The following is a 57,671-nucleotide window of genomic DNA, read 5'->3' as shown; positions in this document are numbered from 1 at the left end:
GCGAGGTAAAAATAAAATAAAATCTTCATTATTATTAAATACTTTCCATACTTTTGTCAAACATCATTTCACATTTTACCAATTTAATGTATAGTTTAACTCAAAATTCTTCCATAATATTTGCGGCATTTATGACTAATTTTGCTCCTTGTTGAATTAGGCGGTTTGTGCCGCGGCAATTCGGGTCAAAGATAGAACCAGGCACAGCGAAAACCTCCCTTCCTTGCTCCAATGCTTGCTCAGCTGTTATTAAAGAGCCGCTACGTTCTTTCGCTTCAATGATCAATGTTCCTCTTGATAAGCCGCTAATCATTCGATTTCTTAATGGAAAATGCCATTTTTCGGCCTTTCGATTTGGTGGGAATTCTGATAAGAGTAATTGTTTAGTAGACATTTCTGTTGCGAGGATATGATTGTTCATCGGGTAAATGTTGTTAAAACCCGAACCTAATACGGCAATTGTATTGCCTTTTTCTTTGATGGCTATTACGTGTGCAGCCGTATCAACTCCATTAGCGAGACCGCTAACAATCGTCCAGTTGTTTTTTACAAGGGGCGGAATTAGCATCTTCAGCGCGTGATACCCATATGGCGAAGGAGTGCGCGTACCTACTACGCTGATGCAATTGCTTTCCAAGAGTGATTTCCTTCCTTTTAAATATAAAACCCATGGAGGATCGAATATTTGTTTTAAATAGGCAGGATATTCATCATCAAAAATTGTTAAAATATGTGTCTGCTCTTTTTCAAAGTCTTCGAGAATTTCAGCAGTTGATTTCGAATGCAAGTCTGTAAAAAATAAATGCGAATTTTTTTCTGTCATTTGAAATAAAGAGGGAAAGTGGTGTTTCCTTAATGTGAAGATGGATTGAAGTGATGAATCGAATTTAATAAACTTATAGATTGATTTCCAGCCAACTCCTAGACAACTATGAATATGAACTAAACGCATTTTCGTCTTTTCCATTATAACCTCCGCTTATTAGAAAAGTTATACTTTCTTAAAGTATAAAAGTAGGGGGACTAGCCCCCTTTCTATTATAGATTTTTACACTTCTCGTATAAACCTTTTTCTTTTAAAACGGAGATTAAAGTTTCACCCATAACGGAAGGAGTTTCGGCTACTTTGATGCCACACTCATTCATTACTCTAATTTTCTCATCTGCGGTACCTTTACCACCAGAAATAATCGCACCTGCATGGCCCATACGTTTTCCAGGTGGTGCGGTACGTCCGCCGATAAAGCCAACAACAGGTTTTGTCATATTAGCTTTAACCCATTCTGCTGCCTCTTCCTCAGCATTCCCGCCAATTTCACCAATCATGATGACAGCTAACGTTTCTTCATCTTCATTAAATGCTTTCAATACATCGATAAAGTTTGTTCCATTTACAGGGTCACCGCCAATACCTACTGCCGAAGTTTGTCCGATACTAGCTTGTGTTAATTGATGTACAGCTTCATATGTTAGTGTTCCAGAGCGAGAAACAACACCGACATGACCCTTTTTATGAATATAACCAGGCATAATGCCGATTTTGCATTCATCAGCGGTAATGACACCAGGGCAGTTTGGTCCGACTAGGCGTGTTTTCTTGCCCTCCATATAGCGCTTTACTTTTACCATATCTAAGACAGGGATATGCTCAGTTATACAAATAACAAGATCAATTTCAGCGTCTACAGCCTCGATGATGGCATCAGCAGCAAATGGTGCGGCAACATAAATGACGGAGGCGTTTGCCCCGGTTCTTTTCACTGCCTCTTCAACGGTATCAAATACAGGCACACCTTCTACCTCTGTACCACCCTTACCAGGGGAAGTTCCTCCGACAATCTTTGTTCCGTATTCTAACATTTGTGCAGTATGAAATCGGGCTGTTTTCCCTGTTATGCCCTGCACAATTACTTTTGTGTGTTTGTTAACAAATATTCCCACGACAAATCCTCCCTTTGTTTTACATTTCCCCCTAAATTATCCAACTAAAGATACAATTTTTTGCGCACCATCCGCCATAGACTCTGCTGCAACGATTTCAATATCAGATTCAGCTAAAATGTTCTTTCCTAAATCAACATTTGTTCCCTCTAATCGAACGACTAAAGGAACAGTTAGTCCAACTTGCTTTGCTGCTTCTACAACACCTGTCGCAATGACGTCACACTTCATAATGCCGCCGAAAATATTGACAAAAATACCTTTTACGTTTGGATCTGAAAGGATGATTTTAAATGCTTCGGTAACCTTCTCTGCCGTTGCACCACCGCCGACATCTAGGAAGTTAGCCGGATCGCCGCCATAATGTTTAATAATATCCATCGTCGACATCGCCAGACCAGCACCGTTTACCATACAGCCAATATTGCCATCTAATGCTACATAACTTAAATCATATTTTGATGCTTCAATTTCCTTTGGATCTTCTTCTTCCAAATCACGGTAAGCTACAACATCTTTATGACGGTACAGTGCATTTGAATCAAAGTTTAACTTTGCATCTAGAGCCATAACATTCCCGTCACCAGTAACAACTAGTGGGTTAATTTCGGCAATGGAACAATCTTTATCGATGTATGCATTATATAAGCCGATCATAAATTGCACGGCTTTGTTTACTAATTCATTTGGTATATTTATTTTATAAGCTAAACGGCGCGCTTGGAACGCTTGTAAACCAATAGCTGGATCAATTTCCTCTTTGAATATTTTTTCTGGCGTAGCTGCTGCAACCTCTTCGATTTCGGTCCCTCCCTCTTCAGAGGCCATTAAGACAACATGGGAAGTTGCCCGATCTAATACGAGCCCGACATAATATTCTTTCTTAATATCGCAGCCTTCTTCAATGAGTAGACGTTTCACTTCTTTTCCCTCTGGGCCTGTTTGATGGGTAACAAGTGTTTTTCCTAGAATTTCTGAGGCATACTGTTTAACCTCATCTAAGCTTTTGGCAACTTTTACTCCCCCTGCCTTCCCGCGTCCACCAGCATGAATTTGAGCTTTTACTACCCATATATTGCTATCTAAAGCTTTTGCTGCTTCCACAGCTTCCTCAACAGTAAAGGCAACCTTTCCATTTGGAACGACAACCCCATATTGTCTGAGGACTTCTTTACCTTGGTACTCGTGAATATTCATCATTCATCCTCCTATCTCTTATTAACACACTTTGGACAAATTTGGCTACCTGTTATATTGTATAGTAGTTTATTATCCAGTGTCTATATTCTACAGTATTTTATAAACTCCTTTTAAATTTTTTCTATTTACAAAAAAAGTCAACCATAGTTTTATTTTGACAATATAACTTATTAAATAAATTTATTTTTCATTATTCTCGAGCATTTTGTCGATTCGGTAAATAAAAGCGAACAACTCGGCAACAATTTGATATAGTTCCTCAGGAATTGTTTCATTAATTTCAAGTTGGCCCAATAATTCAACTAATGTTGGATCTTCTTGAATCGGAATATTAAATTTTTTTGCATTTTCTAAAATATTGTTGGCAACTTCTCCCCTTCCTTTAGCGATTACTTTTGGCGCATAATCGGTGGGGCTATCATAAGAAAGAGCAACAGCCTCTTTTTTAGCAAAATGATGATTTTTCATATTCTTATATCCACTCCATTCGTTCTTGGTGGAAATGCCGAAAATATTTTAGTTGGAATACTATTTATTTTCTTATCAAGAACTTCTTCCCGTTTCGTAACAACGATGCTGGACAAATGATAACGAAGGTTAGCAAATTGCTCCTTTAGTGCCATTTGATATTTTTTCACAATAACATCTAATTGAGGTGTGTCATTGTAAATTTGGATTGTGACAATTCGATTTTGAACGCGAACATCGACGAGCATTTCTTGTAACTGTACTAATTCTATATAAAATAAAATGGTACAGTGGTCTGAATCAATTTGTCCGTTTTCACGCTTTTTCCCAGTCCATTGGATTAGTAAATCGCTGGAATGTGAATGAAGCATAATGGGAAGCTGTAAAAGCAATTGCTGAATCGGCCCTTCTTGTCCTACATTTATAAGCTGTTGGCCTGTTATTCGCGATAATAGTTGCTGAATCTTCTCATTTAGCTTCATATCACTTGATTCGCTTAATGCCTTCATTAGTAACGGCTTTAAAGCTAAGAGCCTATTTTCAATAGATTGTTCATCTTCCATTGTCATAATATTATGTTCATGCTGGAGGCCAAGATGATTGATAAGCTGTTTTAGAACTTTTACTACATCTTTACCATTATTCCAATTTACAGGAGAATTACTCATCAAATTGTCGATTTTATTTTCAACTGTTTGACTTGTAAGTTGGCTCAAGGTCATTTGCAGCAGCTTCATCGTTTGTGATTCTTGACTGTTAGTTTTGATTGCATCAATAACCTTAAGCAGTTGATGAGAGATGGTTTCTTCCGTTTGCAAAGCCAATAAGCTTTTAAGCACAGCTTCTGTTAAAGGCAACTGCTTTTGAACCGCCAGTTTTATCGCCTCAAATGCTTTTGGCAAGTCTCCTTTATTTATTTCTGTTAACCATTCAGAAACCGCTTTTAACGCCTCTTTTGAAAAGGGGAGGTTCTCATTTAAAAACATTCTAACCAATTGGGCATTTTCTTTCGTTTCGGGGAGTCCAGCTTTTTCAAGAAAGTAAGAAATCGGGGCTTGTCCTTTTCCGTTTTCCTTTGTTACTGACTGTATGTCATCTACTAGCTTTAACTCTAGTACAGGCGCACTAGCTGCAACTTGAAACCAATATCTTGTATTCTCGGTAAGAGGAGTAGTAACTTTCGCATTCAGCTTCATAGCACCGATTTGCACAAGTGCTAAATTGTCCGGGAACAATTTTACAATCTGGCCATTAACAATATCGCCAGCTTTTAAATTGAGCATTTTAGCTGTATTTAAGTTTTCCGATTGGAATAAAGTTTGGAGGCTATTAAATTGTATCATGGTAAAATACCCCTCTCTTTAATAGGTGCAAATGAACGGCGATGTTCAGCAATGATGCCAAATTTGTTTATAGCTTCGAGATGAAAGGCTGTTCCATAGCCCATATGATTTTCAAATCCATATTGTGGATATTTCACACCTAATTCTTTCATATAGCGGTCTCTCGTCACTTTAGCAACGATGGAGCTTGCGGCAATTGAAACGCTTTTTGCATCACCTTTAATGATTGCTTTTTGCGGAATTGAAATCGGAATTTCCATTGCGTCTACTAATAAATAGTCTGGTCGGATTGAAAGTTGCTGCACAGCTCTTGTCATCGCTAGTTTTGTAGCCTGATAAATATTAAACTCATCTATTTCCGCTGCAGAAGCACTGCCTATTCCCACACTTAATGCCTGATTCATGATTGTTTGATAGAATTCCTCACGCTTTTTTTCTGACAATGTTTTCGAATCATTTAAGCCTAGTAAGAAAAAATCTTCACTCAAAATAACAGCAGCAGCTACAACCGGGCCTGCAAGGGGGCCTCTACCGACTTCATCAACGCCAGCTACCATATGTATATTTTCTAAGCGAAGTTCCTTTTCATATCGAGACATTTGTTCAAATTGATTTTTTTGTTTTATTAATTGTTCCTGCTTTTTCAACCATTTACTATATAAAAGCTGAACACCTTTTCGCTTGTCGCTTTTTAGTTCCATTATAAAATCATCATGAATTGCATGATTATTATTCTTTAAAATTTCTTCGATTTCCTTCATTGATTTCGGCATAATAAGACTCGCTTTCTATGTTGAAGTTATCATTTATATCGGCACTGCTCTAAAAAAAATAAAGAAGGTACCAGGCTTGCTTCAAAAATGACTTTCATTTATGAAGTGCCTGACACCTTATATTTCAAAATCAGCTGGCTTATCAAAGGTTAATCGTCCAAGCTTGCCAGAGCGTATATCTCTTAAAATGATTTCCGCTGTTTTATCGTAATCAACGAGGCCCCCGCCCATCAAACAGCCTCGAAATTTGCCGATTTCGTCAAATAATTCAACCATATCCGGTGAAATCGTCTCTAATTGATAGCGCTCCTTTAAATTTTGAGGATATTCATTTGTTAGAAATTTCAATGCATAAGCTATGACATCTTGAAAATCGAGTAGGTTTTCTTTTATGGCACCAGTAATTGCTAATCGATAACCAACCTCTTCGTCCTCAAACTTCGGCCATAAAATTCCAGGCGTATCTAACAGCTCAAACTCTTTGCCAACCTTGATCCATTGCTGCCCAGTTGTCACACCAGGGCGATCACCTGTTTTCGCAATCGGCTTACCCGCAAGCCTATTAATTAAAGTCGACTTGCCGACATTGGGAATGCCTACAATTAGAGCGCGAATCGCTCTCGGATTTTTTATCCCTTTTGCCCGCATCTTGTCGAATTTTTCTTGCGTAAGTGCCTTGCATTCAGAAATAATTGTTTTCATATCATTCTTCGTTTGGGCATTGATAGCCAAACATTTTAATCCTTTTGTTTCAAAATACGAAATCCATTCCTCTGTTTTCCGTGGGTCTGCCAAATCAGCCTTATTGAGCAAGACTAAGCGCGGCTTACCTGTGACGATTTCATCAACGAGCGGATTTCTAGAAGAATAGGGAATGCGTGCATCTAAAAGTTCAATAACAACATCAATTAATTTTAGTTTTTCAATGACTTGACGTTTCGCTTTAGCCATATGGCCTGGAAACCATTGAATTGTCATCCAATTTCACCTACTGTTTATCGCTCATGATTTTAAATTCACTCGGAGGCCAATAGACGATATTTGTTTTACCAAGAACTTTATCCATGCTCACTGTTCCGATAATTCGACTATCTTTACTAAAGCGGCGATTATCTCCAAGGACGAAAAGCTGCCCATCAGGGACGCGGTCTACACCTGTAACCTCTTCAAGTGTAAAATCGTTTGTAAGCGGCCCATTTACTTCCCTCTTATATTGTTCTAAATAAGGCTCTTCAATCGGCTTACCGTTTATATATAAAACATCATCTTTGTATTCAACATGATCACCAGGCAATCCAATCACCCTTTTAATATAGTCACGTTCTTCTGTAGCATGAAATACGACAATGTCAAATCTTTCTGGCTTACCAATTTTATAGCCGATTTTATTAACAATCATCCGATAATGGTCCTGTAAGGTCGGCATCATGGATTCCCCATCGACAACAATGGGAGCAAATAAGAAATATCTTATGCTACCTGCTAATAATACAGCAATTATTAATGCTTTAATCCATTCCCATACTTCATTCTTGCCTTGGGACATATACGCTCCTCCAAAATCAATATAAAATTTATAAATACAAAACGCTTACGTCAGCGCTAATGCTAAATAATAGGAAGGTAAGTTGGAAAAAAGGAGCTTGAACACCAAGCTCCTTTTCAGCAAATTATCGGATTTCTTTAATACGAGCTGCTTTACCACGAAGACTACGTAGGTAATAAAGTTTTGCACGACGGACTTTACCGCGACGCATAACTTCAATCTTCGCAATTTTTGGTGTATGCACAGGGAATGTACGTTCAACACCTACACCGTAAGAAATCTTACGAACCGTAAATGTTTCACTAACTCCACCACCACGACGCTTAATAACAACACCTTCAAACACCTGAATACGTTCACGAGTTCCTTCGACAACCTTCACATGAACACGTAATGTATCACCAGGACGGAACGCAGGAATGTCTGCTCTTAATTGTTCTTTAGTGATGTCATGAATTAATTGTTGCATCGTCTTCACTCCTTCCACACAGATGCTCTTGTATGAAACTCATTACAGCGGAACATCGTTATCCAAGCTCGAACACAAGTTCAAGCACAAGGTTTAATATACCATAAAGACTAAATAGTTTCAATAGCTTACAGGTCATTCTTAAACTCTTCGAGCCATTTTTTTTCTTTTTCCGACAATGAGCGTTCGTTTAACAAATCCGGTCTTCTTAGAAATGTCCTTCTTAGTGATTCCTTCGCTCGCCATTCTTCGATTTTTTTATGATTGCCGGACAGTAATGTTTCAGGTACCTTCATTCCGTTAAAATCAGCTGGTCTTGTATAGTGTGGATGTTCCAAAAGGCCGCTGCTATAAGAATCACATGGAGCTGAACTCTCATTGCCTAAAACACCTGGGAGAAGGCGGACAACACTATCAATAATGACCATGCTTGCCAATTCTCCGCCAGTTAGCACATAGTCACCAATTGATAGTTCATCTGTTACAAGATGTTCGCGAATCCGCTCATCATAGCCTTCATAGTGACCACAAATAAAAATAAGCTGCTCTTCTTTTGCTAATTCTTCTGCTTTTTTTTGTGTATATCTTTCCCCTTGCGGGCACATAAGGATAATTCTTGGACGTTTTTCCGTGTCCATTGTCAAGTGGGTAACCGCATCGAAGATTGGCTGTGGCGTTAATACCATTCCTGCTCCTCCTCCGTAAGGATAATCATCGACCTTCTGATGCTTATCCTTCGAGAATTCACGGAAATTATGAACATTGTAGGTAACAATTTGACGTTCTTGTGCTTTTTTTAGAATAGATTGACTTAAAACACCAGAAAACATTTCAGGAAACAATGTTAATACATCGATTTTCATTTATAATAACCCTTCCATTAAATGAACAATTACTTTTTTATTTTCTACATCGACTTCTTTAACAACATCCTCTATATAAGGTAAAAGTAAGTCTTTTTCGCCCGCTCGCTTCACAACCCAAACATCATTCGCACCTGGAGAAAGTATTTCCTTTATTCTACCTAGACTTTCCCCTTCATCTGAAAAAACTTCACAATCGATGATTTCGTGATAATAAAATTCATTTTCGTCTAGATTATCCTGTCGTTGTTCGCTTATCTTCAACATTTTTCCTTTATATTTTTCAACATCATTAATATTTGCTAAACCTTCAAATGTTAAAAGATGAAAATTTTTATGTAAGCGATGTGATTGTACTTTTACTTCAATAAATTGCTTTGAAGCATCCTCTATATAAAGGATGCTTCCCTTTTCGAAACGTTCCTCAGGAAAATCAGTGGATGAAATGACCTTAACTTCTCCTCTAACTCCGTGAGTATTTACGATTTTTCCTACATTAAAATATTTCGACACGGCGGTATCCTCCTATCTAGCGAATCTCAACAATGATTCCATCCTTCGTAACAATCGTCCGCTCTTTCGTAAGCTCCTCCCAATTGTCCCCTTCATGAACCTCGACGATTCCTTGTACTTCTGCTTCTTTTAATTCCGTACCAAGGGGAAGTAGCTCCAATTGCTCCAATTGAAATTCTAGTAGCTTTGCTTTCTCAATTCGATTTGTAAGCTCTTTATCAAATTGGGCTAAAGCTGTTGGCACTTGCTTACTTTTCATTTTCTCAAATTTTTTCTTTTCAAACTGAAGCTGGGCTGTCTCTGTATTTAACTGATAAACCTGCTGTTTTAATTTTTCAAATAGCAAACGCTTGCTTTCCTCTGTTACAATTTGCTTTACGATGATATTCCTAATTATTTTCATATTCGTACCATCCTAGAGAATTTACTTTTGAATATGTTAAAGCGTATGAAAAAAGGGAGAGGTTTAGCCTCGCCCTTTACATAATTTCTAGGTGTATTCGTTTACTTTCATTCGAGGCAGCAGCATAAACTACTGTTCGAATCGCTTTCGCTATACGCCCTTGTTTACCAATTACTTTGCCTACATCGTCTTTATGAACTGTTAAGTGATACGTAACTTTCCGATCATCCTCTTGTTGACTTATAACTACATCATCAGGATGGTCGACAAGCGACTTAACAATCGTTTCAATTAAATCGATCATAGCACTCATACAACTTATTTAGATTGCTTTAAGTTGTGGAATTTTTCCATGATGCCTTGAGCAGAGAACAGGTTGCGTACAGTATCTGATGGCTTCGCACCATTTTGTAGCCATTTAAGCACTGCTTCTTCATTTAGCTTTACTTCAGCTGGTTTCGCAACTGGATTGTATGTTCCAATTTCTTCAATGAAACGTCCATCACGTGGTGAACGGGAATCAGCTACTACTACACGATAAAAAGGAGATTTTTTTGCTCCCATACGCTTTAAACGAATTTTTACTGCCATTATTAATCTACCTCCAATATGTTTTACACATTTTTAAATATTATCAATTTTTATTCCGTTTGTAAAGTAAAATTTATTGACACCTTTTTCGAATGAACAAATCTTACATAAAAGGAAGTTTGAATCCACCCTTTTTCTTTCCTTTTACATTCATGTTGCTCATTTGCTTAAACATTTTTTTCATATCTTCAAATTGTTTTAATAAACGGTTTACTTCCTGGACCGTTCTGCCGGAGCCTTTGGCAATTCGCCTTTTACGGCTGGCATTAATCATTTCCGGATGCACTTTTTCTTCTTTCGTCATCGACTGGATAATTGCTTCAACATGCTTAATTTGCTTTTCATCAACTTTTAAATCCTTTAAACCTTTGATTTTATTAGCTCCAGGCAGCATGTTGATTAGATCATCTAATGGTCCCATTTTACGAACTTGTGCCAATTGATCTAAAAAATCATCGAAAGTAAAGCTCATCGTCCGCATTTTTTCTTCTAATTCTTTTGCCTTTTCTTGGTCAACAGTTGCTTGTGCTTTTTCAATAAGAGTGAGAACATCGCCCATGCCAAGAATTCTGGATGCCATTCGTTCTGGATGGAAATCCTCCAATTGATCGAGCTTTTCGCCCATACCAACAAACTTAATCGGAATATTCGTTACTGCCTTGATCGATAGGGCCGCACCACCGCGCGTATCCCCATCAAGCTTTGTCAAGATGGTTCCTGTTACACCAAGCTGCTCATTAAAGCTTTCGGCTACATTAACAGCATCCTGACCTGTCATTGCATCAACAACAAGGAAAATTTCGTCTGGCTTTGCAAGCTCCTTGATTTGCTTCAGCTCATCCATCAAAGCTTCATCAATATGAAGCCGTCCAGCTGTATCAATTAAGACATAGTCATGATGTTCCTCTTTTGCTCTTTCAATTGCTTGTTTGGCAATTTCTACTGGACTAACTTGATCTCCTAAGGAGAAAACAGGGATATTAAGCTGCTTCCCAAGTGTTTCGAGCTGTTTGATTGCAGCAGGACGATAGATGTCGGCTGCTACTAGTAAAGGTTTTCGGTTGTATTTTTTTCGAAGAAGATTTGAAAGTTTTCCAGTTGTTGTTGTCTTACCGGCACCTTGCAAACCAACCATCATGACGACAGTTGGTGGACGGTTGCTGACAGCAATTTTGCTTTGCGAACCACCCATTAGCTCCGTAAGTTCTTCTTGAACAACTTTGATAACCTGCTGACCAGGTGTTAAGCTTTTCATCACTTCCTGGCCCACAGCCCGTTCTTTCACTCGCTTGACAAAATCTTTGACAACTTTGAAATTAACGTCAGCTTCTAAAAGTGCAAGGCGCACTTCACGCATCATCTCATTAACATCATCTTCCGTCACTTTTCCTTTGCCACGAATACGCTGAATTGTATTTTGCAGTCGGTCGGCTAATCCTTCAAACGCCATAGCGGCCGCCTCCTAATCTAATTTCTCAAGGGCATCCATTAATTCGTTAATGATATCCCTATTCCCCTCTTCCTCATTAAAACAAAGCTTTAATTTTTGAATGATTTCCTGTCTCTCTTGGAACTTTTCAAAAAGATGTAGCTTGCTTTCATAGTCTTCAAGCATGGACTCTGTACGCTTTATATTGTCGTAAACGGCTTGCCTTGAGACTTCATACTCCTCGGCAATTTCCCCGAGAGAATAATCATCAAGGTAGTATAATGACATATAATTCCGTTGCTTTTTCGTTAACAACGATTGATAAAAATCAAAGAGATAATTCACCCTCGTTGTTTTTTCAAGCATACAAAAGCCCTCCTTGTTAAGTGAATTCCCTTTACAGATTAAAATGTTACACTGTCACGAGAGAAATGTCAAGTAAAATAGCTAGACAGTCTACCGTATTGCTTTATTACTCTTCGGAGCTTTCAACCATCTCTGCAAATAACCCATAAACAAATTGTTCCGGGTCAAACTCTTGTAAATCTTCCATTTTTTCTCCTAAACCAACAAATTTAACTGGCGTTTTTAGTTCTTGACGGATGGCAAGAACAATCCCACCCTTCGCTGTGCCATCTAGTTTCGTTAACACAATTCCAGTTACATTTGTTACCTCGCTAAACTGCTTCGCCTGGCTCATCGCGTTTTGCCCTGTTGTTGCATCTAAAACTAATAATACTTCATGCGGAGCACCAGGGATTTCCCGTTCAATCACCCGCTTTACCTTTTCAAGCTCTTTCATTAAGTTTACTTTATTTTGCAAACGGCCAGCTGTATCACAAATTAATACATCTACCTTCCGTGATTTTGCTGCTTGCAGTGCATCAAACATAACAGCGGCAGGGTCTGAGCCTTCTGACTGCTTAATAACATCAACACCTACGCGCTCTCCCCATACCTCTAATTGCTCGATAGCACCAGCACGAAACGTATCCCCAGCCGCTAAAAGCACAGATTTCCCTTCACTTTTCAGCTTATGGGCTAGCTTCCCAATCGTTGTTGTTTTGCCGACGCCATTAACGCCGACAAAGAGAATGACAGTTAAACCTTCTTCTTGAATGTTTAATGCTTCCACCTTATCATCGTTACTAGTAAAAAGTTCGACAAGCTTCTCAGAGATTACCGCCTGCACTTCCTTAGGATCCTGAATATTTCTCTTTTTCACCTCTGTTTTTAAAATGTCGATGAGTTCCATTACCGTTGTAACGCCAACATCAGCACTTATTAAAATCTCCTCTAATTCTTCAAAAAACTCCTCATCAACTTTACGATAACGGCTAACGAGATCATTTACTTTTTCAGAAAACGAATTTCTTGTTTTGGCTAAGCCATCTTTAAACTTTTCCGTCACCGTCTCCGTTTTTTGTGAGATTTTTTCCTTTAACTTTTTAAAAAAACTCAAAGTTATCAAGCTCCTTTTCTTTATAAATCACCCTTCAATCAATTGCTTCGACTCTTCCAAGCGAACAGATACGAGCTTCGAAATTCCTGATTCCTGCATCGTGACACCATATAAAACATCAGCTTCCTCCATTGTCCCTTTGCGGTGCGTAATAACGATGAATTGTGTTTCTTTACTGAATTGCTTTAAGTACGAAGCAAACCGTGAAACATTGGCATCATCTAGCGCTGCTTCCACTTCATCAAGCACGCAAAACGGCACAGGGCGGACCCGCAAAATTGAAAATAATAAAGCAATCGCCGTTAATGCTCTTTCGCCGCCAGATAAAAGCCCTAAATTTTGCAATTTTTTACCTGGTGGTTGGGCAACGATATCAACACCTGTGTTTAATAAATCATCCGGATTTGTTAAGACAAGATCAGCACGGCCCCCGCCAAAAAGCTCTTTAAACACTTGTTCAAATTCAGCCTTAATACTATAAAATGATAATTCAAACCGTTTTTTCATTTCTTCATCCATTTCGCATATCACTTGATGAAGGGTATTCTTCGCTTCCAGCAGGTCATTTTTCTGTATTGATAAAAATTGGTAGCGCTCATAAACCCGCTCATATTCATCAATCGCACCAAGATTGACGGTACCAAGCTCATCAATTTCAATTTTAATTAATTTCACTTTTCGTTTTGCTTCTTCAATATCCACTGTTAAAGGATATTTTTCTTTAGCAGCTTCAAATGAAAGCATATATTCTTCGCGAAGCTGTGTTAATCTATTTTCCAACTCCACATCAAGCCGGTTCATGTTTACTTCTTCATCCTTTGTTGCCTCAACCATTTGTCTATGCTGCCGTCTTAACTCTTTATTTTCGCGTGTTACATCCTCTAATCTCATTTGCTGCTGTAAACGTTCTTCCCTACGGCTTGTAATGAGCGCAATTGTTTTTTCTTTATCTTTTGCCTTTTGAACAATGAACTCATCAAGTCTTCCTTCACCTGAGATATTCGTATCCATTTCATCATTTATAAACTGCAAGTCTAAAGAGAGAGTATTCCATTGCTCCTCTGTTTGGCGCTTTTCTTCTTCTAATCTCTGCAACTGTTCTTGTTCATTTTTTACTAATTGTCCTTTTTCAGCGGCTAAAACCTTTAGCTCTGTTACTTTATGCCCCAATGTTTCTTTTGAGGCTTGTTGATTTTTCTTCTGCTTCGTAAGCTCTGCCATTTTTTGATCTAATCCAGTTATCTTCGCTTCTAAATTTGTAAGACTTTTTGTTGCATCCTCTACTTTTTTTAAAACTGTTTGCTTTTCTGCTATCAACCTATCGGTTTCGAGATCATAAATTTTTAGGCGTTCATTTACGTTCTTCTCTTCAACTTCTAACTCACGTACATCGCCATTCGCTTGTTGTTCCTCAGTACGAAGACTTTCACCAATCTCTTTCAAATGCTGCAACTTCGTTTCTTTTTCTTGAATACTTCCTTTTAATGCTTTTACCTGATATTCGAGCATTTCAGTCTTCCGCTCCATATCAGGTAATTTAGCAACAAGATCTTCTAATTCTCGTTGACGCGTGAATAAAGAGGTTGTTTTTTGTTTTACTGATCCCCCTGTCATAGCTCCACCAGGATTGACAACGTCCCCTTCAAGTGTGACGATTCGGTAGCGGTGATTGGCGAGTCGTGCTAATTCATTTGCTCCTTTTAAATCACGAGCAATGATAACATTTCCTAATAAATTCTTGATGATTTCATTATATTTGCTATCGTATTTAACTAAGAGGTGCGCAATTCCTACAAAAGCAGCATGCCCACTTAGCATCGAAATATATGAATCTGGAATCGATTTTCCTTTTATGATACTTAATGGTAAAAATGTTGCCCTGCCATGGTGATTCTTTTTAAGAAAAGCAATCGCTTCTCGAGCATGCTCTTCATGTTCAACAATAATATGCTGCATCGCACCGCCTAAAGCTATTTCGATGGCTGTTTCATATTCTTTATCAACGTGAATGACCTCGGCAACAGCACCTGCGACACCAGGTAGTTTTGCTTTTAAAACCTCTTTTACGCCTTGGAAAAAGCCAGAATAATCCTCTTTCATTTCCTCGAGCATTTCTTTTCGCGATTTGAATTTTTGCAAATATTGATAAGCTTGGTAAAGCTGTGTTTCTTTCTTGTGATAGTCATCCCGCTCTTTTTGCAATTCAAATTCTAACTGTTTATATTTTGTTATCTGTGCATGGAGTTCCTGTTGTTTTTTCTCAGCTTTTGCAAGCAGTTCGACTTTTTTAGTCTCCAGCTCTTTTCGCAGCACTAAGTACTTTTCATTATCTTGGTCAAGGCGTTCTTTTTTCAGTTCGAATTGGGCCAATTGATCATCTAAATGACTTTTTTCATTTTTAAACGATGCTTGTCTATTTAATAAATCAATATAGTCACTTTTTAAATTCTCAAGTTCACCTTCAATATCATGACTTAGAGCAAAAAGTTCTGCTTCAAAACTCTTTAATTCCTTTTGTAGCTTTTGTAGTTCTTCCACATCTTTTTTGAGCTTTTCAGCTTGTGTTAAGATTTCCGAATCATATTGGAGCGCTTTTGCTTTCAAGTCATCGATTGCTTGTTTTAATTGGGAACGGTTTTGCGTAGCATTCTTTTTTCGTTCCTTTAAAACTTCCTTTTGGCCTTCAAGCTTTTCTAATTCGTTGCTTGAAATAAGCAATACTTCTTGAAGCTCTGTAACCGAATCATCAATTACTTGAATAGTTTTCCGAAGCGCTTCCATTTCCGCCTCTTCCATTTGAATTTTAGATAATAGTTCAATTTCAATATCTTTATGTTCTTCAAACTGCTTTGTAAGTTGCTCCCATTTCTTGTGAAGCTCTTCAATTTCATAGACGGTTAAAGCAACATCTGTTTTTTCAAGCTCTTTCTTCTTTTCTAAATAATCTTTCGCGATTGAGGATTGTATTTTTAAAGGTTCAACTTGGCTTTCAATTTCATGAAGAATATCATCAACTCGATGTAAATTATCTTGTGTTTCGAACAGCTTTATTTCAGCTTTTTTCTTGCGTGTTTTATACTTTAAAACACCTGCGGCCTCTTCAAAGATTGTGCGCCGGTCCTCAGCCTTGCTGCTAAGTATTTCCTCAACCTTCCCTTGGCTAATAATCGAAAAAGCTTCCCGCCCCAAACCTGAATCCATAAATAAATCGATAATATCCTTTAAACGGCACGATTGTTTGTTTATATAAAATTCGCTTTCGCCAGAACGGTATACCCTTCTTGTAATACTTACTTCATGATAGTCAATCGGCAAGAATTGATCATCATTTTCAAGTGTTAACGTTACCTCCGCTACATTTAAGGATTTTCTCGTATCACTGCCAGCGAAAATAATATCCTCCATTTTCGACCCTCTGAGCGATTTAACCGATTGTTCTCCTAAAACCCAGCGAATCGCATCCGTGATGTTGCTTTTCCCGCTACCATTTGGTCCGACAACTGCAGTCACACCGTGTACAAAATCAACGGAAGTTCGATCAGCAAAAGCTTTAAAACCTACAATATCTAAACGTTTTAAATGCATAATAGCCCCCCTAATTCAAGGCAAAGAAAAGAATAAAGATAAAGTGAAACTCAAGCATACTGGTTCCGAGTCTTTCAACAGACAGATGAAAAACTAAGTAACAGTACGTTTGAGTTTCCGTTACATATGATGCTCATTTTTTAATTTATCTAGTGCTTCTTTAGCAGCTTTTTGTTCAGCTTCTTTTTTTGATTTTCCAATTCCAGTTCCGAGTATTTCTCCATTTAGTGCAACCCGTGAAACAAATTCGCGATTATGTGCAGGGCCTTTTTCTTGAATAATCAAATATTCAAGTGCACCTTGTCCACTTCTTTGAACAATTTCCTGAAGCTGACTTTTATAATCCATAACATGCGAAAAAGCACCCTCATTCACTTTCGGATAAATCACTTTTTGAAGAAATTCAATGACTTTTTCCAAACCTTGGTCAAGATATAATGCACCAATAAATGATTCAAAGACATCGGCTAGAAGCGCTGGTCTAGTCCTTCCGCCAGTCAATTCCTCCCCTTTTCCTAATAAAACATATTCTCCGAAGGAAAGTTGATTTGCGAACTGTACTAACGATGGTTCACAAACGATAGCAGCGCGAAGTTTCGTTAAATCTCCTTCACTCATCGCTGGGTAATAATTAAACAAATAATGTGACACGGTTAGCTCCAATACTGCATCACCTAAAAATTCTAATCTTTCATTATCCTCTGATGGCTTAATGCGATGCTCATTTACGTATGAGGAATGGGTAAAAGCTTGAATTAACAGATGCTCATTTGTAAATTGGATATTAAGTTTATCTTGTAATTCTTGAAACTTTAGCTTTTGTTTTATACTTATTTTTTTTTCTCTTTTTTTCATTGTCATTGACATAAAAACCTCCACAACAAAAATGCGCAAGCTAGTTAATTTACGTTATTGATAGAATGTATTGACATAAGAACATTTTTATTGAGAATCATTAAAAAGTGGAGAAAGCCCCGTGAAATCCACGGGACTCTTCGTTATTTTGCTTGTGCATTTATGTAGTTAACTGCATCTCCAACAGTAGAAATTTTCTCTGCATCCTCATCAGAGATTTCCATATCAAACTCATCTTCTAATTCCATTACTAATTCAACTACGTCAAGGGAATCTGCTCCTAGATCTTCTTTGAAAGAAGCTTCCATTTTAACTTCAGCTTCCTCAACACCTAAACGATCTACGATGATTTTTGTTACACGCTCTAAAACGTCTGCCATTGTTCGTTCACCTCCCCTCAAGGTATTATATTAAATTCTAGCTAAAAAAACTAGAGCTATAAACAGCAATTTATGACAGAATTGCGAGCTACATCACCATGCCGCCGTCGACGTGAATCGTCTGGCCCGTAATATAGCCGCTTTCGTCCGAAGCTAAAAAACGTACAATATTAGCGATATCAGCTGGTTTACCGAACCTGGCTAGTGGAATTTGTTTCAACATTTCATTTTTCACATCTTCTGGCAGTTCATCTGTCATATCAGTTGTAATAAATCCAGGCGCAACAGCATTGACGGTGATATTACGGCTTGAAAGCTCTTTTGCCGTTGTTTTCGTCAAGCCAATCACTCCAGCCTTTGCAGCCACATAGTTTGCCTGACCAGGATTTCCGCAAACACCAACAATCGAGGAAATATTAATAATCCGGCCTTTTCGTTGTTTCATCATTTGCCTTGTCACAGCCTTTGTGCAAAGGAAAACACCTTTTAAATTTGTATTAATAACCGCATCCCATTCTTCTTCTTTCATTCTCATTAACAAGTTATCTCTTGTAATCCCAGCATTATTAACTAAAATATCTAAGCTACCAAATTGGGTAATGACTTCTTTTACCATCGCATCTACTGAATCAGCATTTGCTATATCCGCTTGAATTGCAAAAGCTTCACCGCCGTTTGCCTTAATTTCTTCGACAACTTCTTTCGCTTTCGCTTCACTTCCTGAGTAATTTACGGCTACTTTTGCACCAGATGCAGCCAAATGTAAAGCAATTTCTCGGCCAATTCCCCGTGAAGCACCTGTAACAAGTGCAGCTTTTCCTGTTAACATTTAAGCGTCCCCCTTCAGCTTGTTTACAACATCAAGCAATGATTCCTGATCTGAAATGGCATATGCATTCACTTTGCGATTCACCTTTTTTACTAATCCTGACAATACTTTTCCAGGACCAATTTCAATAAATGTATCGACATCAAGCGTGAGCATAGTTTCAACGGACTGTTCCCAGCGTACTGGTGAATAAAGCTGTTCAATGAGCTTTTCTTTAATATCCTCACTTGCGGTCATCGCTTTTGCTGTGACATTGGCAATGACTGGAGTTTTGGCATCGCGAATTTCAATTTCGTTTAAAACAGCAGTGAATTTTTCGGCTGCCGGCTTCATTAAGACGGAATGAAAAGGACCGCTTACTACTAGTGGAATGACCTTTTTCGCACCACGTTCTTTTGCCAACTGTGATGCATCCTCAACACCTTTTTTCGTGCCAGAAATGACAATTTGGCCTGGACAGTTAAGATTGGCTAATTGTACAGTATGACCACTTGCTGTTATTTCATCCGTTACCGCTTCAAGGTCGTCAGCTTCCATCCCTAACACAGCCGCCATTGTGCCAACCCCAGCAGGTACAGCCTCTTCCATATATTCGCCGCGTTTTCTAACAGCATAAACAGCATCCTCAAAGTTAATTGCTCCTGCAGCAACTAAAGCTGTGTATTCTCCTAAGCTATGCCCTGCCGTGTAATCCGCCTCAATCCCATGTTCCTTCAATAATTCTAAAATCGCAATGCTTGTCGTCAGCAAGGCCGGCTGAGCATTCTCTGTTAACGTTAGCAACTCCTGCGGTCCATTAAAAATAATCTCGGATAATGAAAAACCTAATCGTTCATCTGCTTTCCGAAAAATCTCTGCCGCTTTATCTACTTCATTTGCTAACGTTTGCCCCATTCCAACGGTTTGCGAGCCTTGTCCTGGAAATATAAATGCAATTTTCCCCACTTTTTCTCCTCCTTTATTTTGCCTGAATTGTTGTGGCAATCGTTTGTATTACTTGTTTTTCGACCATATCCTTTGCTTGTCTAATCGCATTCAAGATTGCCGTTTGATCAGATGACCCATGTGCTTTTATAACAGGTGCTTTGATGCCAAAAAGTCCAGCACCACCGTATTCAGAGTAATCAAGTTTATTTTTCAAATTATACAATTGCGGCTTAATCACCGCAGTTGCGAGCTTCGTTTTCAAGCTGCTTGTTAATTCTTTTTTCAGCATTGAAAAAATCGCTAAAGCTGTTCCTTCAATTGCTTTTAAAGCAATATTGCCAGAAAAACCATCTGCTACAACAACATCAGCAACACCGTCTAATAAATCCCTTGCCTCGACATTGCCGACAAAATTGATGGGCGCTTCCTTTAAAAGATCAAAGGCATGCTTTGTTAAATCATTGCCTTTTTTCTCCTCAGTTCCTACATTAAGCAACCCCACTTTTGGTTTTTCGATTTTTCTTACTTTTTCTGCGTATACGGAGCCCATAATCGCATATTGATACAAATGCTCTGGTTTTGCATCCGCATTAGCTCCAACATCTAAAAAAACAAAGCCTTGACCATCGATTGTCGGCAATGTTGGCGATAGAGCTGGACGGTCAATTCCTTCAATCCGGCCAATAACAAATAAACCAGCGGCCATTAATGCGCCTGTATTGCCAGCAGAAATACAAGCATCTGCACGCCCCTCACTTACCTCATTCGCCATTAAAACCATTGATGCCGACTTTTTACGGCGAACAGCACGTGCGGGTTCATCTGTTGCTTCAATCACTTCTTCTGTATGTATAATTGATATATTTTCTGTAGATGTTAAATATTTATTGATTTCCGACTCATTTCCAATCAATGTAAACTCTACTGTTGGAAATGCTTTTACCGCTTCAACTACACCTTTTACAATTTGCTCGGGGGCATGGTCCCCACCCATTGCATCAATTGCTATTCTCATTCATTGGACCTGCCTTTTTCTTCAAATTTAACTTTTTCGTTCATATTCTGATTTGCTTCTTGGTCTAAACATTTCGAATTCACCGATAAATGCGAGCTCTTGTCCAACAAAGCATTGCACAAGAACGGTTGTTCTGTGTCTTGCCGTATCAATGGCAATTACTTTTGCCTTGGCAACGACACGTTCATTTTCTTTCACCTGACGTGTGAATTTAACGTTAGCTTTAGCTGTCAGTGCAAATTCATCATCAATGAGCGCAACAGCTAATGAGTTAGCTTGCGCAAATACATGATGTCCGCGGGCAATTCGATTTCTTGTAAACACATGCTCACTTTTCACATCAAAAATCGAAATCGCGCTTTTATCCATTTCTAAATCGACAATTTCACCAATGATTTCTTCTATTTGTAACGACTTTACTTCCTCATCTAACTTAGATTTCGCTACATCCTTTATTCTTTCACGGAGCTCCGGGATTGATAATTCAAGCCGATCTAAGCGAATCGTTTGAATGCTGACATTAAATTTCTTTGAAAGCTCTTCATCAGTGATAAATGGAGTTTCATCAATTGTCGCTTTTAAAACTCTTTGTCTCTCTTTTTTTGATAATCGCACTGATTTCACCTTCCGATACTATGACTAGGTACTAATAGTAGTATAGGGATTTTCAAACATGCTTGCAAGCCTTATTTTCCTTTTAATCTAGTTTTTTACCCTTTAAGACTCCTGTTTTTTCTAGAAAGCTACGTAATAGGAGGAATTCCTCGCTTTTCCAAAAAGCAGTTGAGTCAATTAGTTTTGCCGCATCATTTCTGGCAACTTCCAATATTTTATAGTCATGAACCATATCGGCAAGCTTAAATTCTGGTAAACCGCTTTGTTTCTTGCCAAAAAAGTCTCCAGGTCCTCTTAATTCCAAATCTTTTTGTGATAGTTCAAAACCATCATTTGTCTCGGTCATAATATTCATCCGTTCTTTTCCGACATCAGACTTTGGATCTGCTATTAGAATACAATAGGACTGGTCGCTGCCGCGACCAACACGCCCTCTTAATTGATGGAGCTGAGAAAGACCGAATCTTTCGGCATCATAAATAACCATTACAGTGGCATTAGGTACGTTAACGCCGACTTCAACAACAGTTGTTGAAACAAGAATTTGATATTCATTTTCGCTAAATTTTTTCATAACATCGTCTTTTTCACTAGCAAGAAGCCTGCCATGCATTAAGCCAACTTGAATAGAGGTAGGATAATATTGAACAAGCATACTATGAACATCAATCGCATTTTGCACATCGAGTTTTTCCGATTCCTCGATTAACGGACAAATAACATAAGCTTGTCTCCCTTTTACGATTTCCTTATGGATAAATTGCAAAACCCGTTCAAGCATTTTGTCTTTTACCCAATACGTTTCAATTTGCTTTCGTCCTGCCGGCATTTCATCAATAATCGATACATCCATATCGCCAAATACAGTAATTGCCAGTGTCCGTGGAATCGGAGTCGCTGTCATAAATAATACGTCAGGGCTTTCGCCTTTTTCTCTTAAAACACGCCGTTGTTCAACTCCAAAGCGATGTTGTTCATCGGTAATCACTAAGCCAAGTCTATTAAAATTAACTTCGTCTTGAATCAACGCATGGGTGCCAATTAATACATCAATTTCCCCATCTCTTAATTGTCCAAGTATTTCTTGTCTTTTCTTGCCTTTAATCGAGCTTGTTAACAGAGCCGTTTTTATTTGCTGCAGCTCTAAAATAACTGAAAGGGAGGCGGCATGCTGCTCAGCTAAAATTTCAGTCGGTACCATTAAGGCCCCTTGATATCCTGCCCTGATTGTTGCAAATAAAGCAATGGCTGCCACAACCGTTTTTCCAGAGCCCACATCGCCTTGCAACAGGCGGTTCATTCGGTAAGGTGAAGCCATATCGTTAAGAATCTCATCAACTACTCTTTTTTGAGCATTTGTTAACGGGAATGGTAAAGAGGTGATAAACTGATTGACCACTTCTTTGGAAAAGACCTGCGAAACTCCACCACTTTGTTCTCTTTCAAACTTCCTTAATGCCTGCATTTTTAATTGAAAAAGCAAAAATTCCTCATAAACAAGACGTCTCCTTGCTTGTTTTAAATGTTCGGCACTTATCGGCTGATGAAGTTGAAAGATGGCCTCTTTTTTAGTTAATAATTTATATTTTTTTAAGATTGATGGCGGAAAAAGCTCCCCGATGCTAGCACCATATTGATTCAATGCAAGTGATATAAGCCGCTGCATCCCTTTGACGGTTATTTTTCCTCTAACGGAGTATACAGCTTCAAGCGCTTGTTTTCGAATAACCGACCCTTTTTTCAAAATATTTCCTGTAATCGTTTGCCGATGTTGATCCCATTTACCTGTAATTGTAACGGTATCACCGATGGCAATTTGTTTTTTCAAATAAGGCTGATTGAAAAAAATCACGGAAATGAGGATTTGATTAACAAAAACCCGCACTAGTAGGCGCGACTTATTACGCCCATAAAATGTCAAAGAAGGCTCACTATGAACCTTCCCTTCGACGGTAATTCTTTCATCATGCTTGACATCTCTCATATCACGAATTCGAAAGTCCTCGTAACGATACGGAAAATATTGCAAAAGCTCTCGAATTGTATGGATGCCCATTTCATTTAAAGTTGAGGCCGTTTCCTCTCCAATTCCTTTTATATTAATAATCTCTTCGTTTAAATTGTTCATGTTGCTGCGCCTCATTTATTGCAAACTTATTGTTATTCTACTGCAAAAACAAAAGGGTATAAAGGTTGTTTGCCATTATGGATTTCAACTTCAACATCTTCATAGTTTTCTTCCAAATATTGTTGAAGCTCCTCGATATCACTATTCGTAGCATCCTCACCCTGAAGAATCGTAATGATTTCATCATCCTCGTTAATCATTTTTTCTAATAAAGCTATCGCTGCTTTGTTTCTGCTTTCATCCGTAACAACGATTTTTCCATCAAAAATTCCCATAAAATGATCTTTCTTGATTTCCAATCCATCGATGGCTGTATCACGAACCGCATAGGTGATTTGGCCCGTTTTCACATTGCCTAAAGCTGCATTCATCGCTTTTTCATTTTCCGCTAAACTTGCTGACGGATTAAAAGCTAAAAGAGATGTCATTCCCTGTGGAACGGTTTTTGATGGGATCACAATAACCTCTTGGTCGACAACAGATGCAGCTTGATTAGCAGCCATAATGATATTTTTATTATTCGGTAAAATAATAATCTTTTCAGCATGAACATCGTTAATTGCTTGGACGATATCTTCCGTACTAGGATTCATAGTTTGGCCGCCCTCAATTACCGCCCCGGCACCTAGGCTTTTTAGTAACTCAACAATTCCGCTTCCCATCGCAACTGTAACAATTCCATATTCATTCTTTTTCTGTGGTACTTGTGCTTCTTTTATTATTGTAGTATGGTGTTCAGCTTCCACAATAGCTGAGTGCTGCTCCCTCATGTTTTCTATCTTTATTTTAATAAGGCTGCCAAATTTTTGCGCATAATTTAAAACGTTTCCAGGATATTCAACGTGGATATGGACCTTCACAACATCTTCATCAGAAACGACAAGCAAGGAATCACCATGCTCACTTAATTTTTGTCGGAAAACGTCTTCTGAAAAAGGGTTGCTTTTTAATTTATCAGCTTCAAATTTGACCATAAATTCGGTGCAATAGCCAAACTCAATATTTTCTGTTAGCATATGACTTTGGGCAGATTTATGATGTTCATGCTTTACAAGTTCTTCGAGTGATGGTTGTTCCTCACATACTTCTGGGAGTTCTTCTCCTTTTAATGCCGCTAAAAAGCCTTCATAAATCATAACAAGCCCTTGACCACCGCTATCGACTACACCAATTTCTTTTAAAACAGGCAATAAATCGGGAGTGCGCTTTAATGATTCCCTAGCTTCTTCTAACACCGCTTCCATCAAAGAAACGATATCGTTATTTTTTTTAGAAATTTGAAGCCCCTTTTTAGCTGCATCCTTTGCAACAGTCAAAATTGTTCCTTCAACAGGCTTCATAACAGCCTTGTAAGCGGCTAACACACCCGCCTCAAAGGCAGCGGCAAATTCAAAGCTTGTAATCATTTCCTTTGACTCAATTGCTTTTGCAAAGCCGCGGAATAATTGCGATAAAATAACACCTGAGTTTCCCCGAGCGCCCATTAAAAGGCCCTTCGAAAAAGCATTCGCTACTTTACCAACATGGCTATCCATTTGTCGTTTTACTTCATTTGCTCCAGACGTAATCGATAAATTCATATTTGTTCCTGTATCTCCGTCTGGAACAGGGAATACATTTAATGCATCAACCATTTTCACGTTTCTTGATAAATTATTAGCACCTAAAAGCACCATTTGCGCAAATTGTATCCCATTTAATTGTTGCATTGTCACAAAAAATTGCCTCCTTAAAAATCCGTTAAAAATGAAGTGTAGATCATGGATTGATAACCCGAACACCTTGTACAAATATATTGATGGAGTCAATAGCTAAACCTAATGTTTGATTGAGAGTATATCGAACCTTTTCTTGCACATTATGTGCTACTTCGGAAATCTTTGTACCATAGCTGACAATGATGTACATATCGATATGGACTTCATCATTTTCTTGATGAACTAGGACACCTTTTTTAAAGTTTTCCTTTCTTAAAATTTCCGAAATTCCATCTTTTAATTGGTTTTTGGAAGCCATTCCGATAATTCCGTAACAATCAACAGCAGCACCACCTGCAATAGTTGCAATCACTTCGTTCGATATCTCAATTTGACCATACTCTGTTTTCATTTCAATGGACATAATGATCCCCCTTTTATTAAGCCTTATACTATTCCTGTTACTTAACGCCATTTTACTATAAGATTACCGACATTAAAAGTAGCACCACTTGTTTTGCAATACTGTCAAGTAAATTTTCTTGAACTATCCTACAATCATTTATTGCTTTCCTCTATTATTTATGATAAAGTAATGAAGGGTTTTTAAACTGGATATTAGTGCAATTTGTTTGTAGCTAGAGGAGGGAAATAAAATGAAACAATGTGTCATTACTGGCAGAAAGACTAGTTCAGGTAACCACCGTTCACATGCGATGAACGCTAATAAACGTAGATTTGGCGCTAACCTACAAAAAGTGCGCATTTTAGTTGATGGCAAGCCAAAGCGTGTATGGGTTTCTGCACGTGCTCTTAAATCAGGCAAAGTAGAACGCGTATAAGAAGAAAAGCACCTTCATAAGGTGCTTTTTTAGTCTTTTTTAAATACTCCAATAATCGCTCTTACAAACCCACCTAAAAACTTTGGTAGTTTAATCGTATAAAACTTCATAATTTCCCTCCTCAAAGCGGATTACCTTTTCCGATTTTCATGGCCACATTAATCACGTTTTTAATATATTCAAAGGAAGTAAAAAAGTACCTAAATGATTTATATATAATAGCCACTTACCTATACCTAGCATATGCTTATACCTTTTAATTGAGAACTTTTGAAATAAAAAAAGGAAGCAAGAGAACCCTGCTTCCTATCCACGTATGTCGGCGATTGCCTTTTTTCTATCTTCCTTATTAAAAACGGCCGATCCTGCAACAAGAACGTTCGCACCTGCTTCGATACAAAGCTTCGCCGTTTCAGGATTCACACCGCCGTCAACTTCAATTTCAATGTCTAACCCACGATCCTTTATCATGTCGGCAGCTGTTTTTATTTTAGGTAAAACGGGATGAATAAATTTTTGGCCACCAAATCCTGGATTCACCGTCATAAATAAGACGATGTCAATGTCATCAAGAATATGTTCAATCATGTTTACTGGTGTTGCTGGATTAAGAACAACGCCAGCTTTCACGCCATTATCCTTGATCAAATGAAGGGTTCGATGTAAATGCTTGCATGCTTCAACATGAACAGTAATAAGATCGGCCCCCGCTTTAGCAAACTCTGGAATGTACAAATCAGGGTTTTCTATCATTAAATGAACGTCAAGCGGCAGACTAGTAATCGGTCTAATGGCATTGACAATTAGTGGACCAATTGTAATATTTGGAACAAAGTGCCCATCCATTACATCAACATGAATATAGTCCGCTCCCCCATTTTCGACATCTTTAATTTCATCCCCTAATTTAGCAAAATCTGCTGATAGAATAGATGGTGCGATTTTAATCATGTTAGTACCTCGGCTTTCTCTCTTTTATTTCTTCAAGAAATTCTACATAATGTTCATAGCGATAAGATGGAATTTCATTTTTCTCCACAGCATCTTTTATCGCACATTTTGGTTCTTTTACATGTAAACAACCTCTAAATTTACAATTTTTCGACTTTTCTTTTATTTCCGGAAAATAACGCTCAAGCTCATCAGCTTCGATATTAATAAAATCTAATGAGCTAAAGCCAGGGGTATCTGCCACTAAACCAGTTTCAAATCGAATTAACTCAACATGTCTAGTCGTATGTTTCCCACGCCCTAAGTGATTCGATATATCATTTGTTTTCAACGACAATTCAGGTAATAATGCATTTAATAATGAAGATTTCCCAACCCCGGATTGTCCTGCAAATACCGAAATATTGTCTCGCAAATAAGGTCTTAGTTTTTCAATACCATCCTTTGTCTTTGAGGATGTAAATATGACTTCATAACCAATTTCTTTATAATCATTTGCATAGTTGTTAATTTTCCGTAAATTTTCTTCCTCTAATAAATCAATCTTAGTAATACATATAACAGGGGTAATATAATTTGACTCGATAAGCACTAAAAAACGGTCGAGAAGAACTGGGCTAAAATTCGGTGCTGCCGCTGAAAAGACGAGAATAGCTTGGTCTACATTGGAAATAGGCGGTCTTATAAGTTCGTTTTTTCTCGGCTTAATTTCCATAATATACCCTTCAGTTTCATTTTCAGCTTCAAAAGTAACATAGTCACCTACAAGCAGCGTAACACCATTCTTCCGAAAAACGCCCCTCCCTCTACATTGTGTAATACCATCCTCATGTAAAACATAATAAAAACCACTTAGTGCTTTAATAATTTTTCCCTCTGTCATGCACAACCTCCAAAAATAATTTTACTTGCGATGATTATGGAACAGAATCGTAACTTATTTCCCCGCTATCTAATAAATTTCCATTCACCTTTATTTTATACGAAGCCTTCCCGTTATAAGGAATAACCAATTTGATTGGAATTTCCGTTGTTTCTTTAATTCTTATTACTTCAGGCCTTCCAGCCATTTCATGCTCCATATCTTCAATGTAAACTTCCACTATTTGTTCCATTTCATTTATTTCATTATAAATTGGGATAACCTTTGTAAACTCATAAACTTTCGGTTCCGGCCCTTTTGAAAGGACGACTTTAATCATTGTCCCTTTTTTAATTATTGTTCCACCAATAGGTTCCTGTAAAAGCACAAGACCATTTTCCACTTCGTTTGAATACCGTCCTTCACTAGTATCAAGTGGCAAATTATTTTCCTTAACAAATTTTCTAACTCGCTCTTCCTTCCAACCAACCATATTCGGTATTTTTAATTGCGGGCCTTTCGATACTTGAAAAATAACCCACATCCCATTTATTTCATCAGGATTAATTCGTTCATCCGGTTTTGGTTGAAGCTGTCCAACAATTTCATTCTCAGGTCTATCACTTTCCACATAGTTTGGTAGAATATGTTCATCGAGAATGCCTTTTATTTCTAATTCCCGTTTTGCATCATCTAATTGATAACCAAGATAATTTTCAAACTTAATTTTTTCTTTACCTAAACTTTCATATACGGTTACTTCATACCCTTCCTTAACGGTTGAGTTAACGGGCGGATCTGTTTTTATAACCGAGCCTTCAGGGATTAAATCATCGGCAATTTTCTTTGGCTTTACTTTTAAGCCAATGGACTGAAGCTCTTCGATTGCTTCTGCCATCGTATAATTAGTAACATCAGTAATAACAACATCCTTTGGCTCTAAGAGTCCTGGTATTGTTAATAGTGCAGCAACAGCTAGCCCTCCTATTAATAATGCTACTGCTAATATAGTCATGAAAAGTCGTTTCTTAGACTTCTTTTTTTCCTTTTTTACGGGATGAATAATCGTATCATGACTTTGTTCAATTTGGTGTTCACTTGTGATGATTGGGATTGCTTTCGTTGCTTCATCATCTTCAGGAATAATAAATTTATCTTCATTAATCCGCTTCGGGTCAAGGGCTGTTTCTAAATCATTGCGCATTTCCGTAACACTATCATATCGTTGAAAAGAATCCTTTACAGTTGCTTTTAATACGATATTTTCAACACTTTGCGGAATATCTGGATTCCATCTTTTCGGTGACGGTGTTTCGCTCTGCAAATGCTTTAAAGCAATCGAAATCGCCGATTCTCCTGAAAAGGGCAAACGGCCTGTTAATAGTTCAAACATAACAACACCAAGAGAGTATATATCAGATTTCTTATTTGCCATTCCGCCTCGCGCTTGTTCGGGTGATAAGTAATGGACAGAGCCAAGCACCGAATTTGTTTGCGTGATTGAAGTTGCACTTAAGGCCATCGCAATTCCGAAATCAGTCACTTTTACATGTCCGTCGTAATCAATAAGAATATTATGTGGCTTTATGTCACGATGAACGATTTGATTTTGATGGGCATGTTCAATTGCTGCTGTAATTTGTTTCATAATATCGATTACTTTTTCAACCGGAATGACTCTATTCTGTTGAATATATTGTTTTAATGTTTGCCCATCAACATACTCCATCACAATAAAATAAATATTACCTTCTTCCCCGACATCATAAATATTAACGATGTTAGGATGATTTAGACTTGTTGCTGAGTGAGCTTCCCGACGAAAACGTTTAATAAATTCATCATCGTTGGAAAATTCCGGTTTTAATACCTTGACAGCAACTTGACGATCTAAAATCATATCATGTGCTAGGTATACGTTTGCCATTCCGCCGCCGCCGATGATGTCAATAATTTTGTATCGACCATTTAACCGCTTACCGAGTATCAAAATTCATCACTCACTTCCACTTTCCGTCCAGTCATGCTTAACGATGGCAACGGTAATATTATCATCTCCACCCGCTTCATTGGCCTTTTCGATGAGCTGTCTAGCCTTACTCTCTACTTCACTTTCTTCCCCTAAAATCGTGTGAATGTCCGATGCTGAAACTTTATTCGTTAATCCATCAGAACAAAGGAGCAAAATGTCATTTCTTTCCCATTCTAATGTCTTTATATCTAAGGCTACGGTCTCTTCTGTTCCCAATGCTCTCATTAACACGTTTTTGCGGGGATGATGCTCGGCGTCTTCGGGAGAAATCTGCCCACTGCGCACTAATTCATACACAAGTGAATGATCATCCGTAATTTGGGCAAAGCCATTATTATTTAAAATGTAACAGCGGCTGTCACCGATATTGCCAACGGTAATAAATTCTCGGGTTAGGACAACAACAACAATCGTTGTTCCCATTCCTTGGCAATCTTCATTTTCTTTTGCATACTGATAGATTGACGTATTTATTTTGGCTACAGCTTCTTTGAGCCACTGTGCCGATTTTTCAGGTGTTGACAATTGCTCTTCTGTTTCTTTAGACCATAGCTTTTCTATTTCTGCGATTGCCATCTGGCTGGCAACGTCTCCTGCTTGATGTCCACCCATACCATCTGCCACAACAACTAACGCCAATTCATTTTCAAGAAAGAAAATACCACCGCTATCTTCATTATGCTGCCTAACCTTTCCCCGATCAGTTAAAAAAACTGACTTCATAGTTTCACCTCGCCTCTTCTTTTCGCTCCTTCGCCCGCAGCTGTCCACAAGCAGCCTCAATATCATGTCCTTGTTCCCGGCGAATTGTTACGTTAATACCATGTTTTTTTAACGTTTTTTCAAAAGCGAAGATTTGATTTTTAGGAGTGCGGACGTAGTTCCTTTCGGGCACATAATTAACAGGAATCAAATTCACATGACATTTAAGGCCTTTAATTAACTGTGCAAGTTCTTCAGCGTGCTCCGTCTTGTCATTGATACCGCCAAATAATCCATACTCAAAGGTGACCCGGCGGCCTGTTTTTTCCGTATAATATTTCACTGCTTCGATTAAGTCTTTCAAATCATAAGCTTTATTGATTGGCATTAAGCGGCTGCGAAGCTCTGTGTTTGGTGCATGCAAGGAAATAGCAAAATTAATCTGCAATTCTTCATTGGCAAAGTCATATATTCTCGGAACAATTCCACTCGTCGATACGGTAATATGTCTTGCTCCGATGTTTAAACCTTTTTCGTTATTTACTATTTTTAAAAATGACAACAATGATTCGTAATTATCAAACGGCTCGCCAATTCCCATTACAACAATCGAACCAACTCTTTCATCTGTTTCATCTAGCGCCTTTTGCACCTTTAAAACTTGGGCAACAATTTCCCCTGCTTCGAGGTCACGTTTTAAACCACCAAGCGTTGAAGCACAAAACGTACAGCCGATTCTACAGCCTACTTGGGTTGTCACGCACACTGAATTTCCATAATCATGGCGCATTAGCACTGTCTCAATTGAATATCCGTCATGAAGTTCAAATAAAAATTTAAGCGTACCATCTTGTGAAGTATGTTGAACGATTGTTTTTAAAGTTGTTATAACAAAATCATTCGCCAACTTTTCGCGCAATCCTTTTGATAAATTCAACATTTCTGCAAAATTATCAACCCGTTTTTTATAAAGCCAATCAAAAATTTGGGCAGCTCTAAATTTCGGCTCCCCTTCTTTCTTTAGCCAATCTTCTAATTCATTTAATTGCAGTGAATAGATTGAAGGCTTTTGCTTATTTAATTCCATGTTGATTACACCTGCTTCCTAAAGCTAGCAATAAAAAATCCGTCTGTAGCAAAATAATGCGGAAGAATTTGAACTTGTCCATTTTTGACATAAGGCTGTAGCTCTTCTGGCATGCGCTCTTGCAATGTTTCATCAATCGTGAACTGGCCGTTCAGCGCTAAAAATTTTTTCACAACCTCTTCATTTTCCTCTTTATCAATTGTACAAGTACTATAAACAAGCGTTCCATTGTTTTTCAATAACTTCGCAACACTATTTAAAATACTTAATTGTATTTCAGCTAATTGAGCAATATCATCCGCTTTTTTACTATATTTTATATCCGGTTTGCGCCGAATCACTCCGAATCCAGAACAAGGAGCATCAACTAAAATACGGTCAAATGTTTCCGGCTTAAAATGCTCTTGTAAATTCGAGCTGTCACTAACGAGCGTTTCTACGTTTGATAACTGTAGCCGTTTCACTTGGTCTTCAATTAATTTTACCTTATGTCGATGCAAATCAACAGAAATTACTTTTCCATTATTGCTAAGCAATTCGGCAATATGGGTTGTTTTTCCCCCTGGTGCTGCACAGGCATCAAGGATTACATCATTGCTAGTAGGAGCCAATGCGCGCGCAACTAACATCGAGCTTTCATCTTGAATCGTAACATACCCATCTTGAAAGGCTTTTGTTTTTGCTACATTTCCATTTGCAACAGTAATAGCATCTAGAGATAACGCCCCTCTATCAGCAGAAATATTTTCTTTTTTCAAAAGAGAAATGACTTCTTCAACCGTTGCTTTTTTGCAGTTTACTCGCGCCGAAACTTGTGGTGGGACGAGTGAGCTTTCACATATTTTTCTTGTTGTGTCCATCCCATATTGGGCTACCCACTTTTTAATTAACCATAAAGGGAAACTCATTTCGATTGATAAGCGCTGAAAGGAATCGTTTATTTCGTCCAAACTTGGAACACCCTCCCGCTGGACCGAACGTAAAACACCGTTGACCATTCCAGCTATGCCACGATGTCCTCTTTTTTTGGCAATTTCGACTGCTTCATGTATAGCAGCGCGCTCGGGGATGCGATCTAAATAAATCATTTGGTACAATGATAATCTTAAAAGGCTCAAAACCCATAATTGTATTTTTTTTTGTTTTTTCAAAAAAGGCTGCAAGAAATAATCAATAGTCATTTTTCTTTGCATTGTTCCATAAACAATTTCCGTTAATAGCCCAACATCTTTACTTTCAAGCTTATGTTTTTCAATCATTTGGTTTAATAATAAGTTGCTATAGGCTTGTTTTTCCTCAATTTGTAACAAGCTATCTAAGGCAACTTCACGTACATTTTTACTCATTTTCTTCTCCTAGCATTTCACCAACTGCAAGTTCACTAGCACCTCGTAAAAATGCTTTCGCCGTCATTCTTTTTTTACCAGATGGCTGCAATTCGGTAATTTTTATAGCTGTCGCATTCCCTGTGGCAACGACAATCCCATCGTCTTCAAGACGAATAATTGTACCCGGCTTATGATTAGAATTTTCTTGGATTTTCATTCCCCACCAAATTTTAACAACTTGTCCTTTCATATATGTATAAGCAACAGGCCAAGGGTGGAGGCCGCGGACTTGATTATAAATATCTTCGCCCGATTTATGCCAATCGATTTTTTCTTGCTCACGTTTTATATTAGCGGCAAAAGTCGCTTCTTCATCATTTTGCTTAATCGGTGTAAGTTTCCCATCTAATAAAAGCGGGATTGTCTCGGATAATAGCTTTGCCCCAACTTCACTTAGTTTATTATGCAGCGTACCAACGTTATCATGTTCTTCAATTATTACTTCTGCTTGTGTCAAAATATCGCCAGCATCTAATCTTTCAGCCATATACATAATCGTAATCCCTGTCTTCTTCTTCCCTTGTAAAATAGCATAATGAATTGGCGCACCGCCTCTTAATTCTGGAAGCAATGAAGCATGGACATTAATACAACCATATTCCGGAGCCTCTAACAATTTTTGCGGTAGAATTTGTCCAAAGGCAGCTGTTACGATTAAATCCGGTTTTAGTGCCAACACCTCTTGTAGCTCATCTTCATTCTTAATCTTGTTCGGCTGAAGAACTGGTATTGCATATTTTAAGGCTTCCACTTTCACCGGTGGCGGTGTTACTTCTTTCTTCCGTCCTTTAGGCCGATCTGGCTGTGTTACAACCCCAACAACATCATAGCCATCCGTTAATAATTGTTTTAAAATCGGCACTGAAAAATCCGGCGTCCCCATAAATACGATCCGTGTCATCGGTTTACACCTTCCCTTAACTATCTACATTATTAGCGTTTCAATTTCTTGTCATACATTACATCATCATATATGGATTCATATCAATTGCGATTTGCAGCTCACTTCTACTTATCTCTTGTTGATAATAGTGGAGAAGCGTTTGCAAAGTCTTCGCAAGCCTTGGTTCATCTTTGTATTTTATCATGCATTGGTAGCGATATCTATCCTTTACCCTTGGAATAGGTGAAGCCACTGGACCAAGGACGATTGTCTGATTCGACAACTTCCCTTTGAGGAACTGAGAAATTTTCTCAGTAGTTTCCACGACTTTCATTAACTCGGGATGGGATACCGTTATTAATGTCAAATAATAGAATGGTGGATAATGATAGTTTTTCCGCACTAGCATTTCTCTCCCATAATAGCTTTCATAATCTGGAATAGCCGCAAGCTCGATACTAAAATGCTCCGGACTATATGTTTGTATAACCACCTCACCTGGTAAATGATGCCGGCCTGCGCGCCCACTTACTTGCGTGATTAATTGAAATGTTTTTTCACTGGCACGAAAGTCGGGAATATGGAGCATCGAATCCGCTGCCAACACACCAACAAAGGTGACATCTGGAAAATCTAGCCCTTTGGCAATCATTTGTGTTCCAAGTAAAATATCGGCTTGTTTTTGTTCAAAGGCATGCAATAATTTTTCATGGGCCCCTTTTTTGCTTGTTGTATCGACGTCCATGCGAATCACCCTTGCTTCGGGCAAAATTTTTGCCAACTCCTCCTCGACTTTTTGCGTTCCTGTTCCAAAAAAACGAATATGTTCGCTATTACACTCTGGGCAAATTTTTGGAAGTGGCATTTCAAATGAACAATAATGACATTTCAACTTATTATCACGCTTATGATATGTTAGTGAAATGTCACAATGAGGGCAGTTGAGCACATAACCGCAATCACGGCACATAACAAAAGTTGAAAATCCCCTTCTATTTAAAAACAACACCGATTGTTCACCTTTTTCAAGCCGGTCCTTTACCTTCTCTAATAGGGCGCGCGAAAACATTGAGCGGTTACCAGCACGAAGTTCTTCCCTCATATCAACAATTTCCACGGTTGGCAAGGCACTTGTATTAATCCTCTCTTTTAACGTTAGCAATTGGTAGACATTTTTATGAGCACGAGCAAAAGATTCTAATGAAGGGGTTGCACTCCCTAGGATTACAGGACAGTTGTGAATCATTCCACGTTTAATTGCGACATCTCTAGCATGATAGCGTGGATTTTCCTCTTGTTTGTAGCTTGTTTCATGTTCCTCATCAATAATGATAATACCGAGATTTTCAAAGGGCGCAAAAACGGCCGAGCGCGCGCCAACAACGACGCGAACTTCTTTCTTTTGGATTTTTCGCCATTCATCATACTTTTCGCCTGCTGACAAACCGCTGTGCATGACGGCTACTTCATTGCCGAATCTGCCTTTAAACCGTTCAACCATCATTGGTGTTAATGAAATTTCCGGAACAAGCATGATTGCTTCTTTCCCTTGTTTTAAAACTTCAGCGATGGATTGCAAATAAATTTCGGTTTTGCCGCTGCCCGTAATCCCATACATTAAGTAAACAGCATGGTCTTGATTGTTTATGCTATGTAAAATCGGTGTAATCGCTTTTGTTTGCTCCGCTGTCAAGGGTAGCGGCATCGTCTTTTTAAAATCTCGATGTTCATACGGATCGCGATACACTTCTTGATAGTCTTCTTGTAAAATCCCTTTTTTTACTAACGTGTTTACTGGAGAAACTGTTGTCTTTAAAATTGCAAGTAGCTGTTGTAGTTCTATTTCTTTAGGCTCAGTAATAAAATGCTGCAAAACTTCTTTTTGTTTCATCGCTTGATTGCCGAAGGATTCGAAAGTTTCTTGTAACTCTTCCTTCGTTTGTTTTGGGCTAATCATTTTTACTTTCTTTTTGTTGGCCCGATCTTTAATTCGATAAACAACTTCCATATTGCCATTTTTTATTTCCTTTTGAATAAGCGGAAAAATCTTATTATTGTTTTCAATCTCTTTCCATTGAATTGTTCCTTTATTAATAAACGGTTTAAGCTCGGTTTCAATCATGAAACTATCATTTTGCACGCGGACTTCCTTTTCATATTTGACTTTCATCGCCGCTGGAAGCATCGCTTGGTAGGCCGTGATTAAAAAGCAAAGTGTTGTATCACGAAGCCATTCACCTAATTCTAATAATTCAGGTGTTAATACGGGAGTTAGATCAAGAACTGAATCGATTTGTTTCAGTTGCTCAAATTCGCTGTGATCAGCGAAGCCGACGACAAATCCTTGAATTTTCCGCGGTCCAAAAGGGACGACTACCCTCATTCCTCGCTGGACAAAATCATAGGCTGTCCATTCTTCAGGTATAAGATAATCAAAAGAGCGATCTATTCTGTCGGCAGGTACATCAACGATAACCTTGGCAATTTTCATAAAAAACGTCCTTTATTTTAAAAATGTTGCAGCTTTCTTTAAAATCTCCAAAGCTGCTTCCCGTTTTGAAAGGAGGGGAAACTCTAGTTTTTCACCCGTCTTCGTGTAAATCGTAATAATATTCGTATCCACACCAAATCCGGCCCCTTTTTCTTTAACATTATTAGCAACAATCATATCGAGATTTTTCGTTTTTAATTTTTTTTCAGCATAGGCCTCGACATTTTCCGTTTCTGCGGCAAAGCCAACTAATATTTGCTTTTCTTTTTGCTCACCTAAAGTTTTTAAAATATCAATCGTGCGTTCCAATTGAATAGAAAGGTCGCCTTCTTGTTTTTTCATTTTGTGCTCATAAACGTTGCTCGGGCGGTAATCAGCAACAGCTGCCGTTTTGATAACAAGCTCGGTTTCCGGGTAATACTTCATAACCTCTTCATACATTTCTTGGGCTGTTTCAATTTGTATAAACGTAACATTTTTCGGTTGCGCTAGTGACGTTCGTCCTGATATTAACGTTACATCTGCCCCGAGATTTGCCGCTACTTCTGCAACTGCATAGCCCATTTTTCCTGTCGAACGATTTGTGATATAGCGCACCGGGTCAATGATTTCTCTCGTTGGGCCAGCTGTAACAAGTATTTTCTTCCCCTTTAAGCCGAAAGAATCTTCGTTAAAGAAGTTCTGCACTAATTCAACCATCTTTTCTGGCTCTTCTAGGCGTCCTTTTCCTACATAGCCACATACTAAATACCCTTCGGAAGGCTCAATAAACTCGTAACCAAAGCTATGTAAAATATGTATATTTCGTTTAACCGCTGGATGATCGTACATATGGACGTTCATTGCCGGCGCAATCCAAACCCGTGCTGTTGTTGCCAGCAATGTTGTAGATATCATACAATCAGCAATGCCGTTTGCCAATTTTCCAATGATATTAGCGGTCGCTGGAGCAACTACTACAAGGTCAGCCCAATCGGCTAAATCAATATGAGCAATTTTGTCTGAGTCTTTTTCATCAAACGTATCAACATAAACATCATTTCGAGATAGCGCCTGAAACGTAAGCGGCTGGACAAACTTCCTTGCTGATGGTGTCATCATCACTTTAACAATTGCCCCAGCCTGCACGAGCTTGCTTGTTAAAGCAGCCGCCTTGTATACAGCAATACCTCCTGAAACGCATAATAAAATCTTTTTCCCCTTCATCGTAAACCCCCTTAAAAAAATAACAACCTACAAATATAGGTTGTCTTTTTCTTCATCATACTGCAAGTGTAATAAACCATCAGCTATTTCTTCAAGCGCTTTGCCTACAGCTTTTTTTGATACGGTTGTATCCAACATGCAGTCATTATTCTCCTGCATTTCACGGGCGCGCTTTGAGGCTACCGCTACAAGTGTATATTTTGAATCAATCTTTCTTTTTAAAGAATCAATCGATGGATATAACATCGGTTTATTCAACCTCCAATAATTTTTTGTAAGATACTTCTACGCGGTCGCGGCGATAATGCTCGGCTTGAACAATCGCCTCAATGCGTTCACATGCTTTTTCAACCTTGTCATTGACGACAACATAGTCATAAGCACTCATCATTTCAATTTCGACCTTGGCGGTATTTAAGCGCCCTTTTACAATATCTTCTGTTTCCGTTCCGCGCCCAATAATTCTATTTTTTAATTCTTCTAAGCTTGGTGGAATCAAAAAAATCAGCACAGCTTCTGGAAAAGCTTTGCGTACTTGCATAGCCCCTTGCACTTCAATTTCAAGAAAAACATCTTTCCCATTATTGATTGTATCCTGCACATAATCAATTGGTGTACCATAATAATTCCCAACAAATTCGGCCCATTCTAACAATTTATTTTGTACAATCATACTCTTAAATTCTTCTCTTGTTTTGAAAAAATAATCAACACCATCTTTTTCACCTTGGCGTGGACTACGTGTAGTGGCAGAAATGGAATATTGAAGATTGATATTTTTCTCAAATAATGCTTTACGGACCGTTCCTTTTCCAACACCAGATGGTCCAGAAAGGACAAATAAAATCCCTTTTTCTTCAATCATTTATAATCCTACCCTTCATCACTTAAATCTTCTTTATTATTTAAACGTTGTGCCACTGTTTCCGGCTGAATGGCTGAAAGAATGACATGATCACTATCAGTAATAATCACTGCTCTCGTTCGTCTTCCGTATGTTGCATCTATTAGTATTCCTTTATCGCGAGCTTCTTGGATAATTCTTTTAATCGGTGCAGACTCAGGACTTACAATAGAAATGATTCGATTGGCAGATACGATGTTACCAAATCCAATATTTATTAACTTTATCCCCATAATGGTCCCCCTATGTACATTACCATATTTTAATCGAGCATGCGAAAAAATATAAGTAATCCATATGTCTTATTCAATATTTTGAACTTGTTCTTTTATCTTTTCAAGCTCGCTTTTCATTTCGACAACCTTTTGGCTAATGTCTACATCATTTGCCTTCGAGCCAATCGTATTCATTTCCCGATTCATTTCCTGAACAAGAAAATCAAGCTTTCTGCCAATGCTCCCTTGAGTCTCGATAATCTTCAAAAATTGCTGCACATGGCTCGCTAGTCTTGTCAATTCTTCATTAATATCTGCCTTATCAGCAAACAAGGCCACTTCCGTTAAAAGCCTAGCTTCATCTACCTCAAAGCTCTCTGAAAGAAAGTCGCTCATTTTCTTTTGAAGCCGTTCACGATACTTCTCTACTACACGAGCTGAAAATGGCTTTAAAAAATCAACAACTTCTTGGATTACTTTTAGCTGTTTTTCTATATCAACTTTTAAAGCAGCACCTTCTGCTTTCCTCATTTCTTGCAGCTCTATCGCAGCCACATTTGTCACTTCTAGAATAACTTGTTCTAACTCGTGTGCACCATCTTCATTTTCAGTAACGGTAAAAACCTCTGGAAGCTGAATGAGTTGTTCAATTGTTAAAGAACCATCAAGATTATACATTTCTTTTGCTTTTTGAAGCGCTTTTTCATATTGCGAGAGCAAGATCCAATCTACTTGTAAGGAACGATTAATATAGCCCTCTCCTTCGATAGTTACGAAAACATCGACACGGCCTCGTTGTATGTATTGATTGACTATTTTTTTTATTTTTTCCTCAAATAATAAAAATTGTCTCGGCATCCGTACTGTAATTTCGCTAAAACGGTGATTAACCGACTTCATTTCAACAATCACCTTGAAATTATGAAGTTCCTTTTTGCTCCGACCAAATCCTGTCATACTTACGATCATATTTATCACATCCACTATCTTATTCTATATAATTTACGCTAGCACAACAAGTAAATTATATAAAATTTAGACTAAAGTTAAATTATAAAGGCTACGGATGAAAATAGAAATAAAAAAATGCTATACTATGTGTACATTGAGAGGTGGAACAAATGACATTTGATGGGATTGTAACGAAAGCCGTGACAGAAGAATTAATAGACAAGCTAGAACACGGGCGGATTTCAAGAATTTATCAACCTTATAAATATGATTTGATTTTTACAATTCGGGCGAAAGGAAAAAATCAGCAACTACTTCTTTCAGCTAATCCAAGCTATGCGAGATTACATATTACAACGGAAAGCTATGATAATCCTAAGGAGCCGCCGATGTTTTGCATGCTTTTAAGGAAGCATTTAGAGGGCAGCTTTATTGAAAAAATCGAACAAGATGGGCTTGAACGAATCATTAAATTTTATGTGCGAACAAAAAATGAAATCGGTGATGAGTCGATTAAAATTTTAATTGTGGAAATTATGGGACGTCATAGCAACATCCTTTTAATTGACGAAGAAAAAAATATTATTATAGACAGTATTAAACATGTCTCCCCCGCTATTAATCGCCATCGGACAGTTTTGCCAGGGTATGAGTATATGGCACCGCCCGAGCAGAACAAAGTAAACCCGTTAACGGCTACAGAAGAGATGCTACTATCAAAACTAAACTTTAACCAAGGGAAGCTTGGAAACCAATTAGTGGAGCATTTCTCCGGGATTTCACCATTGTTTGCTACTGAAGTGATTCATCGCGCCGGACTGGCTAATCGCATGACGCTTCCTAAAGCATTTTTTTCTGTGATAGAGCCGATTAAAAAGAAAAGTTATCAGCCGCAAATGATTACGGCTTCCAGCAAAGAATATTTCTATATTTGTGATTTAACACATTTAAAAGGCGAGGTTAAATATTTTGAATCCGTGAGCGAGCTATTGGATCGCTATTATTACGGAAAAGCAGAACGGGACCGCGTCAAGCAGCAAGCCAATGATTTAGAACGCTTTATTAAAAATGAATTAAACAAAAACAAAAAGAAAATCAAAAAGCTTGAACTGTCCCTCGCAGATGCCAAAAAAGCTGACCGCTATCAGTTGTTCGGTGAATTGTTAACAGCGAATATGTATGCTGCCAAAAAAGGGATGAAGGAAATTGACGTTATCAACTATTATGATGATAATGGCGCAACCGTAACAATCTCGCTTGACCCATTAAAAACACCATCGGAAAATGCACAAAGCTTGTTTTTAAAATATCAAAAGCTAAAAAATTCTGTTGACGTTGTCAAGGAGCAAATCAGCTTAACTGAAATTGAAATTGAATACTTTGATGGTTTACTGCAGCAGATTGAATCAGCCTCACCGAAAGATATTGAAGAAATGCGCGAGGAACTGGCTGAAGAAGGCTATTTAAAGATGCGCAAAAATGCCAAAAAAGCGAAGCAAAAAAATCAAAAACCAACTTTAGACTACTATACTTCATCGGATGGCGATGAAATCATTGTCGGCAAAAATAATAAGCAAAATGAATATTTGACGAATAAGCTCGCTAGAAGAGATGAGATTTGGCTTCATACGAAAGACATACCTGGCTCCCATGTCGTCATTCGAAATGAAGCACCATCGGAAGAAACTCTGCTTGAAGCCGCCACCATCGCTGCTTTTTTCAGCAAAGCAAAGGAGTCTAGCTCCGTACCTGTTGACTTTACTAAAATACGCCATATCAAAAAGCCAAATGGCGCCAAGCCTGGGTTTGTTATTTATGAAAATCAAACGACCTTGTATGTGACACCGGATGAGGAGTTGGTTTTAAAGTTGAGAAAGAAATAAAGAAAAAGCCTGTTGTTGCGGTTTAGTCCGTAAGACAGGCTTTTTATAGTTTTATTAAACTAACTAAGTCATTCTAAAAATTTTTAGTTTATTTTCTTTTCTAAATGCTTAAATTCGGTTACATTGTTATTTGTTGAATAAGAAATCTGATAGATATTATTCTTATTCTCTACCCAATACTTATAAGTAACTTCTGGCTCATTTTCAAAAATAACCCCAATATAATATGGATTAAGATGTTTTGAGCCATCCTCACGATGTGGTACTGTTGAAATCAACCATTTTTCATTAGGATAACGTTGTTCCAAATATGAACTTAATAAATTAACTTTCTTGTCGATTTGTGTATCAATCCAATAAGGGCGTGCAACAAAAAAAATACAATATGCCACCAATATAGAAAAAACTAAAGACCAACCAATTTTTCGCCAACTACCTTTTAAAAAAATTGTAATAATTACAGTTATTGTAATCATAGCACTTATAGTCAGTAGCTCAATTATTTCAGTAGGATGCATATTTATCGCCCTTCATTAGTATTTATAAAAAATAAGAAATGAAGCTCCTCCTTTGCTTAAAAGGAAGAGCCTTTACGTTAAGGTACATATTTAGTAGTACCCATAGCAAATTCAGACTCATTAATAGACCAATCAAAATAATGGGTACCAGAATTATATTGTCCACCATCTGGATCCTTATAGGCAGCTTGACCATTCCCATCATAACCCATACCTGTTAGAAAATGATGACTTGTTTCAATTTTCCATTTAAATCATTTGCGCTGGCAATTTGAGCTAAACTTAATAATGCGCTAAACAAAAGTAAACTAATAAACATTCTTGGAATTCTACCCATCTTTACATCTCCCCTACTTTTACTTAAATATTATGAAAAACTACTTTTTCCAAAAGCTCCCTTTAACTATAAAAAATCAGCACTGTTAATAAATTTAAAATATGAAATCGTCATTTTTCACTCTCTATTCTCGGTATATAATTTTTCTTGCAAGAAATCTCTTGCTTATAATGCTAGTCTATATTTCACTAAAAATACAACGAAAAAAGTTTGCGGTGTTATTTTGGTAGTATTTACAGTACATTACTCAAAGTTGCAATCATCGCCACTTTTTTCAGCAAAGCAACGAATTCAAGCTCCGTCCCTGTTGGCAACACAAAAATACGATATATTAAGAAGCTAAACGGTGTAAAGCCTGTTGTTGCGGTTTAATCCGTTAAACAGGCTTTAAAGTATTCTATTTATTCAAATGAAAAGACTTTACTTAGATCAATCACCAAATCATCAAAAATTGATACTTTAACTTCATCCTCTTCTGTATACATACCAGGTCTGCCATACCTTCCATTACTTTGAAGAGTAAAAACACCAACAATTTTTTCATCTGGTTCAACTACCCAGTATTCCTTTACCCCAGCCTGTTCATATTTGTTAAACTTCTCAACCTTATCTTTTCTTGCAGTTGAAGGTGAGATAATTTCAATAACCATATCCGGGCTACCTTTACAGCCACGATCATCTAATTTCGATTTATCGCATACAATCGAAATATCAGGTTCGAATACATTCTTTCTATCCAGTTCACTTTCACTTTTTTCATCTAGATTTAAAACAACATGAAAAGGCGCAGGATAAACCTTGCATTCCTTCCCTACTAAAAAATTGGCTATTTGCCGATGTAATTCAGAAAGCGTTTCTTGGTGTATCCTTGAAGGTGCTGCTTGTAAAAATGGAACTCCACTGATAATTTCTACTCTCTCATCTTCCGGCCATGATAAGTAATCTACATAAGTATAAATTCTATTTTCTTTCGGTAATGGCATATGATCACTTCCATTCCAAAGCTTTATTTCTCATGATTATACCATTTTTTCACTATGATTTGTTGCTAGTTCATTTTGTCAACGTAATTTCCACTTCATCCCCATAATGAATAATCGAATAGCTATTCCTATTCTTATTCACCTTGATGTTTTTACCGCGCACCTTTAGTTTGACAGGGGAATAGATTTCAAGCTCCTGCATTCCTTTTGTTGCTAATTTTAACCGCAACACATTTTTTTCGATAGAAATGATTTCTACTGGGCTATTTGAACGAACGAAATGGACTTGCTCTAGCATCGTTGATTTTTCAACAAAATCAATCTTTATTGGCTCATCTACACCGATGTAATAACCATCATTTCCTTCGTAGAAAAACATACTAGATGTTGTAATCTCTTTCCCTTCATACGCTTCCCCTAATTCAAGCTTAATTCCTAATGTTTTTTCATATTCTTTTACTTCTTCTGGGACATTTGAATAATCAGGTACAACAACTACCCCTTCATTTGTTGCGGCAAAGTGAACATCACCATAAAACGTGTTGAGGAAGCTCCTTGCCATTTGCTCCTCTGTTTGGAACGTGTACTTATATTTTTCTCGAAACTCATTCATAAAATTAATTTCGTCGATTAATTTTTTATACACCTTTGTCCCAGGCTTCATACTATGCTCAATATGTTCAAAATATGTTAGCGGAATATCGAACTTTGCTAGTCCATCCCAAGCCTGTGCATAGTTTAAATTATGCGGTGCTGGCGAGAATAAAATGAATTTCGAAAACCGCTCGTCTTCCTTTTCACTTGGCAGCATAAACGGAACAATCATTAAAAATTCCTTGCCATCCCTTGGTGCTGTGCTCACATTCGGTGGTCTAAAGCCAAAATTCCACCAAATTCCATATTCTTGTTGGTTTTTAAACGTCTGCAATGCATCCTTATTAATCGTCCATGTATGATGATTGACACCCATGTCCTCTTTCCAAGGGATACCAAGGTTGTTAAAAGAATTTCGATGGATCTCCATTTCGTGATTTTCGTTTTCGTCTGTTAAATTTTCATTAAAATACATATGCGGGATTAGCGGAATCTTTTTTGACTGAGAATGCGCAATATTTTCCTTGAACTCTCGCTTATAAGGAAATAACTGATCATCAATCGCATATGGGTTACCGTATTCAAGATGTCCTGTTAGTAAATCCTTCTTTCCATCCATATTCCAATCAACAACGACAGGAACTGTAAAATGCCCAACATTGATTGCATTTGTACCAAAGAAATTTTTCGTTTCCCCTGTGAGCTTCCCTTGATTTACAAGCAAACCATCGTCCTGCTGTAAGAAAACAGTAATCTCTCCAGATATATCGCCAACTAATAAATCAAGGTTGCCATCTTCATTCCAATCGACAACCGCTGGTGCAGCAAACGAATCGACTTGTAATACCCCATCAGAACTTTGAAGCGCAATTCCTTCACTTACATCAATGCTACCAGTCTCTTTTCCTTTATAAAAATAAACTTGACCTGTTTTGTCGCCAACAAGCAAATCAATGATTCCATCCCCGTCCCAATCAACCGCGGTAGGTGCCGCATTACCAACTAGCTTAATTGGGTTTCCATTCGCAGTTATATTTCCTTCTTTTGTAAATCCACCTTTCCCATCGTTCAAAAATAATAATAACTCTCCTGCTTCATTGCCAACAATTAGATCATCCTTTTGATTATCGTTCCAATCGACAACCGTTGGCGCAGCAGCTTGATCTACGTGAACATCTTTAAGCTCAACCGGTGATTCAAACAGCAGTTCACCTGCTTCCCCTGCATTTTGCATAAAATACACATTCCCATTGTAGGAACCAACAAGTAAATCAAGTTTTCCATCAGCATTCAAATCTGCTACTGTAGCATAAGCCCGATACGGAAGCTCTAACGGCGATAAAAACGTATGATAGCCTGGATACCGTTCAAAACGAATGATATCTTCTTTTGTAGTAAGTACCTTTCCAGCCGAGAAAAACGAATTTTCTTCTACATTAACAAAATTAGGTTCGCTGTTTGTTCCGATATTTTCATGAAACCTTAGTGTTTCCTGCCATTGACCACCATTATAGCTACCGCGCACGATGGAATACGTTGGAATTTGATTATGCTTTTCAAGGAGCTCCGTCCACTTAATCATATCCCGCAAAACAAATGAATAGAGTGCCTCATAATGGGCTTGCCACGCTAAACTAGGCCGCCCATATGTTCCATATGCCTTTTGAATTGAATACCCGTATTTCTCTTTGGCAATATATTTCATTAATTCATTTCTGAATAAATAATTGGCACTTGCATAGCCAAAATGGAAGTATTTCTGATTATTTTCAGCTTGCAAATCAAATCTTGTAATAAACTGTTCATTCGGAAGAAATTTGTTTGCCCAAATAACCGTGCCTTTTCCGTAAGATTGGGCTGTTAAAAGCGATAACTCTCCTTTATTAACTAGCGGTGTAGCTGTACCAATAACCGCTCCTTCTTTAAAATCAATATGATGCGTTGCCTTTAATCCTTGATATTTCCCATATATATCTGTAAAAGTGCGCCAAACTTCTTGCAAGCCGCTAAGATTGCGGCGAACTTCTGGGTATGTAAAAGATAATTCCTTATCTGTGATTGGCTCAAATCGTGTAATTCCAGTAAACTCCGATGGGAATTGTTTACCATATTCATGGGATAAAAATAAACTACCGCCGTCATTTACATATGATATAAGCTCATCTTTCACCTCTTCAATTTCTTTTTCTCCAAGCTGGCCATCAAGATAAATAAAATCATAATCCTTTTTTAAGTGTGAAAAATCTTTCAGAGCAACAGGTGTTACATGTATATTGGCAACTAATGATTGCTGAAGATGCTGAACAATACTTTTTGTATGGATATCCTCTGATGTGGATAATACGGCAACTTCAATTTCCTCTTCAAAATTTACACCTTTCGGAACTGAAATTTTTTGCGGCAAATAGGTTTCCATTTCCATCGTTCGATTTGCTGAACAACTGGCTAATAAAAGTACTGCGACTAGTAATATGACTAAATATTTATATTGATTCATGATCGTTCCTTTCCCATTCGGTTCTTTAAGAACAAATATTTAAACTGTACACCTAAAGTTGTCGTTACAAAAAATAATAATGTGAATAACAAAACGGTTATGGCATCGAAGCCGTCTACGAACGGCAACAAACTGTATGGCAATTGAAATAAAAAATACATATAAATGGAATCCAATACTAAATCGGAAAAAGCGTAGACAGGAAATGCTAGAAAACAAATAATAGCAATTGGCAATGTTATGAATAAATTTTTTCGGAAAGAGTTCTCCACTTTGATGAAAAATGCCGATAAAAATGAAAGCACTAAACTGCCAACACAAATAGTAAAAGTAACAGCTTGAATATTTCCTTCATTTTTCATTGCCAAGTAAGCGTACATTCCTAGAATAAAAACTATTAAAATATGAAACATGATTAATTTAATGCTATTTTTCAAGACAAAACACCTCAAACAATAAATTTTGCAAGACTACTATGTTGTATCCAAAACCGTAGATTCATTATTCCAACTGTTGTTGTTGTTAGTTTCACACTATGTCAATATTAGATAAATCTTGTCGAAATCCTGCTATAATTTTATTTTTTTCTTAAACTTCAATTATATCCTTCTTGATGTCAATCGCTATAAACATAAGGAACTCTTAGAAATTTCCAACTTAATTTCAGCTATCTTTTACCTTGATCAAGATATAGATGAACAACACGAACTGATTGACCGTTTAAACAGCCTAGCCCACATACTTTCAAATTTAACCGACGAAGAGTATAATTTATTTAAAGCATGGATGAAACGAATTTTTAAAAGGAGACTCCCAAAAGAGCAACATGCAACATTTGAAGATATTATTGATAAAACAAAACGAGAGGAGGCAGAAATCATGTTATCCAACCTAGAAGAAAACTTAAAGAAATTTGAAGCACAGGCCATTGAAAAAGGAATTGAAAAAGGAATTGAAAAAGGAATTGAAAAAGGACAAAAAGACGGAGAATTTAAAAAAGCAATTGAGATTGCAAAAAAAATGTTGCAAAAAGGTATGGATACTGAGGAAATTATGGAGTTAACTGGATTAAGTTATGACGACATTATGCGATATTCAATACATTAATAATCTACTCCACCTTTTAAAGTAAGTAAAAAAGCCTGTAACGGTAAAATCCGTTAAATCAGGCTTTTATTTTTGACCGCGATTTTATAATACTTCACTTGGCAACAACCTCAATTCCCTAGCCTTAGACACCGCTTCCCCGCGAGAGCTGACCTTTAAAGCAGTGAAAATTTTCGTCAAATGGTATTCCACCATGCGCTGGCTCATGGATAGCTTTTGAGCGATTTCTTTGTTCGACTTTCCAATCGAAGCCTCTAACAATACTTGCTGCTCTTTTTCATTTAAGACAATGCCTGATTCCGTATCACCATTATTTACTGCTCCTTTTATCTCTTTTCTTTGCAGTTGTCGCAGGAACGACACGGGTAAGATTGCCTCCCTTCGCAAAGCACATTTTATCGTTGTAGACAATTGGTCTTTCGATGCTGTTTTACTAATAAAGCCACTAGCGCCCGCCTCCATTAACAGATTGAAATACGACTCTATATCAAATCCTGTTAAAATCAAAACGATTGCTTCCGCATCTTTGGCAATGACTCGTTTTGTCAAATCAATCCCATTGATCGTATCTATAAATAAATCAAAAATATATAAATCAAAGCTGGAACTTTCTATCAACTCCATTGCTTCTTCTCCAGAAGCAGCCAGCATCACTTCATATTGATTGTCCGCTTCAATCATTGCTTTCGTACCTTCTCGAACAGATGGATGATCATCTACTAGTAAGATAGTAATCATCTTCATTCCCCCTCATTGACCGACAAGCACCTTGTTCTCCTTTTCCAACGGTATTTCAATTATGATTTCTAAGCCCTTGTCATCGCTTGAATTCCTAAATTCAATCTTTCCATCGACGCTTCTTACCCGTTCTTTTATTCCGTAAATTCCCAAACGACCATTAAAAGTTGTCACCTTATCCTCTGCCAAACCTTCTCCATTATCTTTATATTTTAAAATAATATGATTAAATTCAGATGTTAGGTAAAAACTAACTTTTGATGCATTGGAATGCTTCTCGGCGTTATTCATTAATTCTTGCGCAATCCGGTAAAGTGTTAACGTCATTTCATCTTCTAAAGAAATAGTAAAATTACTAGCAGCATTAAAATCAATCACTACATTTGTCCGCAATTGCAGCTTTTTAAAAAGATTTTCAAGTGCGCCAACAATGCCTGTTTCCTTCAAAAAAGGCGGCATTAATTCATTGCATGTTTCGCGGATTTCATGGATGACATCTAATAAACCTTCATTAACCCAAGCAAGCTCTTGTTTGATACTTGCCTCAAAATTGTATTTTTCAAGAATTTCCGATAATTCTCGATACAATACTAACTGGGCTTGAAGAGCGGAATCATGCAAATCAATCGATAATCGCTTTCTCTCCCTTTCCTCAATATGAAAAAGCATCTTTAGCATCCATGAAGGGGCATTTCCCTCTATTTTCATCGTTTCAAGCTCGCCGATTAAATCATCAATCATTTGCAGATTTTGATAGCTAACATTCATGAAATAAGAAATCGTTTTGAGCCATTCTTTTTCTTCATGGTTAAAAGCTGTAAAATTTCTTTTTTCTCCAAAAACTAGCACTAAAATTTTCTTAGTATTTTCGGCAACAATTAAATATGAGTCCGTGTTTAAAGATTGTAGCTCTCCAAAAAAGTATTTTCCATTGTATTGGATAAGCTGCTCATGTAGTAACTCAAAATCATACCCCCATTTATTTCCGTTTACCAAACCGAGATTATCAGTCTCCTTATCATATTCCAGTAAAGCGATATTTTTTAATCCTAAAACCGCTTTAATTTCATTAACAAAATACTGTTCGACCACTTTCCTGCTTTTTTCACGCGATAAAAATGCAACAAACTGGTAAATACTAGATTGTAGATTATATTTTTCAGCAAATAGGTTGCTGCGAAAACGATAATCCAATTCTTCTTTTATGTAAAAAACAATAATGAAAAACAAATAGACAACAACAAATAGTTGCAGCCATTTTTGTACGGATACTTCATGAATAGCAACAGCTCCCATTATAACCAATAGTAGTGAAGGGGCAAGTGCTAATAAAGCATAATAAAAAATCCGCTTTATATAGAAATTAATATCAAAAAAGCGATTTGTAGACACTAAATAAACAAATGTAAGCGGCAAAAAACAAGTAAATAAAAAAGAAACCTCTCCAGAAATAAATTCCTGTTTAAAAATAATCGTTGGGATGGCATAAAGCAAAGTAAACGGTAAAAATGAAATAAAAATACCAACAATAATGATTTTAAAAAGTGAACTATAAATGGATTTCCGATATTTCAAAAAGCTTCTTCCGAAAAAATAAAGACAACTACAAACGTTTATAAAAAACATGAATAAAGTTAACGTCCTTATTACTGAATATAAAATATTGTTTAAAGGTAAAAATAGAAATAAAAGCGAAATAATTAGCATAAAAAAATTAGCTATATAAAGTTTTTTTATCAAATGAAAACTAGCAAACTTTAAATTATATTTTTGAAAATATAAAAAGAAAAAATGAAAGAGCAACAAGGGCATTAATAATAGAGTACTTATGGCAAAAAACTGAGCAAGTGGCTCTGTTCGGGCTGATGCCGCACCAGCAAAAAAGCCTATCCCATATAATTGAAATAGCACCACCAATATAATAGCAACCTTTTCGTTTCTCTTGTATTTAAATAAGAACGCACTAAACAATATAGAAAGAATTAGAATAAAAAATGGAAAGACAATATGTAAGAGAAATTGGTCCCTATAAAATCGTGATTGTAAATCATATTTCAAAATATCCCCATTTCTTTCAATTACAATGTCATGTACTTGCTCAACAAGATTGTACTTCTTAACAGATTCATGTTTTTCAGGAGTATCTCCATCGATATTGAGAATGATATCCCCTTCCTTTATTCCTACATGCTCTGCTGCTCCCTGTGGAAAAACATTTATAATTTCATATTGTTTATTTTTAGTTTCTTCAACTTTAATTCCAATATGGGGATATTTCACAGTAATAGCAGTAAAATAGATGCATAAGAAGAATACTGTAAAAATTAATAAACTAAATGTACTTTTTGACATGGAATCACCTAAAACTATCATAATATTTATATTTCTTTTAGTATAAATGAAAAAGCTAGATTCTTCATTCAACGAATAGAATCTAGCTAATAAAATTTAGAACCAATAACTTGATAAAGTTTTAACAGTGCCATTCAATACATTCAATATAATTTGAACTTCTTCCTGACTTACGCCAACTAAACTTGCGAAGCCATTTTGAACCTGCTCTAACACATCTTGATTTTTTACTAAATGCTGAACAATTTCTGAAATCATCATTATTCCTCCCAATAGTTTAGTAGACTTATAAATTTATTTATCTAAATAGCATGGATTGAATGCTCTTTTTGCCATCCTCTGAAATATCCATGCTATTGATAACCTTCTTCGACTTGCTTATTTCAAGCTGCATAATAACTTGGGCATATTCAATCGCTCCCGATTTTTGTATCATAGAAACGATTTCTTTTTGCTTTGCTTTCATATGTTCTAGCGGTATGTTCCCTTCATAATAGCTCTTTAGCTCAAGAAACTCTGCAGCATTATGATGTAAAAGATACAAAACAGGCAACGTCTTCTTTTTATGTAAAAAATCATTTTTGCTATTTTCCTGTTGAATATCGCTAATATCATTGGCAATTTGAACAGCGATACCAAAGTGTTCAGCATAGTCTTTAACATTTTGAAGCTGTTGGAATTTTGCAAAAATAGCTCCTACTAGACAAGCACATGAAATAAGTGAACCTGATTTTTCTTTCGTAATTGTTACGTAATCACTCTCATTATGAATTTCATTTCTAGCATCATGCTCTTGTCCATATATACAACGCAACGTATGGTCATTAAACATTTTCTTTGCTTGCTGTTTAACAGCATTATCAAAACGACTTTCATCAATCGCTTTTTGGCTTGCAATCAAGAGAGCCATTGCAATATGGGTAGCAGTTGATGATGCTTGTTTCATCCATGGCGGGTTGGGATTATCTTCGTCAACCAAATCATCAAAAATATCAATGGCTAGTATTAATAATTCCATTCCAGCAGCAATTCGTACGATTTCACCGCTTTTTCCACCAAATAATTCATAATGAAATAAAACTAACTCAGCAAACCGAAATCCTTCTTTCTCTTTGAAATCAATGAAGCTTGTAACCAACTCTTTCATTTGTTCATCAAAAAAAGATTTTTCCACTATTTGCAGCATTGTTTCTTTTAACTCTATCATCAATGTCCACCTTTTTGCCACTTACATTTATAATTTGGTTCCTTAACTGAGATTATACTGGATAATGTGACAAATTTCACCGAAATTCGATTGCGGCTTTCCGCAATAGCATTTCGGATACTAGATTGCTCATTTGTTTTCTTCAGAATATTTCCAACATGAAGTTTATTCTGCCAATATCGACTATCTTCTACAGCGACAACTTTAATATTTTTCATCAATTTTCACGCTTCTCCCGCATATTATTTTAACCAACACAATATGTCGACAGTTTTTATTTCGGTTGATGTTGCAATTTTTTTGGTAAAATGCGGGATGAATCGGCTATAAAGCCCATAGATGCACCGAAAAATGATTGCGGAGAAACCGCAATCGCATTTGTTGCCAAAATTAAAAGCCTGTAACAATTTAATCGTTAAACAGACTTTTAATTCTTTATTCTTTTTATTAATCAACCATTTTTTTAGCCCCCATTGCAAACAATCTTGGTCTGATATACAACTTAATTGGTACTTACCAAATAGAGTATTCCATTTAAATGAATTCTTCTACATTTTTCTACTCCTTCCCTCCGAAATCCCATTGCGGTAAACCGCAATAAAATCTCGTTGTAATTTGTTTAAAAAATGAGCTATGTTAATAATAGAAAGCGCTTTAAGTTGCCATGATATTTGTTTCATTTTAAAATTCACAATTTATTACATAGAATTAAACAACCGGAGGTTATGTTAAGATGCGAGTTAGTATTGGAGATAAAGTTTTATATCGGGGAAAAGAATATAACATTATCCATGTTTATGCAAGCAATTTTTGTGAAATACGTGAAGCTGGAACCTTCAAAACTATTCTTGTTCATTTGAATGATGTCGAATGTCTGCATAAAGATGATCCAATCGTTGCATTTTTCGATTAAACTAAAGTTTAATTTTATACAAAATATATAAACCCCTCTATTTCTGAGGGGTTATTTGTTTAGTAGCACTATTTTGTTAGCAAATTCTTTTACAGTCCCATCCAGCTTTCATCTTCTGGATTTTTGCGCCATTCTTTTAATTTTTCAAGCTCTGTTTCGCTTACTAAACCTTTTTCTAAAGCAACTTCAATTAGGTTAGAATAATCGCTTAAAGCATATGCTTTAATATTCGCATCGTTTAACTGTTTATAGCCGCGTTCCAATTCATACGTGAAAATTGCCACTGTCCCGAGTACTTCACAGCCAGCTTCACGTAGCGCTTCAACTGCTGTGATGACACTGCCGCCGGTTGAAATTAAGTCTTCAACAACAACAACTTTTTGGCCTGGTTTGACTGCACCTTCAATTTGATTGCCTCGACCATGGCCTTTTGGCTTTGAGCGGACATAGCACATTGGCAAATTAAGAAGGTCGCTTACCCAAGCAGCATGCGGGATGCCAGCTGTTGCTGTGCCAGCCACCATTTCACAGTTCTGAAACTCTTCTGCAATTAATACCGCTAATCCTTTAGCGATTTCTTTACGCAGCTCTGGGTATGATAATGTTAAGCGGTTATCACAATAAATCGGTGATTTGATCCCTGATGACCATGTAAATGGGTCACTAGGCTTCAAATGCACCGCACCTATTTCTAATAATTTTGAGGCAATTTTGCGTTTCATTTACTTCCCCTCCCATTGTTGACGGACAATTTTATATGCTTCCAGTGGGTTTTCTGCTTTAGTAATTGGGCGGCCGACAACGATGCCCCAGCTTCCCCTTTTCCATGCTTCTTCTGGTGTTGCAACTCGTACTTGATCATCAACAGTGTCACTTTTCAGGCGGATTCCCGGTGTGACCGTTAAAAAACTTGGCCCACACGCCTCCATAATTTTTTCAACTTCCCACGTGGAGCAAACAACACCGTCTAAGCCGCTCGCACTTGCATTTTTAGCATAGCTGACAACAACCGCTTCAAGCGGTTCATTGATTAATAACTGCTCTTGTAACATCTCTTGTGATGTGCTTGTCAACTGCGTAACCGCAATGCATTTTGGCCGTTCTTTACCAGCACGAGTTCCCTCGTCTAACCCTTCTAACGCTGCTTCCATCATTTGTTTACCACCAGCGGCATGAACATTGACAATGTCAACATCAAACGACGCTAAATTTCGCATTGCACTTTTAACCGTATTCGGAATATCATGAAGCTTTAAATCTAGGAAAATTTTATGGCCGTTTTCTTTCAAAAAAGCAAGGATTTCAGCGCCTTCCTTGTAAAACAGCTCCATCCCGACTTTTACATATAATGATTCATTTTCAAATGGAGCTAGAAATTGCTCTACTTCAAGCTTGCTCGGAAAATCAAGAGCTACAATTAGCGGTCTTTGCGTCACGATCCCAGCTCCTTCCTGTCAGCTCTGAAATATGCTCTACACCAAGCTTGTCCAAAAGCACAGGCAATTCTTCAATAATTGTTGGACATGCATATGGGTCTACGAAATTCGCTGTGCCAACTGCAACCGCACTTGCCCCTGCCATGAAAAACTCAGCAACATCTTCAGCCGTTGAAATACCGCCCATACCAATGATTGGAATATTCACCTTTTGGCTTACTTGATAAATCATTCGAATGGCGACAGGCTTAATCGCAGGGCCTGATAAACCGCCAGTTTTGTTTGCCAAAATCGGTTTTCCTGTTTTTAAATCAATTCGCATGCCAAGCAAAGTGTTAATCATCGTTAGGCCGTCAGCACCCGCTTCTTCAACTGCAACAGCCATTTCGACAATATCAGAGACATTCGGTGATAGCTTTACATAAACAGGAACACTTGACACTTCTTTTACTTGCCTTGTTAATTCAAAAGCAACCTCTGGAACCGTTCCGAATTGAATGCCGCCGCTTTTGACGTTTGGACATGAAATATTTAGCTCCAACGCATGAACATTCGGAGCTTTCGATATTTTTTCGGCAACCTGCAAGTAATCTTCGACTTGCGAACCGGCAACATTGGCGATAATCGGCACGTCAAACTGCTCAAGCCACGGCAATTCACGTTCGACAACAGCATCTAAGCCAGGGTTTTGCAAGCCAATCGCATTTAACATCCCAGCGCTTGTTTCCGCCACCCTTGGTGTGGAATTGCCATATCTCGGCTCTGCTGTCGTTGCTTTAATCATAATGGCCCCAAGCTTTGAAAGATCATAAAACTGGCTGTATTCACGGCCAAAGCCAAAGCAGCCTGAAGCTGGCATAATCGGATTTTTTAAATTTAAACCTGGAAGGCTCACATTCAGTCGATTCATCATAGTAAAACCTCCCCAATTGGAAAGACAGGGCCATCACTGCATACTTTGCGATAAGCCGCACCTGTAGGGTCTTCCTGCAAATGGCAGACACAAGCAAAGCAAGCACCAATGCCGCAGCCCATCCGCTCTTCTAATGAGATAAAGCCTTTTTTATCACTGAAACGCTCGTTCAATGCTTTTAACATTGGTGTTGGACCGCAAGAATATAAATAATCAAATTGAAGATTCTCAGCGGCAATGACATCCGTTACAAATCCTTTTATTCCATAGGAGCCATCAACCGTTGCGATATAAGTTGGGCCAAGCTTTTTAAATTTTTCTTCATAAAACATAACAGATTTATCTTGGAAGCCGAAAACATGGATAACGTTCACACCTTTTCGGACTAACTGTTTTGAAAGATTGTAGAGCGGCGGCACACCGATGCCGCCCCCTACTAATAATGCAGTTTCGCCTTTTTCAATTTCAGCAATTGGAAAGCCATGACCTAATGGCCCTAACACATCAACTGCATCATTTTCGATTTTCTTACATAACAATGTTGTGCCTTTTCCTTCCGCACGGTAAATCATTGTAAAGCGGTTATTATCATAATCGATATCGCAGATGCTGATTGGTCTTCGTAACAATGGATCTAAGCGATCATCAACTTTTAGATGAACAAATTGTCCGGCCTCTTGCATTTTTGAGACAAGCTCCCCTTCAAGAACAAGCTCGTAAATGTTTTTAGCAATTTCAACTTGCGAAACAACCTTCATCCATTGTTTTTTCATTGTGTTACAACCACCTTTGCTTTTTCAAACTTCGGCATTTCATCTGTTGCAAATGTCATTGATTCTAATACTCGTAAAATAGCAGTAGCTGTATCTAATGATGTTAAACAAGCAACACCATTTTCAACGGACTCGCGGCGGATTCTGAAACCATCACGGGCAGGCTGTTTGCCCTTTGTCAATGTATTGATGACAAATTGTGCTTCGCCGTTCCTAATCACATCAAGTAAATTATGGTCTTCTGAGCCAATCTTGTTAACAACAGTAACAGGAATATTTTCTTGTTGAATCTGTGCTGCTGTCCCTGCAGTTGCAAGAATGCGATAACCAATTTTATAAAAACGACGGGCAATATCTAGAGCTTCCTCTTTATCCTTATCAGCAACTGTTAATAACACAGCACCATAGCTTGGAATCGAAATTCCAGATGCAACTAGCCCTTTATATAAGGCTTTTTCAAGTGTTACATCACGGCCCATTACTTCACCTGTTGATTTCATTTCTGGACCAAGCGTAATATCGACTCTTCGTAATTTTGCAAATGAGAACACCGGTGCTTTAACAAACACTTCATTGCTTTCAGGATGGTAACCTGTTTCATATCCTAAATTTGGTAGCTTCTCACCAAGAATGACTTTTGTTGCAATATTTGCCATTGGTACACCGGTAATTTTACTTAAAAACGGCACCGTCCGGCTTGAACGTGGATTCACTTCTAACACATACACTTGATTTTCAAACACAACAAACTGAATATTTAATAAGCCGACAATTTCGAGGCCCTGAGCAATTCTCGTTGTATAATCGATAATTTGCTCTTTAATCTCCGCTGATAATGATTGCGATGGATACACAGCAATTGAGTCACCGGAGTGTACTCCTGCGCGTTCGATATGTTCCATAATCCCTGGAATATAAACATTTTCACCATCTGAAATGCCGTCCACTTCAATTTCTTTTCCCACCATATAACGGTCAACTAAAACTGGGTGCTCTGGATTTACTTTTACGGCATTTTCCATGTAGTGCAACAATTCTTCTTCATGGTAGACAATTTCCATCGCACGTCCGCCAAGTACATAAGATGGGCGAACTAACACAGGGTAACCAATGTCTGTTGCTACCTTGACTGCTTGTTCAACAGATGTTGCTGTTTTTCCTTTCGGCATTGGAATGCCAATCGCTGTTAATGCTTGTTCGAACTTGTCACGGTCTTCAGCACGGTCCATATTTTCTAACGATGTTCCGAGAATTTTCACCCCTCTTGCGGCTAGTTCTGCAGCTAAGTTAATGGCTGTTTGTCCACCGAACTGAACGACAACACCGATTGGTTTTTCAACTTCGATGACATGCATCACATCTTCCACTGTTAATGGCTCAAAATAAAGCTTGTCTGATGTACTAAAGTCTGTTGAAACTGTTTCTGGATTATTGTTAATAATGATTGCTTCATAGCCTGCTTCTTTAATCGCCCAAACAGAGTGTACAGTTGCATAGTCAAATTCAACCCCTTGACCAATGCGGATAGGACCAGAACCTAAGACTAAGACGCTTTCCTTTTTAGTTAGGATTGATTCATTTTCTTCTTCATATGTTCCATAAAAATATGGTGTTTCTGATTCAAATTCAGCCGCACATGTGTCAACCATTTTATAAACCGGCATGATGCCATTTTCTTTGCGGAAGTTATAGATTTCGCGCTCATGCTTATTCCAAAACTTCGCAATCACAATATCAGAGAAACCTTTTTCTTTCGCTTCACGTAAAAGCTCAATATTCATCGGTTGTTCTTTAAACAGTGCTTCAAAATCAATTAAGCCCTTCAATTTATTCAAGAAGAAGCGGTCGATTTTGCTCCACTCATGAATTTGATC

The 57,671-nt window shown here is 37.6% G+C and carries 59 protein-coding genes (1 of these 59 only partly in view); 4 read left to right on the top strand and 55 right to left on the bottom strand.

The genetic code is table 11. The annotated features are described in order from the left end of the window. Positions 1-100: 100 nt before the first annotated feature. From dprA to GX497_15445, 27 genes are all read right to left on the bottom strand, one after another. Complete coding sequence (dprA, locus tag GX497_15575) at positions 101-967, bottom strand: DNA-protecting protein DprA (GenBank protein HHY74612.1); 867 nt, start codon at positions 965-967, stop codon at positions 101-103. 71 nt (positions 968-1,038) lie between these two features. Beyond that, complete coding sequence (gene sucD, locus GX497_15570) at positions 1,039-1,941, bottom strand: succinate--CoA ligase subunit alpha (protein ID HHY74611.1); 903 nt, start codon at positions 1,939-1,941, stop codon at positions 1,039-1,041. A 36-nt stretch (positions 1,942-1,977) separates the two neighbouring features. Continuing rightward, positions 1,978-3,138 (bottom strand): ADP-forming succinate--CoA ligase subunit beta, encoded by a 1,161-nt coding sequence (gene sucC, locus GX497_15565; protein ID HHY74610.1) that lies wholly within the window; start codon positions 3,136-3,138, stop codon positions 1,978-1,980. 183 nt (positions 3,139-3,321) lie between these two features. Continuing rightward, positions 3,322-3,609, bottom strand: coding sequence for an EscU/YscU/HrcU family type III secretion system export apparatus switch protein (locus GX497_15560; GenBank protein ID HHY74609.1), 288 nt, complete (start codon positions 3,607-3,609; stop codon positions 3,322-3,324). Continuing rightward, entirely contained in the window at positions 3,606-4,952 is a 1,347-nt protein-coding gene (locus GX497_15555) for a hypothetical protein (protein ID HHY74608.1), read from the bottom strand. The genes GX497_15560 and GX497_15555 overlap by 4 nt, the downstream gene beginning before the upstream one ends. Further along, positions 4,949-5,725 (bottom strand): ribonuclease HII, encoded by a 777-nt coding sequence (locus GX497_15550; GenBank protein HHY74607.1) that lies wholly within the window; start codon positions 5,723-5,725, stop codon positions 4,949-4,951. The genes GX497_15555 and GX497_15550 overlap by 4 nt, the downstream gene beginning before the upstream one ends. A gap of 117 nt (positions 5,726-5,842) precedes the next feature. After that, complete coding sequence (gene ylqF / locus GX497_15545) at positions 5,843-6,703, bottom strand: ribosome biogenesis GTPase YlqF (GenBank protein HHY74606.1); 861 nt, start codon at positions 6,701-6,703, stop codon at positions 5,843-5,845. A 10-nt stretch (positions 6,704-6,713) separates the two neighbouring features. Then, on the bottom strand, positions 6,714-7,271 hold the full coding sequence (gene lepB, locus GX497_15540) for a signal peptidase I (protein ID HHY74605.1): 558 nt from the start codon (positions 7,269-7,271) through the stop codon (positions 6,714-6,716). A 124-nt stretch (positions 7,272-7,395) separates the two neighbouring features. After that, positions 7,396-7,740, bottom strand: coding sequence for a 50S ribosomal protein L19 (gene rplS, locus GX497_15535; protein HHY74604.1), 345 nt, complete (start codon positions 7,738-7,740; stop codon positions 7,396-7,398). Positions 7,741-7,868: 128 nt separating this feature from the next. Then, entirely contained in the window at positions 7,869-8,603 is a 735-nt protein-coding gene (trmD, locus tag GX497_15530; protein HHY74603.1) for a tRNA (guanosine(37)-N1)-methyltransferase TrmD, read from the bottom strand. After that, positions 8,604-9,116: a ribosome maturation factor RimM gene (rimM, locus tag GX497_15525; GenBank protein HHY74602.1), complete on the bottom strand. Its 513-nt coding sequence runs from the start codon at positions 9,114-9,116 to the stop codon at positions 8,604-8,606. A gap of 16 nt (positions 9,117-9,132) precedes the next feature. Further along, on the bottom strand, positions 9,133-9,519 hold the full coding sequence (locus tag GX497_15520) for a hypothetical protein (protein HHY74601.1): 387 nt from the start codon (positions 9,517-9,519) through the stop codon (positions 9,133-9,135). 76 nt (positions 9,520-9,595) lie between these two features. Next, entirely contained in the window at positions 9,596-9,823 is a 228-nt protein-coding gene (locus tag GX497_15515) for a KH domain-containing protein (GenBank protein ID HHY74600.1), read from the bottom strand. Between the two features lie 14 nt (positions 9,824-9,837). Continuing rightward, a complete protein-coding gene (gene rpsP / locus GX497_15510; protein ID HHY74599.1) occupies positions 9,838-10,110 on the bottom strand; it encodes a 30S ribosomal protein S16 in 273 nt (90 codons plus the stop codon). Positions 10,111-10,213: 103 nt separating this feature from the next. Continuing rightward, a complete protein-coding gene (ffh, locus tag GX497_15505) occupies positions 10,214-11,560 on the bottom strand; it encodes a signal recognition particle protein (protein HHY74598.1) in 1,347 nt (448 codons plus the stop codon). 12 nt (positions 11,561-11,572) lie between these two features. Then, positions 11,573-11,905, bottom strand: a complete 333-nt coding sequence (locus tag GX497_15500) for a putative DNA-binding protein (GenBank protein HHY74597.1) — start codon at positions 11,903-11,905, stop codon at positions 11,573-11,575. A gap of 106 nt (positions 11,906-12,011) precedes the next feature. Continuing rightward, on the bottom strand, positions 12,012-13,001 hold the full coding sequence (ftsY, locus tag GX497_15495; GenBank protein ID HHY74596.1) for a signal recognition particle-docking protein FtsY: 990 nt from the start codon (positions 12,999-13,001) through the stop codon (positions 12,012-12,014). A gap of 27 nt (positions 13,002-13,028) precedes the next feature. Next, complete coding sequence (gene smc, locus GX497_15490; GenBank protein HHY74595.1) at positions 13,029-16,586, bottom strand: chromosome segregation protein SMC; 3,558 nt, start codon at positions 16,584-16,586, stop codon at positions 13,029-13,031. A 120-nt stretch (positions 16,587-16,706) separates the two neighbouring features. Then, positions 16,707-17,447: a ribonuclease III gene (locus GX497_15485; protein ID HHY74594.1), complete on the bottom strand. Its 741-nt coding sequence runs from the start codon at positions 17,445-17,447 to the stop codon at positions 16,707-16,709. 137 nt (positions 17,448-17,584) lie between these two features. Further along, entirely contained in the window at positions 17,585-17,821 is a 237-nt protein-coding gene (gene acpP, locus GX497_15480) for an acyl carrier protein (protein ID HHY74593.1), read from the bottom strand. 88 nt (positions 17,822-17,909) lie between these two features. Further along, entirely contained in the window at positions 17,910-18,650 is a 741-nt protein-coding gene (gene fabG, locus GX497_15475; GenBank protein HHY74592.1) for a 3-oxoacyl-[acyl-carrier-protein] reductase, read from the bottom strand. Further along, positions 18,651-19,595, bottom strand: a complete 945-nt coding sequence (gene fabD, locus GX497_15470; protein HHY74591.1) for an ACP S-malonyltransferase — start codon at positions 19,593-19,595, stop codon at positions 18,651-18,653. A 13-nt stretch (positions 19,596-19,608) separates the two neighbouring features. Beyond that, entirely contained in the window at positions 19,609-20,592 is a 984-nt protein-coding gene (gene plsX / locus GX497_15465) for a phosphate acyltransferase PlsX (GenBank protein ID HHY74590.1), read from the bottom strand. 27 nt (positions 20,593-20,619) lie between these two features. Beyond that, positions 20,620-21,207 carry a transcription factor FapR gene (fapR, locus tag GX497_15460; protein HHY74589.1) on the bottom strand — a complete coding sequence of 196 codons (588 nt, stop codon included), beginning with the start codon at positions 21,205-21,207 and terminating at the stop codon, positions 20,620-20,622. Between the two features lie 82 nt (positions 21,208-21,289). Then, complete coding sequence (gene recG / locus GX497_15455) at positions 21,290-23,335, bottom strand: ATP-dependent DNA helicase RecG (protein HHY74588.1); 2,046 nt, start codon at positions 23,333-23,335, stop codon at positions 21,290-21,292. 32 nt (positions 23,336-23,367) lie between these two features. Continuing rightward, positions 23,368-25,050, bottom strand: coding sequence for a DAK2 domain-containing protein (locus tag GX497_15450; protein ID HHY74587.1), 1,683 nt, complete (start codon positions 25,048-25,050; stop codon positions 23,368-23,370). A gap of 43 nt (positions 25,051-25,093) precedes the next feature. Further along, the gene (locus GX497_15445; protein ID HHY74586.1) at positions 25,094-25,456 is read right to left on the bottom strand and encodes an Asp23/Gls24 family envelope stress response protein; all 363 of its coding nucleotides are present in this window, start codon (positions 25,454-25,456) and stop codon (positions 25,094-25,096) included. A 232-nt stretch (positions 25,457-25,688) separates the two neighbouring features. Here GX497_15445 and GX497_15440 point away from each other — a divergent pair, with 232 nt between their 5' ends. After that, positions 25,689-25,874: a 50S ribosomal protein L28 gene (locus tag GX497_15440; protein ID HHY74585.1), complete on the top strand. Its 186-nt coding sequence runs from the start codon at positions 25,689-25,691 to the stop codon at positions 25,872-25,874. Between the two features lie 29 nt (positions 25,875-25,903). Here GX497_15440 and GX497_15435 read toward each other — a convergent pair whose 3' ends face one another. From GX497_15435 to GX497_15370, 14 genes are all read right to left on the bottom strand, one after another. Next, complete coding sequence (locus GX497_15435) at positions 25,904-25,984, bottom strand: stage V sporulation protein SpoVM (GenBank protein HHY74584.1); 81 nt, start codon at positions 25,982-25,984, stop codon at positions 25,904-25,906. A 196-nt stretch (positions 25,985-26,180) separates the two neighbouring features. Next, entirely contained in the window at positions 26,181-26,825 is a 645-nt protein-coding gene (locus GX497_15430; protein ID HHY74583.1) for a ribulose-phosphate 3-epimerase, read from the bottom strand. 1 nt (position 26,826) lies between these two features. Further along, entirely contained in the window at positions 26,827-27,708 is an 882-nt protein-coding gene (gene rsgA / locus GX497_15425; protein HHY74582.1) for a ribosome small subunit-dependent GTPase A, read from the bottom strand. A 34-nt stretch (positions 27,709-27,742) separates the two neighbouring features. Next, on the bottom strand, positions 27,743-29,677 hold the full coding sequence (gene pknB, locus GX497_15420) for a Stk1 family PASTA domain-containing Ser/Thr kinase (protein HHY74581.1): 1,935 nt from the start codon (positions 29,675-29,677) through the stop codon (positions 27,743-27,745). 6 nt (positions 29,678-29,683) lie between these two features. Further along, positions 29,684-30,442: a Stp1/IreP family PP2C-type Ser/Thr phosphatase gene (locus GX497_15415; GenBank protein ID HHY74580.1), complete on the bottom strand. Its 759-nt coding sequence runs from the start codon at positions 30,440-30,442 to the stop codon at positions 29,684-29,686. Positions 30,443-30,446: 4 nt separating this feature from the next. Continuing rightward, positions 30,447-31,508, bottom strand: a complete 1,062-nt coding sequence (rlmN, locus tag GX497_15410) for a 23S rRNA (adenine(2503)-C(2))-methyltransferase RlmN (protein ID HHY74579.1) — start codon at positions 31,506-31,508, stop codon at positions 30,447-30,449. A 5-nt stretch (positions 31,509-31,513) separates the two neighbouring features. Further along, complete coding sequence (gene rsmB / locus GX497_15405; protein HHY74578.1) at positions 31,514-32,854, bottom strand: 16S rRNA (cytosine(967)-C(5))-methyltransferase RsmB; 1,341 nt, start codon at positions 32,852-32,854, stop codon at positions 31,514-31,516. Then, positions 32,847-33,797: a methionyl-tRNA formyltransferase gene (locus GX497_15400; protein ID HHY74577.1), complete on the bottom strand. Its 951-nt coding sequence runs from the start codon at positions 33,795-33,797 to the stop codon at positions 32,847-32,849. Before GX497_15400 ends, rsmB begins: the two co-directional genes overlap by 8 nt. A 58-nt stretch (positions 33,798-33,855) precedes the next feature. After that, entirely contained in the window at positions 33,856-36,270 is a 2,415-nt protein-coding gene (gene priA / locus GX497_15395; protein HHY74576.1) for a primosomal protein N', read from the bottom strand. A gap of 12 nt (positions 36,271-36,282) precedes the next feature. Beyond that, positions 36,283-37,476, bottom strand: a complete 1,194-nt coding sequence (coaBC, locus tag GX497_15390) for a bifunctional phosphopantothenoylcysteine decarboxylase/phosphopantothenate--cysteine ligase CoaBC (protein ID HHY74575.1) — start codon at positions 37,474-37,476, stop codon at positions 36,283-36,285. Positions 37,477-37,503: 27 nt separating this feature from the next. Then, on the bottom strand, positions 37,504-37,722 hold the full coding sequence (locus tag GX497_15385; protein ID HHY74574.1) for a DNA-directed RNA polymerase subunit omega: 219 nt from the start codon (positions 37,720-37,722) through the stop codon (positions 37,504-37,506). Between the two features lie 4 nt (positions 37,723-37,726). Next, positions 37,727-38,341 (bottom strand): guanylate kinase, encoded by a 615-nt coding sequence (gmk, locus tag GX497_15380; protein ID HHY74573.1) that lies wholly within the window; start codon positions 38,339-38,341, stop codon positions 37,727-37,729. An 8-nt stretch (positions 38,342-38,349) separates the two neighbouring features. Continuing rightward, a complete protein-coding gene (locus GX497_15375) occupies positions 38,350-38,613 on the bottom strand; it encodes a DUF370 domain-containing protein (GenBank protein HHY74572.1) in 264 nt (87 codons plus the stop codon). A gap of 69 nt (positions 38,614-38,682) precedes the next feature. Then, on the bottom strand, positions 38,683-39,564 hold the full coding sequence (locus GX497_15370) for a YicC family protein (GenBank protein HHY74571.1): 882 nt from the start codon (positions 39,562-39,564) through the stop codon (positions 38,683-38,685). A gap of 152 nt (positions 39,565-39,716) precedes the next feature. Between GX497_15370 and GX497_15365 the strand changes: the two genes are divergently transcribed. Continuing rightward, positions 39,717-41,429 (top strand): fibronectin/fibrinogen-binding protein, encoded by a 1,713-nt coding sequence (locus GX497_15365; GenBank protein ID HHY74570.1) that lies wholly within the window; start codon positions 39,717-39,719, stop codon positions 41,427-41,429. Positions 41,430-41,512: 83 nt separating this feature from the next. On the opposite strand, the gene GX497_15360 is transcribed toward GX497_15365, so the two are convergent. The 4 genes from GX497_15360 to GX497_15345 all read right to left on the bottom strand — a co-directional run bounded on the left by GX497_15360 (position 41,513) and on the right by GX497_15345 (position 46,795). Then, entirely contained in the window at positions 41,513-41,947 is a 435-nt protein-coding gene (locus tag GX497_15360; protein HHY74569.1) for a hypothetical protein, read from the bottom strand. A 738-nt stretch (positions 41,948-42,685) separates the two neighbouring features. Beyond that, positions 42,686-43,267 carry a Uma2 family endonuclease gene (locus tag GX497_15355; protein HHY74568.1) on the bottom strand — a complete coding sequence of 194 codons (582 nt, stop codon included), beginning with the start codon at positions 43,265-43,267 and terminating at the stop codon, positions 42,686-42,688. A gap of 70 nt (positions 43,268-43,337) precedes the next feature. Beyond that, positions 43,338-46,358: a VCBS repeat-containing protein gene (locus GX497_15350; GenBank protein HHY74567.1), complete on the bottom strand. Its 3,021-nt coding sequence runs from the start codon at positions 46,356-46,358 to the stop codon at positions 43,338-43,340. After that, positions 46,355-46,795, bottom strand: a complete 441-nt coding sequence (locus tag GX497_15345; GenBank protein HHY74566.1) for a hypothetical protein — start codon at positions 46,793-46,795, stop codon at positions 46,355-46,357. Before GX497_15345 ends, GX497_15350 begins: the two co-directional genes overlap by 4 nt. Positions 46,796-46,913: 118 nt before the next feature. Here GX497_15345 and GX497_15340 point away from each other — a divergent pair, with 118 nt between their 5' ends. Then, positions 46,914-47,465: a hypothetical protein gene (locus tag GX497_15340; protein ID HHY74565.1), complete on the top strand. Its 552-nt coding sequence runs from the start codon at positions 46,914-46,916 to the stop codon at positions 47,463-47,465. 84 nt (positions 47,466-47,549) lie between these two features. Here the strand turns inward: GX497_15340 and GX497_15335 are convergent, their stop codons facing one another. The 5 genes from GX497_15335 to GX497_15315 all read right to left on the bottom strand — a co-directional run bounded on the left by GX497_15335 (position 47,550) and on the right by GX497_15315 (position 51,983). Further along, positions 47,550-48,203, bottom strand: coding sequence for a response regulator transcription factor (locus GX497_15335; protein HHY74564.1), 654 nt, complete (start codon positions 48,201-48,203; stop codon positions 47,550-47,552). A 12-nt stretch (positions 48,204-48,215) separates the two neighbouring features. Beyond that, complete coding sequence (locus tag GX497_15330; protein ID HHY74563.1) at positions 48,216-50,555, bottom strand: PDZ domain-containing protein; 2,340 nt, start codon at positions 50,553-50,555, stop codon at positions 48,216-48,218. A gap of 96 nt (positions 50,556-50,651) precedes the next feature. After that, entirely contained in the window at positions 50,652-50,813 is a 162-nt protein-coding gene (gene comX, locus GX497_15325) for a competence pheromone ComX (protein ID HHY74562.1), read from the bottom strand. 40 nt (positions 50,814-50,853) lie between these two features. Next, positions 50,854-51,762, bottom strand: a complete 909-nt coding sequence (locus GX497_15320; GenBank protein HHY74561.1) for a polyprenyl synthetase — start codon at positions 51,760-51,762, stop codon at positions 50,854-50,856. Continuing rightward, positions 51,762-51,983 (bottom strand): hypothetical protein, encoded by a 222-nt coding sequence (locus GX497_15315; GenBank protein HHY74560.1) that lies wholly within the window; start codon positions 51,981-51,983, stop codon positions 51,762-51,764. The genes GX497_15320 and GX497_15315 overlap by 1 nt, the downstream gene beginning before the upstream one ends. A 512-nt stretch (positions 51,984-52,495) precedes the next feature. Here GX497_15315 and GX497_15310 point away from each other — a divergent pair. Then, the gene (locus tag GX497_15310; GenBank protein ID HHY74559.1) at positions 52,496-52,675 is read left to right on the top strand and encodes a hypothetical protein; all 180 of its coding nucleotides are present in this window, start codon (positions 52,496-52,498) and stop codon (positions 52,673-52,675) included. Between the two features lie 89 nt (positions 52,676-52,764). On the opposite strand, the gene GX497_15305 is transcribed toward GX497_15310, so the two are convergent. The 5 genes in view from GX497_15305 to carB are tightly spaced (each overlapping or abutting the next) and all read right to left on the bottom strand, a layout consistent with a single transcriptional unit that may run on beyond the window. Beyond that, entirely contained in the window at positions 52,765-53,397 is a 633-nt protein-coding gene (locus GX497_15305; protein HHY74558.1) for an orotate phosphoribosyltransferase, read from the bottom strand. Beyond that, complete coding sequence (pyrF, locus tag GX497_15300; protein ID HHY74557.1) at positions 53,398-54,111, bottom strand: orotidine-5'-phosphate decarboxylase; 714 nt, start codon at positions 54,109-54,111, stop codon at positions 53,398-53,400. Beyond that, positions 54,080-55,021 carry a dihydroorotate dehydrogenase gene (locus GX497_15295; GenBank protein HHY74556.1) on the bottom strand — a complete coding sequence of 314 codons (942 nt, stop codon included), beginning with the start codon at positions 55,019-55,021 and terminating at the stop codon, positions 54,080-54,082. Before GX497_15295 ends, pyrF begins: the two co-directional genes overlap by 32 nt. After that, positions 55,021-55,797, bottom strand: a complete 777-nt coding sequence (locus GX497_15290; GenBank protein HHY74555.1) for a dihydroorotate dehydrogenase electron transfer subunit — start codon at positions 55,795-55,797, stop codon at positions 55,021-55,023. Before GX497_15290 ends, GX497_15295 begins: the two co-directional genes overlap by 1 nt. Next, positions 55,794-57,671, bottom strand: the 3' portion of a protein-coding gene (gene carB, locus GX497_15285; GenBank protein HHY74554.1) for a carbamoyl-phosphate synthase large subunit. It continues 1,335 nt past the right edge of the window; only the last 1,878 of its 3,213 coding nucleotides appear in the window; its start codon lies beyond the right edge, outside the window; its stop codon occupies positions 55,794-55,796. The genes GX497_15290 and carB overlap by 4 nt, the downstream gene beginning before the upstream one ends.

The organism is Bacillus sp. (in: firmicutes), from assembly GCA_012842745.1.
In the GTDB taxonomy this organism is placed as follows: domain Bacteria; phylum Bacillota; class Bacilli; order Bacillales; family Bacillaceae_J; genus Schinkia.
This window is presented reverse-complemented; position numbering and strand designations above follow the sequence as displayed.

Coding starts and splice junctions, on each gene's coding strand:
- dprA (HHY74612.1), bottom strand. CDS start 967: ATGGAAAAGACGAAAATGCGTTTAGTTCATATTCATAGTTGTCTAGGA.
- sucC (HHY74610.1), bottom strand. CDS start 3,138: ATGAATATTCACGAGTACCAAGGTAAAGAAGTCCTCAGACAATATGGG.
- GX497_15560 (HHY74609.1), bottom strand. CDS start 3,609: ATGAAAAATCATCATTTTGCTAAAAAAGAGGCTGTTGCTCTTTCTTAT.
- GX497_15555 (HHY74608.1), bottom strand. CDS start 4,952: ATGATACAATTTAATAGCCTCCAAACTTTATTCCAATCGGAAAACTTA.
- GX497_15550 (HHY74607.1), bottom strand. CDS start 5,725: ATGCCGAAATCAATGAAGGAAATCGAAGAAATTTTAAAGAATAATAAT.
- ylqF (HHY74606.1), bottom strand. CDS start 6,703: ATGACAATTCAATGGTTTCCAGGCCATATGGCTAAAGCGAAACGTCAA.
- lepB (HHY74605.1), bottom strand. CDS start 7,271: ATGTCCCAAGGCAAGAATGAAGTATGGGAATGGATTAAAGCATTAATA.
- rplS (HHY74604.1), bottom strand. CDS start 7,740: ATGCAACAATTAATTCATGACATCACTAAAGAACAATTAAGAGCAGAC.
- trmD (HHY74603.1), bottom strand. CDS start 8,603: ATGAAAATCGATGTATTAACATTGTTTCCTGAAATGTTTTCTGGTGTT.
- GX497_15520 (HHY74601.1), bottom strand. CDS start 9,519: ATGAAAATAATTAGGAATATCATCGTAAAGCAAATTGTAACAGAGGAA.
- GX497_15515 (HHY74600.1), bottom strand. CDS start 9,823: ATGATCGATTTAATTGAAACGATTGTTAAGTCGCTTGTCGACCATCCT.
- rpsP (HHY74599.1), bottom strand. CDS start 10,110: ATGGCAGTAAAAATTCGTTTAAAGCGTATGGGAGCAAAAAAATCTCCT.
- ffh (HHY74598.1), bottom strand. CDS start 11,560: ATGGCGTTTGAAGGATTAGCCGACCGACTGCAAAATACAATTCAGCGT.
- GX497_15500 (HHY74597.1), bottom strand. CDS start 11,905: ATGCTTGAAAAAACAACGAGGGTGAATTATCTCTTTGATTTTTATCAA.
- smc (HHY74595.1), bottom strand. CDS start 16,586: ATGCATTTAAAACGTTTAGATATTGTAGGTTTTAAAGCTTTTGCTGAT.
- GX497_15485 (HHY74594.1), bottom strand. CDS start 17,447: ATGACAATGAAAAAAAGAGAAAAAAAAATAAGTATAAAACAAAAGCTA.
- acpP (HHY74593.1), bottom strand. CDS start 17,821: ATGGCAGACGTTTTAGAGCGTGTAACAAAAATCATCGTAGATCGTTTA.
- fabG (HHY74592.1), bottom strand. CDS start 18,650: ATGTTAACAGGAAAAGCTGCACTTGTTACAGGTGCTTCACGGGGAATT.
- plsX (HHY74590.1), bottom strand. CDS start 20,592: ATGAGAATAGCAATTGATGCAATGGGTGGGGACCATGCCCCCGAGCAA.
- recG (HHY74588.1), bottom strand. CDS start 23,335: ATGAACAATTTAAACGAAGAGATTATTAATATAAAAGGAATTGGAGAG.
- GX497_15445 (HHY74586.1), bottom strand. CDS start 25,456: ATGTCCATTGAAATGAAAACAGAGTATGGTCAAATTGAGATATCGAAC.
- GX497_15440 (HHY74585.1), top strand. CDS start 25,689: ATGAAACAATGTGTCATTACTGGCAGAAAGACTAGTTCAGGTAACCAC.
- GX497_15435 (HHY74584.1), bottom strand. CDS start 25,984: ATGAAGTTTTATACGATTAAACTACCAAAGTTTTTAGGTGGGTTTGTA.
- GX497_15430 (HHY74583.1), bottom strand. CDS start 26,825: ATGATTAAAATCGCACCATCTATTCTATCAGCAGATTTTGCTAAATTA.
- rsgA (HHY74582.1), bottom strand. CDS start 27,708: ATGACAGAGGGAAAAATTATTAAAGCACTAAGTGGTTTTTATTATGTT.
- GX497_15415 (HHY74580.1), bottom strand. CDS start 30,442: ATGAAGTCAGTTTTTTTAACTGATCGGGGAAAGGTTAGGCAGCATAAT.
- rlmN (HHY74579.1), bottom strand. CDS start 31,508: ATGGAATTAAATAAGCAAAAGCCTTCAATCTATTCACTGCAATTAAAT.
- rsmB (HHY74578.1), bottom strand. CDS start 32,854: ATGAGTAAAAATGTACGTGAAGTTGCCTTAGATAGCTTGTTACAAATT.
- GX497_15400 (HHY74577.1), bottom strand. CDS start 33,797: ATGACACGGATCGTATTTATGGGGACGCCGGATTTTTCAGTGCCGATT.
- priA (HHY74576.1), bottom strand. CDS start 36,270: ATGAAAATTGCCAAGGTTATCGTTGATGTACCTGCCGACAGAATAGAT.
- coaBC (HHY74575.1), bottom strand. CDS start 37,476: ATGAAGGGGAAAAAGATTTTATTATGCGTTTCAGGAGGTATTGCTGTA.
- GX497_15385 (HHY74574.1), bottom strand. CDS start 37,722: ATGTTATATCCATCGATTGATTCTTTAAAAAGAAAGATTGATTCAAAA.
- gmk (HHY74573.1), bottom strand. CDS start 38,341: ATGATTGAAGAAAAAGGGATTTTATTTGTCCTTTCTGGACCATCTGGT.
- GX497_15375 (HHY74572.1), bottom strand. CDS start 38,613: ATGGGGATAAAGTTAATAAATATTGGATTTGGTAACATCGTATCTGCC.
- GX497_15370 (HHY74571.1), bottom strand. CDS start 39,564: ATGATCGTAAGTATGACAGGATTTGGTCGGAGCAAAAAGGAACTTCAT.
- GX497_15365 (HHY74570.1), top strand. CDS start 39,717: ATGACATTTGATGGGATTGTAACGAAAGCCGTGACAGAAGAATTAATA.
- GX497_15360 (HHY74569.1), bottom strand. CDS start 41,947: ATGCATCCTACTGAAATAATTGAGCTACTGACTATAAGTGCTATGATT.
- GX497_15355 (HHY74568.1), bottom strand. CDS start 43,267: ATGCCATTACCGAAAGAAAATAGAATTTATACTTATGTAGATTACTTA.
- GX497_15350 (HHY74567.1), bottom strand. CDS start 46,358: ATGAATCAATATAAATATTTAGTCATATTACTAGTCGCAGTACTTTTA.
- GX497_15335 (HHY74564.1), bottom strand. CDS start 48,203: ATGATTACTATCTTACTAGTAGATGATCATCCATCTGTTCGAGAAGGT.
- GX497_15330 (HHY74563.1), bottom strand. CDS start 50,555: ATGTCAAAAAGTACATTTAGTTTATTAATTTTTACAGTATTCTTCTTA.
- comX (HHY74562.1), bottom strand. CDS start 50,813: ATGATTTCAGAAATTGTTCAGCATTTAGTAAAAAATCAAGATGTGTTA.
- GX497_15320 (HHY74561.1), bottom strand. CDS start 51,762: ATGATAGAGTTAAAAGAAACAATGCTGCAAATAGTGGAAAAATCTTTT.
- GX497_15310 (HHY74559.1), top strand. CDS start 52,496: ATGCGAGTTAGTATTGGAGATAAAGTTTTATATCGGGGAAAAGAATAT.
- GX497_15305 (HHY74558.1), bottom strand. CDS start 53,397: ATGAAACGCAAAATTGCCTCAAAATTATTAGAAATAGGTGCGGTGCAT.
- GX497_15295 (HHY74556.1), bottom strand. CDS start 55,021: ATGAATCGACTGAATGTGAGCCTTCCAGGTTTAAATTTAAAAAATCCG.
- GX497_15290 (HHY74555.1), bottom strand. CDS start 55,797: ATGAAAAAACAATGGATGAAGGTTGTTTCGCAAGTTGAAATTGCTAAA.